The 57,671-nt window shown below is 44.9% G+C and carries 56 protein-coding genes (1 of these 56 cut by a window edge); 29 read left to right on the top strand and 27 right to left on the bottom strand.

Translation table 11 applies throughout. The features are described 5' to 3' along the window. Window positions 1-296: 296 nt before the first annotated feature. The 5 genes from BM099_RS12930 to pspF all read right to left on the bottom strand — a co-directional run bounded on the left by BM099_RS12930 (window position 297) and on the right by pspF (window position 6,158). On the bottom strand, window positions 297-671 hold the full coding sequence (locus BM099_RS12930) for a GreA/GreB family elongation factor (protein ID WP_177201173.1): 375 nt from the start codon (window positions 669-671) through the stop codon (window positions 297-299). Between the two features lie 420 nt (window positions 672-1,091). Beyond that, complete coding sequence (locus tag BM099_RS12925; RefSeq protein ID WP_090728553.1) at window positions 1,092-1,883, bottom strand: CLCA_X family protein; 792 nt, start codon at window positions 1,881-1,883, stop codon at window positions 1,092-1,094. 166 nt (window positions 1,884-2,049) lie between these two features. Next, a complete protein-coding gene (ftsZ, locus tag BM099_RS12920) occupies window positions 2,050-3,249 on the bottom strand; it encodes a cell division protein FtsZ (RefSeq protein WP_090728533.1) in 1,200 nt (399 codons plus the stop codon). Window positions 3,250-3,362: 113 nt separating this feature from the next. After that, window positions 3,363-4,658, bottom strand: coding sequence for a cell division protein FtsA (gene ftsA, locus BM099_RS12915; protein WP_090728532.1), 1,296 nt, complete (start codon window positions 4,656-4,658; stop codon window positions 3,363-3,365). A gap of 501 nt (window positions 4,659-5,159) precedes the next feature. Beyond that, window positions 5,160-6,158, bottom strand: a complete 999-nt coding sequence (pspF, locus tag BM099_RS12910) for a phage shock protein operon transcriptional activator (protein WP_244889940.1) — start codon at window positions 6,156-6,158, stop codon at window positions 5,160-5,162. 224 nt (window positions 6,159-6,382) lie between these two features. On the opposite strand from pspF, the gene pspA reads away from it, so the two are divergent. The 4 genes from pspA (at window position 6,383) to BM099_RS12890 (ending at window position 8,782) form a co-directional block, all read left to right on the top strand. Continuing rightward, window positions 6,383-7,054 (top strand): phage shock protein PspA, encoded by a 672-nt coding sequence (gene pspA, locus BM099_RS12905; protein ID WP_090728530.1) that lies wholly within the window; start codon window positions 6,383-6,385, stop codon window positions 7,052-7,054. Window positions 7,055-7,056: 2 nt separating this feature from the next. Beyond that, window positions 7,057-7,299: an envelope stress response membrane protein PspB gene (pspB, locus tag BM099_RS12900; RefSeq protein ID WP_090728529.1), complete on the top strand. Its 243-nt coding sequence runs from the start codon at window positions 7,057-7,059 to the stop codon at window positions 7,297-7,299. A 9-nt stretch (window positions 7,300-7,308) separates the two neighbouring features. Then, window positions 7,309-7,770, top strand: a complete 462-nt coding sequence (locus BM099_RS12895) for a PspC domain-containing protein (RefSeq protein ID WP_090728528.1) — start codon at window positions 7,309-7,311, stop codon at window positions 7,768-7,770. A 562-nt stretch (window positions 7,771-8,332) separates the two neighbouring features. After that, entirely contained in the window at window positions 8,333-8,782 is a 450-nt protein-coding gene (locus tag BM099_RS12890) for a cache domain-containing protein (protein WP_090728527.1), read from the top strand. Window positions 8,783-8,910: 128 nt separating this feature from the next. On the opposite strand, the gene BM099_RS12885 is transcribed toward BM099_RS12890, so the two are convergent. From BM099_RS12885 to BM099_RS12875, 3 genes are all read right to left on the bottom strand, one after another. Continuing rightward, on the bottom strand, window positions 8,911-9,633 hold the full coding sequence (locus BM099_RS12885; protein WP_090728526.1) for a PEP-CTERM sorting domain-containing protein: 723 nt from the start codon (window positions 9,631-9,633) through the stop codon (window positions 8,911-8,913). Window positions 9,634-10,094: 461 nt separating this feature from the next. Then, window positions 10,095-11,474, bottom strand: coding sequence for a short-chain fatty acid transporter (locus BM099_RS12880; RefSeq protein ID WP_090728525.1), 1,380 nt, complete (start codon window positions 11,472-11,474; stop codon window positions 10,095-10,097). 70 nt (window positions 11,475-11,544) lie between these two features. Next, window positions 11,545-12,510, bottom strand: a complete 966-nt coding sequence (locus tag BM099_RS12875; protein WP_090728552.1) for a bile acid:sodium symporter family protein — start codon at window positions 12,508-12,510, stop codon at window positions 11,545-11,547. Between the two features lie 449 nt (window positions 12,511-12,959). Here BM099_RS12875 and BM099_RS20575 point away from each other — a divergent pair, with 449 nt between their 5' ends. After that, window positions 12,960-13,346 carry a transposase gene (locus BM099_RS20575; RefSeq protein WP_198064157.1) on the top strand — a complete coding sequence of 129 codons (387 nt, stop codon included), beginning with the start codon at window positions 12,960-12,962 and terminating at the stop codon, window positions 13,344-13,346. A 340-nt stretch (window positions 13,347-13,686) separates the two neighbouring features. Here the strand turns inward: BM099_RS20575 and BM099_RS12865 are convergent, their stop codons facing one another. Continuing rightward, window positions 13,687-14,547, bottom strand: coding sequence for a DUF6279 family lipoprotein (locus BM099_RS12865; protein ID WP_090728524.1), 861 nt, complete (start codon window positions 14,545-14,547; stop codon window positions 13,687-13,689). Between the two features lie 130 nt (window positions 14,548-14,677). On the opposite strand from BM099_RS12865, the gene BM099_RS12860 reads away from it, so the two are divergent. Next, complete coding sequence (locus tag BM099_RS12860; protein WP_090728523.1) at window positions 14,678-15,121, top strand: SirB2 family protein; 444 nt, start codon at window positions 14,678-14,680, stop codon at window positions 15,119-15,121. Between the two features lie 80 nt (window positions 15,122-15,201). Here BM099_RS12860 and BM099_RS12855 read toward each other — a convergent pair whose 3' ends face one another. Then, the gene (locus BM099_RS12855) at window positions 15,202-16,593 is read right to left on the bottom strand and encodes a DNA recombination protein RmuC (RefSeq protein ID WP_090728522.1); all 1,392 of its coding nucleotides are present in this window, start codon (window positions 16,591-16,593) and stop codon (window positions 15,202-15,204) included. Window positions 16,594-16,599: 6 nt separating this feature from the next. Next, a complete protein-coding gene (locus tag BM099_RS12850) occupies window positions 16,600-16,950 on the bottom strand; it encodes a hypothetical protein (RefSeq protein WP_244889939.1) in 351 nt (116 codons plus the stop codon). 237 nt (window positions 16,951-17,187) lie between these two features. Between BM099_RS12850 and BM099_RS12845 the strand changes: the two genes are divergently transcribed. From BM099_RS12845 to BM099_RS12815, 7 genes are read left to right on the top strand one after another with little or no spacing between them, the layout of a single operon-like run. Then, on the top strand, window positions 17,188-17,838 hold the full coding sequence (locus BM099_RS12845; RefSeq protein ID WP_090728550.1) for an O-methyltransferase: 651 nt from the start codon (window positions 17,188-17,190) through the stop codon (window positions 17,836-17,838). Next, window positions 17,838-18,200 (top strand): hypothetical protein, encoded by a 363-nt coding sequence (locus tag BM099_RS12840; RefSeq protein WP_090728521.1) that lies wholly within the window; start codon window positions 17,838-17,840, stop codon window positions 18,198-18,200. The genes BM099_RS12845 and BM099_RS12840 overlap by 1 nt, the downstream gene beginning before the upstream one ends. A gap of 1 nt (window position 18,201) precedes the next feature. Then, entirely contained in the window at window positions 18,202-20,622 is a 2,421-nt protein-coding gene (locus tag BM099_RS12835; RefSeq protein WP_090728520.1) for an intermembrane phospholipid transport YdbH family protein, read from the top strand. A gap of 24 nt (window positions 20,623-20,646) precedes the next feature. Next, window positions 20,647-20,844 (top strand): YnbE family lipoprotein, encoded by a 198-nt coding sequence (locus BM099_RS12830; RefSeq protein WP_218150144.1) that lies wholly within the window; start codon window positions 20,647-20,649, stop codon window positions 20,842-20,844. 8 nt (window positions 20,845-20,852) lie between these two features. After that, the gene (locus BM099_RS12825; protein ID WP_090728519.1) at window positions 20,853-21,197 is read left to right on the top strand and encodes a YdbL family probable chaperone protein; all 345 of its coding nucleotides are present in this window, start codon (window positions 20,853-20,855) and stop codon (window positions 21,195-21,197) included. 46 nt (window positions 21,198-21,243) lie between these two features. After that, entirely contained in the window at window positions 21,244-21,774 is a 531-nt protein-coding gene (locus tag BM099_RS12820; RefSeq protein WP_090728518.1) for a disulfide bond formation protein B, read from the top strand. A gap of 1 nt (window position 21,775) precedes the next feature. Then, on the top strand, window positions 21,776-22,804 hold the full coding sequence (locus tag BM099_RS12815) for a lipid A deacylase LpxR family protein (RefSeq protein ID WP_090728517.1): 1,029 nt from the start codon (window positions 21,776-21,778) through the stop codon (window positions 22,802-22,804). 149 nt (window positions 22,805-22,953) lie between these two features. On the opposite strand, the gene BM099_RS12810 is transcribed toward BM099_RS12815, so the two are convergent. Next, entirely contained in the window at window positions 22,954-24,945 is a 1,992-nt protein-coding gene (locus BM099_RS12810) for a TonB-dependent receptor domain-containing protein (RefSeq protein WP_143083771.1), read from the bottom strand. Window positions 24,946-25,135: 190 nt separating this feature from the next. Between BM099_RS12810 and BM099_RS12805 the strand changes: the two genes are divergently transcribed. The 6 genes from BM099_RS12805 to paaE all read left to right on the top strand — a co-directional run bounded on the left by BM099_RS12805 (window position 25,136) and on the right by paaE (window position 29,954). Further along, the gene (locus BM099_RS12805; protein WP_090728515.1) at window positions 25,136-25,861 is read left to right on the top strand and encodes a glycerophosphodiester phosphodiesterase family protein; all 726 of its coding nucleotides are present in this window, start codon (window positions 25,136-25,138) and stop codon (window positions 25,859-25,861) included. A gap of 414 nt (window positions 25,862-26,275) precedes the next feature. After that, window positions 26,276-27,217, top strand: coding sequence for a 1,2-phenylacetyl-CoA epoxidase subunit PaaA (gene paaA / locus BM099_RS12800; protein WP_090728514.1), 942 nt, complete (start codon window positions 26,276-26,278; stop codon window positions 27,215-27,217). Window positions 27,218-27,229: 12 nt separating this feature from the next. Then, window positions 27,230-27,517 carry a 1,2-phenylacetyl-CoA epoxidase subunit PaaB gene (paaB, locus tag BM099_RS12795; protein WP_090728513.1) on the top strand — a complete coding sequence of 96 codons (288 nt, stop codon included), beginning with the start codon at window positions 27,230-27,232 and terminating at the stop codon, window positions 27,515-27,517. 20 nt (window positions 27,518-27,537) lie between these two features. Further along, complete coding sequence (gene paaC / locus BM099_RS12790) at window positions 27,538-28,302, top strand: 1,2-phenylacetyl-CoA epoxidase subunit PaaC (protein WP_090728512.1); 765 nt, start codon at window positions 27,538-27,540, stop codon at window positions 28,300-28,302. 6 nt (window positions 28,303-28,308) lie between these two features. Further along, window positions 28,309-28,848, top strand: coding sequence for a 1,2-phenylacetyl-CoA epoxidase subunit PaaD (paaD, locus tag BM099_RS12785; protein ID WP_090728548.1), 540 nt, complete (start codon window positions 28,309-28,311; stop codon window positions 28,846-28,848). An 8-nt stretch (window positions 28,849-28,856) separates the two neighbouring features. Continuing rightward, entirely contained in the window at window positions 28,857-29,954 is a 1,098-nt protein-coding gene (paaE, locus tag BM099_RS12780; RefSeq protein WP_090728511.1) for a 1,2-phenylacetyl-CoA epoxidase subunit PaaE, read from the top strand. Window positions 29,955-29,972: 18 nt separating this feature from the next. Here paaE and BM099_RS12775 read toward each other — a convergent pair whose 3' ends face one another. Then, complete coding sequence (locus tag BM099_RS12775; protein ID WP_090728510.1) at window positions 29,973-30,197, bottom strand: hypothetical protein; 225 nt, start codon at window positions 30,195-30,197, stop codon at window positions 29,973-29,975. A 257-nt stretch (window positions 30,198-30,454) separates the two neighbouring features. On the opposite strand from BM099_RS12775, the gene dusA reads away from it, so the two are divergent. Further along, entirely contained in the window at window positions 30,455-31,474 is a 1,020-nt protein-coding gene (gene dusA / locus BM099_RS12770) for a tRNA dihydrouridine(20/20a) synthase DusA (RefSeq protein WP_090728509.1), read from the top strand. A gap of 32 nt (window positions 31,475-31,506) precedes the next feature. Then, window positions 31,507-32,460 carry a transaldolase gene (gene tal / locus BM099_RS12765; RefSeq protein ID WP_090728508.1) on the top strand — a complete coding sequence of 318 codons (954 nt, stop codon included), beginning with the start codon at window positions 31,507-31,509 and terminating at the stop codon, window positions 32,458-32,460. A gap of 178 nt (window positions 32,461-32,638) precedes the next feature. Here tal and BM099_RS12760 read toward each other — a convergent pair whose 3' ends face one another. The 9 genes from BM099_RS12760 to BM099_RS12720 form a co-directional block, all read right to left on the bottom strand. Beyond that, window positions 32,639-33,121 (bottom strand): STAS domain-containing protein, encoded by a 483-nt coding sequence (locus BM099_RS12760; RefSeq protein WP_090728507.1) that lies wholly within the window; start codon window positions 33,119-33,121, stop codon window positions 32,639-32,641. Beyond that, the gene (locus BM099_RS12755) at window positions 33,118-34,293 is read right to left on the bottom strand and encodes a PP2C family protein-serine/threonine phosphatase (protein WP_090728506.1); all 1,176 of its coding nucleotides are present in this window, start codon (window positions 34,291-34,293) and stop codon (window positions 33,118-33,120) included. The genes BM099_RS12760 and BM099_RS12755 overlap by 4 nt, the downstream gene beginning before the upstream one ends. Before the next feature lie 35 nt (window positions 34,294-34,328). After that, window positions 34,329-35,039: an MlaA family lipoprotein gene (locus BM099_RS12750; RefSeq protein WP_090728505.1), complete on the bottom strand. Its 711-nt coding sequence runs from the start codon at window positions 35,037-35,039 to the stop codon at window positions 34,329-34,331. 138 nt (window positions 35,040-35,177) lie between these two features. Next, window positions 35,178-36,077: a porin gene (locus BM099_RS12745; protein WP_090728504.1), complete on the bottom strand. Its 900-nt coding sequence runs from the start codon at window positions 36,075-36,077 to the stop codon at window positions 35,178-35,180. 337 nt (window positions 36,078-36,414) lie between these two features. Further along, the gene (gene hrpA, locus BM099_RS12740; RefSeq protein ID WP_090728503.1) at window positions 36,415-40,416 is read right to left on the bottom strand and encodes an ATP-dependent RNA helicase HrpA; all 4,002 of its coding nucleotides are present in this window, start codon (window positions 40,414-40,416) and stop codon (window positions 36,415-36,417) included. Between the two features lie 54 nt (window positions 40,417-40,470). Continuing rightward, window positions 40,471-42,129 (bottom strand): AMP-binding protein, encoded by a 1,659-nt coding sequence (locus BM099_RS12735; RefSeq protein WP_198064155.1) that lies wholly within the window; start codon window positions 42,127-42,129, stop codon window positions 40,471-40,473. Window positions 42,130-42,222: 93 nt separating this feature from the next. Further along, a complete protein-coding gene (locus BM099_RS12730; protein WP_090728502.1) occupies window positions 42,223-43,029 on the bottom strand; it encodes a class II glutamine amidotransferase in 807 nt (268 codons plus the stop codon). Between the two features lie 3 nt (window positions 43,030-43,032). Beyond that, window positions 43,033-43,494: a bactofilin family protein gene (locus BM099_RS12725; protein WP_090728501.1), complete on the bottom strand. Its 462-nt coding sequence runs from the start codon at window positions 43,492-43,494 to the stop codon at window positions 43,033-43,035. Next, entirely contained in the window at window positions 43,443-44,420 is a 978-nt protein-coding gene (locus BM099_RS12720; protein ID WP_090728500.1) for a M23 family metallopeptidase, read from the bottom strand. Before BM099_RS12720 ends, BM099_RS12725 begins: the two co-directional genes overlap by 52 nt. Window positions 44,421-44,687: 267 nt before the next feature. On the opposite strand from BM099_RS12720, the gene bktB reads away from it, so the two are divergent. Further along, a complete protein-coding gene (gene bktB, locus BM099_RS12715) occupies window positions 44,688-45,872 on the top strand; it encodes a beta-ketothiolase BktB (protein ID WP_090728499.1) in 1,185 nt (394 codons plus the stop codon). A gap of 144 nt (window positions 45,873-46,016) precedes the next feature. On the opposite strand, the gene ppnN is transcribed toward bktB, so the two are convergent. Continuing rightward, window positions 46,017-47,387: a nucleotide 5'-monophosphate nucleosidase PpnN gene (ppnN, locus tag BM099_RS12710; RefSeq protein ID WP_090728498.1), complete on the bottom strand. Its 1,371-nt coding sequence runs from the start codon at window positions 47,385-47,387 to the stop codon at window positions 46,017-46,019. Window positions 47,388-47,534: 147 nt separating this feature from the next. Next, entirely contained in the window at window positions 47,535-48,245 is a 711-nt protein-coding gene (gene cobB / locus BM099_RS12705) for a Sir2 family NAD+-dependent deacetylase (protein ID WP_090728497.1), read from the bottom strand. 107 nt (window positions 48,246-48,352) lie between these two features. Here cobB and BM099_RS12700 point away from each other — a divergent pair, with 107 nt between their 5' ends. The 4 genes from BM099_RS12700 to BM099_RS12685 all read left to right on the top strand — a co-directional run bounded on the left by BM099_RS12700 (window position 48,353) and on the right by BM099_RS12685 (window position 53,238). Next, the gene (locus BM099_RS12700) at window positions 48,353-49,738 is read left to right on the top strand and encodes a PhoH family protein (RefSeq protein WP_090728496.1); all 1,386 of its coding nucleotides are present in this window, start codon (window positions 48,353-48,355) and stop codon (window positions 49,736-49,738) included. An 85-nt stretch (window positions 49,739-49,823) separates the two neighbouring features. Continuing rightward, window positions 49,824-50,663 carry a sensor domain-containing diguanylate cyclase gene (locus BM099_RS12695; protein ID WP_090728495.1) on the top strand — a complete coding sequence of 280 codons (840 nt, stop codon included), beginning with the start codon at window positions 49,824-49,826 and terminating at the stop codon, window positions 50,661-50,663. Beyond that, window positions 50,620-50,940: a membrane protein insertion efficiency factor YidD gene (yidD, locus tag BM099_RS12690; protein WP_090728494.1), complete on the top strand. Its 321-nt coding sequence runs from the start codon at window positions 50,620-50,622 to the stop codon at window positions 50,938-50,940. Before BM099_RS12695 ends, yidD begins: the two co-directional genes overlap by 44 nt. A gap of 96 nt (window positions 50,941-51,036) precedes the next feature. Next, the gene (locus BM099_RS12685; RefSeq protein ID WP_090728493.1) at window positions 51,037-53,238 is read left to right on the top strand and encodes a solute carrier 5/6 family protein; all 2,202 of its coding nucleotides are present in this window, start codon (window positions 51,037-51,039) and stop codon (window positions 53,236-53,238) included. A gap of 90 nt (window positions 53,239-53,328) precedes the next feature. On the opposite strand, the gene BM099_RS12680 is transcribed toward BM099_RS12685, so the two are convergent. Then, window positions 53,329-54,162 (bottom strand): mechanosensitive ion channel family protein, encoded by an 834-nt coding sequence (locus BM099_RS12680; RefSeq protein WP_198064154.1) that lies wholly within the window; start codon window positions 54,160-54,162, stop codon window positions 53,329-53,331. Window positions 54,163-54,353: 191 nt separating this feature from the next. Between BM099_RS12680 and BM099_RS12675 the strand changes: the two genes are divergently transcribed. Next, window positions 54,354-54,926: a TIGR04211 family SH3 domain-containing protein gene (locus BM099_RS12675; protein WP_090728492.1), complete on the top strand. Its 573-nt coding sequence runs from the start codon at window positions 54,354-54,356 to the stop codon at window positions 54,924-54,926. A gap of 127 nt (window positions 54,927-55,053) precedes the next feature. Here the strand turns inward: BM099_RS12675 and mqo are convergent, their stop codons facing one another. Further along, a complete protein-coding gene (gene mqo, locus BM099_RS12670) occupies window positions 55,054-56,538 on the bottom strand; it encodes a malate dehydrogenase (quinone) (RefSeq protein ID WP_090728491.1) in 1,485 nt (494 codons plus the stop codon). 556 nt (window positions 56,539-57,094) lie between these two features. Between mqo and BM099_RS12665 the strand changes: the two genes are divergently transcribed. Together BM099_RS12665 and BM099_RS20825 are read left to right on the top strand one after the other, a co-directional pair. Beyond that, a complete protein-coding gene (locus tag BM099_RS12665) occupies window positions 57,095-57,337 on the top strand; it encodes a GrxA family glutaredoxin (protein WP_090728490.1) in 243 nt (80 codons plus the stop codon). Between the two features lie 57 nt (window positions 57,338-57,394). After that, window positions 57,395-57,523, top strand: a complete 129-nt coding sequence (locus BM099_RS20825) for a hypothetical protein (protein WP_269750483.1) — start codon at window positions 57,395-57,397, stop codon at window positions 57,521-57,523. Window positions 57,524-57,607: 84 nt separating this feature from the next. Here BM099_RS20825 and recD read toward each other — a convergent pair whose 3' ends face one another. Further along, window positions 57,608-57,671: the 3' portion of an exodeoxyribonuclease V subunit alpha gene (recD, locus tag BM099_RS12660; protein WP_090728489.1), read on the bottom strand. It continues 1,853 nt past the right edge of the window; 64 of the gene's 1,917 nt are visible here — the last part of the coding sequence; the start codon falls outside the window, past its right edge — the gene reads right to left on this strand; its stop codon occupies window positions 57,608-57,610.

Genomic DNA, 57,671 nt, shown 5'->3' with positions numbered 1-57,671 from the left:
CTGATGATTTATTTTTTGCGTATAGAGCTAATATTAAAAGAGCGCTCATATGAGCGCTCTAAATAAAAAGTCAGGAATCAGAAAGTCTTTTCGCTTTCTTATCTCGTCGTTTTTCTTTCAATGTTTTAGACGGTTGCTTTTTCTCTCTATTATCTTTAGCCATGATAAAATCTCCAAAAAATTTCTGCTTAAGCCAAGAGCCGCCGCCATTACTTTCACAGAGTTTCTTAACGGACACATTCGCGGCAAGATAAATACTTCAAGGCCATATTCCTCCATAAAAACATTCTTAAAGTCTATTTATTAACAATCTTAAGGAGCTTGCAATCAATGCTACTATTTAAAATATTGACGCTAAAGCACTCTCCTTTGGAGCGCCCTAACAAAGCACTTCCCAGTGGAGACAACACAGAAATGTTTTTTTCATCATCCGTCACTTTATCGGCATTCACCAGTGTCAGTTGTAGCTTTTCCTGTGTATCGACAAAACTTATGAGTACTGTATCGCCTATATTAGCCTGGTTAAGCGATTGATTTTTCAGGCTATCAAGCACATTAAACACTGAAAGCAGATGATAAGGCTTAGAATAGCTAAGCGAATCATTCGCTAATATATAGCGGTAGAGTTTATTAATCAGATAGCGGTAATTGGATAAAGGTATTGCGAACATAATCATCTCCCATTGTACAATTTGTGTAAAAAGTACTCGCCGAGAGGTGTTAGCCTCTCGGCCTAATGCGGGAAGGCGATATAATAATCAGGTATCAAGTATCTTTTTAACATGGTATTTACAGTCAGTCCTGCATGAATTAACTACCAGCATACCTGTTAAAATATAAAAGGCAAGCCACTACCCCTTCAATTATTAGCTACCGACCTCCTCTCTCCTTTATCCGAACCTATTGCACTTACAGATCTTAAACGCCTCTCATTTAAAAACCTTACTAATCGAAAAAATAATATAAATAAGTAAATGAATAAGCATAGCCTTTTCATAGTACGCCACTAAGAAGCAGGTAGTTAATAATAGGTAGTTATGTACAGATAGCTAGTAACGGGTAGTTATAAACAGATAGTTAGCAGCAAGTAGTTAACACGCGTTTCTACGGATTTCACTGTTTAATGCAGAACCCAGGCGATTAAAATAATGCTGAAACGCCCGGTTAATTCGCTCACGCTGTTTGCCCACTGGATACAGGCCTTGCTGTGCTTCAGTGGTTGCTTTAGTTCCTGACACTAAAAAGTTGTTCGTAATAGCAGCATCTTGAATAAACGCTTCAAATGCACGGGCACATAATTCTTCTGGCTGGCTGTAATACACTTGCTTCATGGCCTTGTCGACCCGTGCTGATACCTGAAACAACGGACTCGGTGATTTCCCATCTTCATCTAACATAATACTTCTGAAACAAGCGTACAGGTCATCATTCAATGGGTGAACTACGGGCGTCGCTTCTGACAACCACGCTTTGGAAGCAAACATCCCTGAAGGCGCATCATCAAATGCTGTAGCTCCCAGGTAGTGATCAAGCGCATGAAACCACTCGTGTGCAATACTGCCAGGGCCTGCGTTTTTAGCCAATGAAAAGCATCGCATCGACGGCTGATAATGAGCCGCGACTCCGGGCCGCCCACCAATACCGTATTGTAGAGACAAGGTTCCGCGCAAAGAGATCAAGGGCTCAGGGCACTGCAATATGCTCATCAGATCAACAAGAGCATCATAAAATAGCCCGGCAGCCCGGACTTGCTCTGGCCGCGTTACCCAGCGTCCGATTCGAATGGAGCTGAAATCAAAGCGTTGCCTGACGTCTACGAAGCTAACGGGCAGACCCTGCCGGACATCGGGGCCATGCCGATAAAATTCACGCGATAATGTCATTATAATTTTGAAGCCATACAGATTACTCAGTTTCAATTATTTTCTATGATGCCAAATGCCGCTGACATCCAAGACATAACAATACAAAATCAACCCAAAAAAACAAAAAAAGGCCACTCAATGAGCAGCCCAAAACTAAAACCTGAAAGATGTCTACCAGCTGATATTAGTCAGCCTGACGACGCAAGAAAGCCGGTATATCCAGGAAGTCCATATCATCGGTTCCTGTCTTTTTCGCCGGAGCATGCATCATTTCGTTTTCTTTCTGATCCGGCACGCTGCCACCACGCTGACGCGCTTCAGAGCGATTACGTAATACCGTTGGCAGTTCAAGTTGATTAAAGTCTGCTGCGGATGAAACAACACGCGTGGTAGTGCCGCCGTTTACGACTCTCAACTCTTCAGTCTGAGCCTGGCCCAACCCCGTAGCCACAACCGTCACACGTAACTCATCAGTCAAGTCCGGATCAATAACCGTACCCACAACAATAGTTGCGTTCTCTGATGCATATTCTTCAACAATATTACCCACTTCAGAGAACTCACCCAGACTTAAATCCAGACCCGCTGTAATATTTACCAAAATACCGCGCGCACCTTTAAGGTCAACATCTTCGAGTAGTGGACTATTGATCGCAGCTAAGGTGGCCACTGTAGCGCGGTCATCCCCTTTTGCAGCGCCTGTGCCCATCATCGCCATGCCCATTTCAGACATTACAGTACGAACATCTGCAAAGTCGACGTTGATCATACCCGGGCGCGTGATCAGGTCTGCGATCCCCTGGACAGCACCGCGTAATACATCGTTAGCGGTATTAAATGCATTAATCAGGCTGCAGTTACGACCCAATACCTGCATCAATTTTTCGTTAGGAATGATGATTAATGAATCAACATTCTCTTTTAATTGCTGAATACCTTCTTCAGCAATTTTCATGCGCTTACGGCCTTCAAACGGGAAAGGTTTGGTCACAACCGCAACCGTCAGAATACCCAGTTCTTTAGCCACTTCAGCTACGATTGGCGCCGCACCTGTACCGGTACCACCCCCCATACCTGCGGTGATGAATACCATATCAGCACCGGTAATCATTTCGGCAATCTGTTCACGGTCTTCTATCGCTGCCTGACGACCCACTTCAGGGTCTGCACCTGCACCCAAACCTTTGGTAAGCTCACCACCAATCTGAATAACGGCACGAGACAGCATATTCTGCAAAGCCTGTGAGTCAGTATTCGCACAAATAAACTCTACACCTTCTACATCTGTGTTTAGCATGTGCTGTACGGCGTTTCCGCCGCCACCGCCAACGCCAATCACCTTAATGACGGCATTTTGTGGCAGACTATCAACCAGTTCGAACATAATCCAATCTCCTTCAGGTTTGCACTTTTCGTCAGCGTAACGACAGCTGTACAGCGCTATTTTATATTTTTAAAATACACATTATCTCAACTGCTTGTAGTAAGCGGCTGAGGCTAAAAATTTCCTTTAAACCAATCTTTTACCCGGCTGACAAGCCCAGGGCCTTCGTAGACTGGTTTTGCAACAACCGGCGCTGTAGCGCGCTTCTCACCCGCCAGCACCTCTGCTTTAGAAGGCATACGTACCGATGAGGCACTGCCCGCCTGCCCACCCTGACTGGCGTAATGCAGTAAACCAATACCGGTCGCAAAAATCGGGTTATGCAGAATGTCGTCCATTCCGCGAACACCCTGCGGCATGGCCAAACGCACCGGCATATGGAATATCTCTTCTGCCAGTTCGACCACGCCTTCCATTTTCGCGGTACCGCCGGTCAATACAATGCCGGCGGCTACTAAATCTTCAAATCCACTGCGGCGTAATTCTGCCTGCACCATGGACAATAACTCGTCATACCGTGGTTCAACCACTTCGGCCAGCGCTTGACGAGACAGGTCACGCGGTGGTCGATCACCGACACTCGGCACCTTAATGGTTTCGTCTACATTGGCCAGCTGTGCCAATGCACAGGCGTATTTTATCTTGAGCTGTTCGGCATGTTGTGTCGGCGTGCGTAATGCCATGGCGATATCATTGGTCACCTGATCGCCTGCTACCGGAATCACGCCAGTATGGCGGATCGAGCCACCGGTGAAGATGGCAATGTCGGTGGTGCCGCCACCGATGTCCACCATGCAAACACCGAGATCTTTTTCATCGTCGGTCAGCACTGCATAGCTGGAGGCCAATTGCTCCAACACCACGCCATCGACTTCTAATCCGCAACGACGCACACATTTTTCGATATTCTGTATCGCATTAATCGCGCCCGTCACCAGATGCACTTTGGCTTCTAAACGCACACCGGACATACCCAGCGGTTCTTTAATGCCTTCCTGATTATCAATCAGGTATTCCTGCGGCAGGATGTGCAGAATTTTCTGATCAGCAGGAATAGCCACCGCACTGGCGGCATCGATAACGCGCTCCAGGTCATGATCCATTACTTCACGATCACGCACAGCGACAATGCCATGTGAGTTCAGACTGCTGATATGGCTACCCGCAATGCCAACGGTAACAGAGTGAATCTTGCAACCGGCCATCAATTCAGCTTCTTCAACGGCACGCTGAATCGATCCGACCGTCGATTCAATATTGATCACGACCCCGCGCTTCAGACCCCGCGACGGATGCGAGCCGATACCGACAACCTCGATATGGCCATCCGGCATAACTTCGGCTACCAGGCACACCACTTTAGAGGTGCCGATATCCAGTGCGACGATCATGTTATGATCAGTATTCATCTAATTAACCATTAATTAATAAAATACAAAAACTTTTACCGATCTTCTTTTGCAACATTTACAATTTACTTATTGATATGGCAAATTATAAGCCAAATATCTTTTAAATCCAGTAAGTATAACTATATACAGATAATAATTAACAATGTACAAAAAATCACCAGCTTATACCAATACTTATTCGGCGGTTATTTTACAAACTTTAGATATTTCTCTATTTTTCAAATAGATAGTAATTTCAGCTTTGAAATAAATGAGCACTGGCCATTTAATAGCAGCAAAATAAAACCTAAACCCAATATCTATTTTTATCAAAACTTAAATTTGAAAAAAATAAATAAATCAAAACCCAATATTGACAAATTAATAAAACTTCAATACTGAATATTGATTAATCAAGCCAATATCAATATCTATTTTTGATTTTAAAAGCCTCAATAACTTCAACTATTTTTGTTTTTTAAACAGCGAAAAACTCCGATAAAGACATGTTTCAATATCTTATTGATGACGATCAATATAGCTTTTTAAAGGTATCATTTTATGCTTTCGCAATTGCGCTCTTAACTGGTGATAGGTTAAGCCCAGCTTTTCTGCCGCCAATTTCTGATTAAAGCGGGTTGTCTTCAGCGCATCTAATAACAACTGCTGTTCAAGCGCACCCACCTGATCTGACAATTTAGAAACCTCTGGCTGAGGGATGACAAACGGCGCTTTTTTTATAACCTCTTTACTGCCTTGCAACCAACTCGCCGCAAACGGATCAATAATCAGCTCATCGACAGGCTCATCAATCAACTCCTGCCGGTAAACACTTCGCTCCACAGCATTACGTAGCTCGCGAACGTTACCTGGCCAGGCATACTCCAACATCTGACTTTTTGCATTGTCGGTAAAGCCGGGAAAGTATTGGCGTTCCAGCTCAAAACACATACTCAGCGCGAAATGTTCCGCCAGAATTAAAACATCCTGCTGGCGATACCTTAAAGGCGGAATATGTAAAACATCGAAAGCTAAGCGATCCAGCAGGTCTGCACGAAACTCTTCATTTTCAGCCATTCCTCGCAGATCAGCATTGGTTGCTGTAATTAAGCGCACATCCGCCTGCAACATGCTCTGCCCGCCCAAGCGTTCATACTCTCCGTATTCAACAATGCGCAGTAATTTCTCCTGCACTTGCGTTGAGCACGTTGCCACTTCATCCAAAAACAAACTACCACCTTCGGCACGCTCAAACCGACCCACATGACGTTTTACGGCACCGGTAAAAGCGCCCACTTCATGCCCGAAAAGCTCCGAATCAAGCAAATTATCATTCATCGAGGCACAGCTAACCTTGAGGAAATGCTGATCCCAACGTCTGGAAAGAAAGTGCACCCGCTCTGCGACCAGCTCCTTCCCCGTTCCACGCTCCCCAAGAATCAACACCGGTTTATTTAATGGCGCAATGCGGGATACCTGATCAGAGAGATCCAGCATTAAGGGTGATTCACCCAGCATTGTTTTTTTATTTGTTAGCCTCATAAGCTATATATTAGTTAAAAAAACCACTTTTTAGTTAATTTTTAGCTAAATATAATCAACAAAATACCCAAAAAAATTTAAAACTGTTTAATATCAAGTAGTTAATAAGTTGGCATGAGAATAGCTATGTATATTACTAAAGGCTTTTAGCTCATTGATCCGATCAGCAAAGGCCCACTAAACAGATCAGGAGAAGCACAATGGGTATTTTTTCACGCTTTCAGGACATCATTAATGCCAATATCAATTCTTTACTGGATCGCGCTGAAGATCCGGAAAAAATGATTCGCATGATGATTCAGGAGATGGAAGAGACGTTAATTGAAGTACGCACTACATCAGCCAAAGTCATTGCCGACAAGAAAATGCTCGAACGCAGAGCGATTGCCCTGCAAAAAGATGCTGATGAGTGGGAAACGAAAGCAGCACTTGCTCTCAACAAAAAACGCGAAGATCTTGCCCGCGCCGCATTGACTGAACAGGCAGCCGCAGCAGAAACTCTTGAAATGGCACACCAGGAGCTTGATGCCATTGAGGAGCACCTGAACGACCTGAATAGCGAGATATCTCAGCTGCAGCACAAACTGGATGATGCTAAAGCTAAACAAAAATCGCTACTCGCCCGTGAGCAAACCACACGCTCTCGTCTGGAAATTCGTCGCCGCTTTAGCCGTGATAAGCTCAATGAAGCATTTGATAAATTTGAACGTTATGAGCGTAAAATGGATGATATGGAAGCTGAAGTTGAAAGCTATGACCTGGGCACTAAGGACCTTGCCAACGAGATCGAAGACCTCGAACGCAACGAAAAAGTTGACCAGGCAATGGCAAAGCTTAAAGCTCAGATGAACAAAAACAAATCTGGTGATTAATAATGTCTAGCTTCGCGTTCTTTTTCGTACCGACCGTCATCTTTCTGGGGATGGTCCTCCCTCTTTGGCTAATATTGCACTATGCCAGCAGATGGAGATCCACTAAAGCGCTTTCAGCTGAAGATAAACAAACACTGGAAGCCGCCATGAAGGAAGTAGAACGCCTTGAAAATAGACTAGAGACCCTTGAAACCATTCTCGACGCCGAGCAACCCGATTGGCAAACGCGTCACTCAGTAGATTAAGGAGGCTGTATGTTCACAGCTAAAGACCGAGGTTATGACATCGATTTATACCGCAGTACCGATAGACGCTGGATCGCAGGCGTGTGCGGCGGCATTGCAGAAAATATGCAGTGGTCTGCGACAGGTGTAAGAATAGGTGGCATTTTATTATTCATGTTTACCGGCGCCTTTGCCGTACTGGCATATATCGCTGCTGTCTTTTTGTTATCCAGCAGACCTTATGAAAGCAGCAAATCCTATCAGAGCAGCAAGGAGCGGGGAAACACATACGAAGGCGGTTTTTCCAGACAAACGCACCACCAGCACAAGCCGAACCTCAAACAGAAGATGTTTGATTACGGCGCATCGGCATCAAGCCGCATTGAGGAAATACGTACACGGATAGCAAAAGTAGATAAGCGAATTCGCGCCATGGAAGAGCATGTGACTTCACGCAAATTCCACTTCGATAGAGAGATGCGCCGCAGCTAGATTGAACTAATTCTAAACTTAATAATGATTATCAATATAGAGAGCCACCAAACGGAGGGCTCTCTATGCTTCCAACTTATACTTGCAGCACTTTCCTGCGAGAATATACCAACCCACTCGGGCCTAATCAAAATAGCAACCTTGCTACAGGTTCAGGCTCACCGTTATCACAAACAGCCTGAGACCGAACAACTACCAATCTAAAGTCAGATAAATCCAAGCCAGCGCATAAGTAAAGCAAACGCCTTTTAGCCCTGCACTTCCTTCACAAGAAGTGCCTTTTTCAATCACTTCCAAAGCCGGCAATTATTATAAATAACCTAAACATTTACGTACCTTTCTGTGAGGGTCGTATACCTCAATAAAATTTGAGGTGGGAGGCAGCATTCCGCCAGTCGACAAATTTAATACTAAAAAAAGCATTAAAAACAGGTAACTAGACACTTTAACAAGCATTAGAGATTTAGCATTATCCAATTGCATTACTATCGGGTTATTTACAGCGTTATTTGTGACGTTAGGATTATCAGCTCTGCAAAATAATAACGAGGAAGCACAGGTAATGAAAAAAATAAACACATTATTGGGTACAGGACTAATTGCTTTAAGTATGACTGTCATGGCTGCTGAAATGGGCACTCCTGATGAAGCTAAAGCGATGAGTGAAAGCGCTGCCGTTTTGGTCAATACAACGGGCGAGGCAGCTTTTACTGAGTTTTCGAAAGAAGGAGGAGACTTTCTAGCTAAAGATCTTTATGTCTTTTGTATGGACATGGAAGGAAAAATGCTGTCTCACGCAGCAAAACCACAACTCGTTGGTCAAAACCTGATCGATTATGACAAATACGGTGAGAAACTGTTTGTTAATATGATTGAAGTAGCTAAAGGCGGTTCTGGTTGGGTTGATTACAACTGGCCAAAACCAGGTAGCGAAGAAATAACGCAAAAAACCAGCTATGTCATACAAAATGATAAGGGGTTCTTCTGCGGCGTTGGGGCCTATAAGTCATAAGAGAATAATCCCCGAGAGCCTTCAACAACAAGGCTCTCTATGCTTTTACACTCTACTTTTAACCTCTGCTTTTAACTTATATTCGCAACCTATGCGCAGAATCTATGCTCACAGCGCAGATTCTGAATCTATGCGAGCAAGACTGAGCGACGAGAATACAACAAGCCAGCAAGACCTAAACCAAACAGCAACAGTGTTGCTGGTTCCGGCACTTCGCCAGGAGGCGTATTCGGGGTAGAACTATATGATTTATCACTATCATTACAGCTTCCTTGATCACCGGGGAGCAGATCATCGCCACTACAAAAAACCTGCGAACGAATTCCCACCAAACCAAAGTCAGATAAGCCTAGGTCAAAGCGGTTAGTCACCCAACTAAAGCTTTGCTGCCCCTCATACCCCTGTTTACCCAAACGGAACACAAACTCCCACTGGCCATCGGGAGCAAGAGGGTTTATCGTCGGGGAGGAACCGTTACCGTTACCGTTAAGATTACAGCCATTTCCACAACTATCCGAGGCAGTATCAGTAAAAATCAAGTTAGCTCCCAATGCACCAGGTACAGTAACCGTAGTATCAACAAACCCTGCTGATGCTACCGACCCGACAGTCTGATCACCAAAGTCAACAAACAAGCCCAAAGCCTCCGCATTCCACGGATCAATCGTCAGGTTATATGTAAACTTGCCCGCGGTATTATCATCAACAGTGAAGATATAATTAGGAGAGCCACCCTCATTCGACGTCCAGCTATCTTTATCATAAGTCAGCACATTGGCCTGAACCGACATTGATGAGAGCAAAAACCCACACATCAACACGGTTAAGCTTATATATTTATTCCCTTTCATAAATTCACCCCTCAAACAGTGATTCAAACGCAATGTAAATATACATATGCAATACTTAAACCAAGAAAACTATTATCTTTGCATTCAACATGTTGAAAATAGATGGTTATTCACAAAATAAAGAGATGTAAAATTAACTGACACCAATATAAATTCAAACAAAAATATCATACTTCCGTATGAAACACATGCTTGAAACGTGAGTATAAAACAGCTGTTTATGGCTTAAATATCAAGAACAAATGACAACCACATCTATAGGAGCAAAGGCAGTAAAACGCTGGTTATTGAGCTTGCGTATTTTTCAACGCCCCGACATAGGTGCCTCACGCACAATCGGCCTAGGTGCCACATACCGCTTTAACCGCGATCCCAGTTGCCAATGCGATATAACAAATAAATAAAAAAACCAGCTTCATTGAAGCTGGTTTTTGTTGTGTTAACCGATTAATAAAGTGCTATTAAAAAACCAATAGGCCTATAGAGATAATCACACCCGAGCCAAGCAAAGCCATGATGCAATATCCCATCACGTCTTTAGCGCCTAACCCAGCAATAGCCAGCGCAGGTAGCGCCCAGAAAGGCTGAATCATGTTGGTCCAGGCATCACCCCAGGCAATTGCCATGGCGGTTTTTGCAGCGTCAACACCCAACGCGGCACCAGCAGGCATCATGATCGGTGCCTGCACCGCCCATTGACCGCCACCAGAAGGGACGAAGAAGTTAACGATACCCGCGCTTAAAAAGGTAAATAATGGGAAGGTTGTTTCGTTTGAGATAGATACAAAGGCTTCAGAAATCACCCCAGCCAATGACACACCAGAATCACCTGTTGCTGTCATCATGCCCATGATGCCCGCATAAAACGGAAACTGTAGCAGTATGCCAGCACAGTTTTTAGCACCTTGAGAAACCGAGTTAAGCAAACTCTTTGGGGTACCATGCAACAAGATAGCCGAAAACAAGAAAGTGAAGTTCACAATGTTTAAGTTAAGCGCAAAACCATTATTCATAAAATAATAGATGATGTAAGCAAAACCCATTGCGCCTAACAACAAGGACAATACACGGCTGTTTTCCAGACGTTCCGCTGGAGACATATCCTCTTTATTCGGTAATACTGCTTCAACAGCTTGCTCTTCCAGCAACGCCGCATCGATCGTCACAGTATCTTGAGCAGCAGGGTGCATCAGACGATTCAGCAACGGAATGGTAATAAACATCACTGCTAGAATAGTCAGGTTCATGGCAGAAAAGAGGGTTTCAGAAGTGGGAATAGCCGAGGTTACCGCACCATTGGTGACGGTTTCAATACTGGTGCCACTGGCGATAGCCAAAGGAATCGAGCCGGACAAACCCGCATGCCAAAACAAAAAACCACTGTAAGCAGACGCGATTAACAAACGATAATCCACGCCTTTTACTCGTACCGCAAGCTCACGAGCAAAAATAGCACCCAAGACTAAACCAAAACCCCAGTTGATCCAACAAGCAACAGCACTGACCACAGTCACTAAAATAATAGCCTGGCCCGGTGTTTTAGCGATGCCAGCCATTATGGCCAACTTACGCTTAAACGTAGGAGCACTGGCCATTGCATGTCCGGTCACCACCACCATCGCCATCTGCATAGAGAAAGTTAATAATGCCCAAAACCCACCCGCCCAAGCATCAACCACCTGCATAGGACCCTGGCCTGTACTTGGCATTACCAACACAAAAACTAACAAGGTTAAGACGATGGCAAAGATAAAAGGATCGGGAAGGTAACGCTGTAACAGGACGACAAAAAACTTACTTAATCGTTGCAATAGGGTTAATTGCGCGACATTAGTATTCATATTTCTTCCTAATAGATATTGTCAGATAGCCTAGATAAGAGGCTATTTATTTTAATTACGCTTTTGGCGTCTATCGGGATAACGGCATTTGGCCCTTATCGAGATAACTGTTTTCACCCATTATCGCAGTGTCTTTTGTAACGGGTCGGCGGCTCCAATAACTCGCCAACAAAGAACCAGAAATATTGTGCCACACACTAAAAATGGTGCCAGGCAGAGCCGACATAGGCGTGAAGAATTTCACGGCCAACGCCGCTGCTAATCCTGAATTTTGCAAACCCACTTCAAAGGCAATGGTACGACATACTTTCGCATCGAAACCCAACAGATACGTCACCCAGTACCCCAGTATCAGACCAATCGAATTATGCAGAATCACCGCTGCTGCAACCACTAAACCGACTTCAACCAGTTTTGAAGAGCTTAATGCCACGACAATCGCAATAATCAGGACAATGGCAAACATAGATATGTACGGGAAAATCGGTTCGGCTTTACGGATAAACTTAGAGAAAAAGGTATTAATCAGCACACCCGCCGCGACTGGCAGCAATACGATTTTAAACAAGCTGATCAACATAGATGCCACTGGCACATCGACACTTTTACCTATCATCAAAGACACCAGCAAAGGCGTCATCAACACACCAAGCAAAGTCGAAATGGCCGTCATAGAAATAGACAGCGCCGTGTCACCTTTCGCTAAATAGCACATCACATTAGACGACGTACCGCCCGCCACACTGCCAACCAACAACATACCAACGGTCAGTTCGGTATCAAAGCCAAACGCCATCGCGACACCAAAGGCGGCAATAGGCATGACCAAAAATTGCAGTAAAACACCAACGCCCACGGCCTTTCTGCTTTTCAATACTTGCTTAAAATCCGCCGGACTTAACGTAAGCCCCATCGCAAGCATGATAACCATCAGTAAAGAAACGATTTGAGTTTTCAGCCCGACAAATACATCCGGCTGAAAAAAAGCAAGCGCAGAAAGCAATAGCGCCCACACAGGAAAAAGCTGAATAACCATAATATTGAACTCCATGTATCCCACTCAGTTTTACTGGCGATACGTTAGTAAAAGCGAATAGGAAGCGACGATTAATTATTAATACCCCATTTCATCTTCCTTACGACTAACCCGCTCAAAGATTAAACAGCGGGCTCGCAAAATGACGATTGACGAAAGTAAGTGATTGAACGGGGGCGGGATTGTACCGAAATGAAAGAGGTTAAAACAGTGTTTATCGATGCGCTAAAACGCTTAAGAAACCATGAAATACAAATAAGCCCCATATGAGCTTAATCTGTTGCCGTCTCATTGCTATCCGTTGCTTCTTCGGCAATATCCACCAAGCGCTTGGGTAACACTTTTTTACCATTTACACCCAGAGTTCCGGGGACAGTTTACTTAACTCCTCAACTCTGGCGAGATAAGCTATATTTGATAAGGATGTATCAAATACAAGGAGCGAGACAATGGCCAGGATGGCTAGAATGGTTATTCCAAACTACCCCCACCATATTACCCAGCGGGGAAACCGCCGCCAGGAAACCTTTTTCATAGATGATGACTATCAGGCTTACATTTCTCTGTTGAGCAATGCTAAAAAGCAGGCAGGCATAGATGTATGGGCTTACTGTCTAATGCCAAATCACGTCGATCTGGCGGTGGTTCCCGAACACAAAGATAGCCTGGCGGTTTTCTTTCGTGCAGCGCTTCGACAATACACACGGCACATTAAGTTCAGGGAAGGTTGGCGGGGTCATCTTTGGCAGGAACGATTCCATTCCTTTGTGATGGATGAAACCTATCTGTTAGCTACCGTTAAGTATGTTGAACTAAACCCTGTTAAGGCTCGATAGTGTCAGACCCCTGAAGATCGGGCCTGGTCTGGTGCGCAAGCTCATCAAAGGGGAGAAGATGACGCGCTTGTTTCGGTCAGTCCGATGCTGGATAGAGTCAGTGATTGGCGAGAATATCTGGGGTCTGATGAAATATCGATATGCAACAACGTATCCGCGAGTACACGCGTACGGGCAGGTCTGGGGGAACAGATGATTTTTTGAACAAGCTTGAGCGACAAACAAAGCGCATTTTACGTAAAGGAAAACCAGGACCGAAAAAGTGGCTGGATTAAGTAAACTGTCCCCGGAATTACCATTTTTCAATCTCGTCAAAGCCGCAACGTGATAAGTCTTTTGTTTAATTTGACTGGCTGGCAAGTAACCTAAAATCTGCTTCATATTTTTCCAATTTTTTAAGCAGAGACTGTTTTTGATTGGCATCTAAACTGTTAAAAAAATTTACAATAAAAACAGTGGTGACTTGCTGGTTATGACGAAACTTTTGACGTAAATCTACGCTCCAAAACTCGCGTCGATTCTTAAACATGCTTTTTATCATTTCAGGTTTGTTAGCATTTTGTGCATTGAAAATACTATGTAACCGTGTTTGCCAGGCTTGCCTACTTTCATAAAACCCAGGGGAGAGCCAATGGGTTTGAGTGGACCACTGATTAATCATCTGCTCTTGACTGGCACTTAGTTCATCTAGCCAATCATCCAAAAATTTTTCCACTCTTTTTTTGCTTGACGCTTTAGATTCAGCTTCGCCAATTAAGACAAATTTTTCGTTATATTTTTGATTTTTAATGGCTAAATTTTCAATGAGTTCCGCCTGTTGCTTGGGGTTCATTTGCGCAATCAAAGGCGCAAATTCATTAGCGAACTCGATAAACAGGGTTTCAATAAATCCATCTAATTGTAAAAAATAATTTGCTACTTTCTCTTCAGAAATCGATCCTTGAACGTCACTGGAAATCACCTTTAAAAAGTCGCCATAACGACTTAACTGGGTAGCACGGTGCCAGTCTAAAACGGAGTCTAAAGACGAAGTAAACAAATCCTGCTGATAGTGTTCTATCGTTACATAGTCTTCAAGATACCATGGCGCTAACCAATCTAATTGGTTGTAAACAAAGCGCGTAGAACAGCCAGTGATCAGATAGCTCACCACTAAAACCGTTAAGCTGGTCTTTAACAATGAGCGATACTGAAACTTCATCGACAGCCTCTCAATGTAAAATGCAATTTTTAAATAGCGTAGCAGATAGGAAATTATGGTTAAAGCAGACTATTTTACTTACGTCTTAAATATTAAATAGGCATAATAAAAAATTTTACGGATCAAAGCCATGTACATGATAGTTAAGCACGCCCACCTGACCATAATTTCGCTTACGTTTGTCTTTTTCATTATTAATTTTGTGTTAACGATGAAAGGGTCTGACAAGGTCAACGATAAAATACTAAAGATTGGACCACATATTTTATATACCCTGTTTATTTTCACTTTTATCTACCTGATAATAGTTAATCCGCTTAACTTGTATCCCTTCGTAAATGGTTGGGCATCATCTAAACTAGCTGGTTTCGTGTTCTACATACTCTCTATTACGCTTGCGCTTAAATGGGCAAAATCAAACTTATGGCGGATTGTAGGCCTAATAAGTGCCGTATTTTGGTTAGCCATGACTGCACGACTGGCTTTTGCCGATCATCTTAAAGTAAAGGGGATGAGCGAAGATGCTAATGCATATATAGAATCGGCGCAGTTTATGTTATCGGCGATTTGCTAAAACTAACAATAAGAGCCGAATGACCGGCTCTTGTAGAGAGTAAATTTAAATCACAGTTTTATAACCACGCTAAGATTATTTCAATCAGATTTAATGTGGTCACTATCAGCTTCTTCAGCGATATCAACCAAGCGCTTAGGTAGAATTTTTTTGCCGCTAACACCCAGTTCATTTAACGCTACGGCCTGCTGAACTAAGTTACCTCGACCGGAAGAAAGACGGCTAAATGAAACATCGTACGCTTGCTGCGCACGGGACAGATGCTTGCCTACATCTTCAAGAGACTCAATAAAGCCGACGAATTTGTCGTACAGGTCTGCACCACGTTTCGCAATTTCTTGGGCATTTTGGCTTTGGTGCTCGTATCGCCAGATATTTTGGATGGTACGCAAGGTCACCAACAAGGTTGTCGGACTGACCAACATGATATTGCGCTCAAAGGCAAAACGAAATAACTCGGGGTCATGCTCCAGCGCTAACAGGAAAGCCCCCTCAATGGGCACAAACATCAAAACAAAGTCCAGGGAGCGCACGCCTTCTAACTTCTGATAGGCTTTATCACCTAAACCGCGAATATGATTCTGCAGCGAAACAGCATGTGCTTTGCGTTGTTGCAGGCGAAACTGCGCATCATCGCTGGAACAATATTGCTCGTATGCCGTCAGCGAAACCTTGGAATCTATAATGACGTCTTTGCCGTCTGGCAGATGTACGATCACATCCGGTTGATAGCGCTGCTGCTGATCTTTCAGTGAGACCTGAACTTCGTACTCGTGCCCTTTTCTCAGCCCTGATTCTTCAAGCACCCGCTCGAGTACAATCTCTCCCCAATTACCCTGAGTTTTACTTTCACCTTTAAGCGCCTGTGTCAGGTTAATGGCATCCTGGCTCATCTGCACATTCAAACGCTTTAACTGGCTAATCTCAGTATGCAACGCACGTCGATCTTTCGCTTCACGGTCATAGACATCTTCAACACGGCGTTTAAAGTCACCAATCTGATCACGCAATGGGGTTAGCAGCATCCCCATCTCTTTGCGACTCGACTCGGAAAAGCGCTGTGACTTCTCATCAAAAATCTGATTAGCCAGGTTCTGAAACTCCTGCTTAAGCTGATCTCGCGCTTCAGCCAGCAATGTGAGCTTTTCTTCAGCTGACTCCCGGTCAGCATGTAATCGTGCTTCCAGCTCAGCCACTTGTGCCTGACGAATCGCCAACTGCTCTCTTAAGTCAGACCGATCAAACTCAAGGTTATCCAGCTTGTTTTCCAACTTATCCAGATAAGATAAGCGCTCCTGATACTGAACCTCTTTTAATTGCTGCTGGTGCAACTGCGTTTCTAATTCGCCACGCAGCCGCCCCCAAGAGGATCGAGTCCATTGTGAAAACAGCATGGCCATTGCAGCGACGACAATAAAAGTGATCAGCGAGGTCGCCATATCCCAGCCGGCGACAAACTCCACTAAGGTCATCCGTGCTTACCAGTAATAATAAAGTATCGCGATAGAACCAATAACAAGAGGCGTCATCAGCACAAGGTTCTTAACATCTCCCAACAAACGCTGCATCACTAATAAATGCACCACAGGAAAAGTGATCAGCAAACAGACAAGCGGTATCCACCAATCTAAATTAAGCATGCCGAATGCCATCGCGCCAATTAAGGTTAGCGCGGCTAGATTTCCCGCCATAATAATAGCCACCTGAGTATTACGCTCAGCTAGCTTTCCGGTTTTTTGCTCATCCGGTAGTTTATTTACCGCGCCGGCACTCAGCGCCGCTGACATCGTTACAAAACCAGTAATCAAAAAGGTAAATATTGGATCCACGCGCCATTACTCCACTTCAACAGGTTGATAGGCGTGATTGTAGAGGAATTCAGCGTTTAACCCTACCCATCCTCTCGTTTATTCACACAGATGGGTGCCAACTAGCACCCACAGAAGCAGCAGCAAGGATTAATCATTATGCAGAAAGTGATATTATTCTCTGTAATTTCACAATTACCCCTATTTCAGGCTCAATGGCTGGGCCAGCAAAGCCTTATTAAGAGAGATTACGCACTAATGGAGTATCTGGTTAACGAAGCCGTTGAAGATTATGCTTTCCTTAATACAAGCGAAGAGCCACCCTTACTGACAGAATTGATTACTGCTACCAATGAAACCATGGGATGGCCACAAAAACTCTCAGGCAGATTAGTAGGCCGGACACTCAAAATGCTGAGTGCTATCCACCAGCCCAGACGCGCCCTTGAGATTGGTATGTTCACCGGCTATTCCGCGCTGTCGATTGCTGAAGGCATGCCTGACGACGGCAAACTTATCTGCTGCGAAACCAATCCCCGTGCTATTGAGTTCGCTAAAACCTTTTTTCAGCGCAGTGAGCATGGCCATAAGATTGATGTTGTATTTGGTAAAGCGCTCGACACGCTCGATCGTCTGAGCCATACACTTGATGGGCCGCTGGATTTCACGTTCATCGATGCAGATAAGCGCAGCTACCTGAATTATTACCTGAAAGTGAAAGAACTCACCCGCCCCGGTGGACTCATCGTCCTCGACAATGTGCTTTGGTCTGGCAAAGTTCTGCAGCCAGAATCAGAAATCGACGATACACTGGTTGAAACCAACCGCTTAATTGCAGCCGACCCTGATATGGAAAATGTATTTCTGACCGTACGTGACGGGTTAAATGTCGTCAGGAAACTCCGCTAATGTCAGGCCAGCCTCTTCATTCATCCAAGCAATCAGCAAAGCAGCCATCATCAGCGGATCAACTGTTACGCATTTATGTAAACACGCCAGACAATGATCCCCTCATGGAAACGCTAAGCCAGCAACGCGATGAGCTCCTGGATGATCTGGATAAAGTGGCGTCGGCCGCTGAGGTGACGGGGTTAATTATCTGGCTGCTCAGGGACAACGGCATTAACACTCAAGGCGAAACATTGGACGAAACAGCTGATCGTCTCGGGGATTTAGATATAGAAACAGACACTGACCAGTATACTCATCTGATATTCCAGATCAAAATGGCTGTTGAGCGCCTCGACTCTATTATGCTGGATAATAGCTAACATGAAATGGGGGCGTATAAAGCTAAAGCGCTGGCTATCACTTTGCCTGATAGTGTTAGTGGCGCTCCCGGTTCTTAGCTACCTTTCCCTGCCTTTTATTGCAAAAAACGTTGTCGAGATCTGGCTGACTGATCAAGGCTTTCAAAAACCTGTTTTTAGTGTGGAATACCCTAGCCATCGGGAGCTACTGATCTCTCAACTCAGTGTGGAAAAACATACTGAGAACCGCATATCCACCCTGTCTGCAGGGCCTGTCACTATCAAATTTGATCCATGGAAGTTGCTCTTCAATGCAGAACTGACCCGTATTGAAATTCCCTCAGCCAATCTTGATATCGCCATGACAGGCAAAGCGCCACAGGACGAAGCCGAAACAACTGACACATCCGATACAAGCTCCTTTGACCTATCACAATTGATGCCCGATCAATGGCTGGAACTTGCACCCGCACAGGAGCTGGTGATTGGCCAGTTAGATGTTAAATGGTACGGCCCTGATCAACCCTTTTACCGCTTCACCGGCAACATCTATCTCACTCAGAAACAACTACTGACGCGTGTCTTGAGTAGCATTAATGAGCGAAAGCTTAGCCACTCGGACATTACCCTGTTCAGGGATAACCGTTTTCAAATCAATGTCATTGATCAGCAAGCAAGCGGTTCTGGACCCATAGTCAGACTAACAGGCCTATTCATACAGAATGATGCCTCTATTACTCTGCAAGCTTTACACTCTGTGGATCTTGGTAAAATCTATCAGATAGCACAACAGCTTGAAATTCCTCAAATGGAGATCATCCCGCCGATCAACGGATCTTACTCAGGCGACACCGAGATTTCCTTTGCTAAAGATTTTACGGGGAATCTCGATGCATGGTTGTTAAGCATCAACGCTATCCAACAAAACCAGTTACAAGCACGCATAGAGCAACCTTATGACGGCATTGATAGTATAAATCTGGACCTCACCTCTGAACTAAGCCTGTTACAACCGGGCTCTCTTAAACACGGCTCTGTTAACCCCGGCTCTGTTAATTCGAGCTCTGTTAATCCGGCCCCTCTGAATCACTCTATTTCTATTGTCGTATCAGCCGACAGTAAGGTTTCACTTGCCAACCTGGAGCAAGCAGGCTGGTCAACCGCCAATGCGACGGCCACGTTAGATAACGCCCTGACAATAAAAATAGCCGAAAAAACCGACATCGAACCGTTCAAGATGACATTGAACACAGGCAAGGTCAGCAATTCAACCAGTCAGATCATCCCTCAGCCAATAAGCCTGTCTTTCAGTAACACAGATCTTGCGCTTAAAAAAACACAGGTCGTGTTTAATGCTCCCCAGATACAAACCCACCTGAATACAACAACATTGCCTGCCATTCAGGCATCAGGAAATATTTACGTCCAATTACCTGAAATCAAGGCGGGTATCAGCCTGGGCAGCAACGCACTTTCATTACAAAGTGCTATTAGCCTGGCGGCAAACCTCGATAAAGCACTGATCGACGCGCAATGGCGCATCAAAGAGATTGACCTCGCCAAAACCCAGGCACAATGGCGGCCGTATCTTGCTACCCTCTGGCCTGAAAAACTAACGTTTATTAGTGGTGAATACTCTCAATCCGGGCACTTCAAATGGCTCAGCGGTCGATTAGATGGTGTCATTAGCCATTTTGTGAGTAAGATCAGCCTGACACAAGACCGCCTTGCTGTCATTGGCGCTTCCATCGACAGCAAAACATTTTTGCGTGGCGAGCGCATTGATGAACAGGGCAGCTTACGCATCGATAAAATCGATGCCGGTGTAGAAATCAATGATATACAATCACAGTACCGACTCAATAAGCTGGGGACTAATAATAGCATCGCTGATATCAGTCATTTTTCCGGCACATTGCTCGGCGGCTCATTTCAACTGGCACCTTTCTATAGTGTGCTCAATCCATTGACGATCAACACCGATCTATTCTTGCGTGGTCTATCGCTGGATGCACTCCTTAAACTGGAACAACAACCGGGGTTAAGCGGTGAAGGCATTCTTGATGGAGACCTGCCACTTCGGTTTACCAGCAGCGGCATTTATATCACTGATGGAATAGTACAGGCACGCGGGCCTGGCATTATCCGCTACCGTCCAGACGCAAGCATTCAAGCATTACGGCAATCCTATCTGGGGTTAGGTATTGCATTAGATGCCCTGGCTGATTTTCACTACCATGAGTTATCAGTCGGCGCTAATTACACACCCGATGGAGTTTTGTTATTAAAAACCCACTTAGCTGGTAATAACCCTGCGTGGAATAACGGCCAGGCCGTCAATTTTTCGCTGAATATTGAAGAAAACTTACTTAATCTCCTGAAAACCCTACAATTCACAGATGAATTGACGAACACGATAGAGAAGCGGTACCGTACACCTTAGACGAATGTTGAAGGAAACCTCCTCATGCAACCAAATATGACGCTTCTCGCCGGGCTGCTAATGAGCAGCAGCCTGCTAATAGGCTGCTCACCTAAAGTTCAGGTGGCTGTGCCCAACGAGCCTATTAACATCAATCTTAATGTGAAAATTGAGCATAAGATTCTGATCAAGGTTGATCGTGAGATTGATGGCCTTTTAAACGATAAGAGCGACCTATTCTAGGAGTCACCATGATGAAACCAATAACACGTAAACTCCTGAGCAGGCTTATTCTGAGCTTCCTTATCATAGCGACACCGGCATGGGCACTATCGCTGGATGAAGCTCAATCAAAAGGGCTTGTCGGTGAAACACCCAGCGGCTACCTCGCCAGTGTCAGCCCGTCACCCAACAGCGATACCCGGCGCCTCATCAATGAGATTAATACAAAACGTAAAGCAGCCTATATGGATATCGCCACCAAAGCGGGCGTAGCGTTGGAAATTATTGAGATACGCATCGGGCAGCGCCTTTACGATAACGCACAAAAAGGTGCTTTTCTGCAAAACCCACAAGGCAAATGGATACAAAAGTAGTAACAGATTGCAAAAAAAATAATATTAGTCTTGCGCAGGCCAGCTCGTGAAACAAAAAATTGATAACGCGTTGCTCTCTTACCGAAGGTTAAATTTGGCAGGTTTCTTTTTAACCGGCTCTGCGCTTTCATACGCTTCCATTGCCCTGGAACAACAGCTCAGCTCTATTAATTGCTCACTGTGCAGTATCGTCCGCTTGTGCTTGTTATGTATGAGCGTTTTGTTTTTTATCGCATTTGTCCACAATCCATGGACTTTTGGCCAACGTTTTTATGCTCTTTTAACCTGGCTTCTGTCCCTCTCAGGGTTAGCCGCTGCAGGGCGACATATCTGGCTGGAATCGTTTCAGCTTGCAAGCCCGACTGCCTGCAATGCCGGTATAGAAACACTAACGGCTTCGTTACCTTTTTTATCAGATGTTCATATATTGCTGGCAGAACAACACGACTGCTTGGATAATAGCTGGCATCTATTGGGGTTTACCTTATCTCAAGTAACCTTGGGAGTATTTATATTCCTTTTTCTAATCACCTGGCGACTCTTAACCCGGCGCCCTGAGCCTAAACTACTCTTCTGAAATGAAACTTAAAAATTTACTAGCACTGCTGGCTTTGTATGTATACACAGCACCCGTCACGGCCGCACCCTGGACCCTCAATCTCTATTTTGAAAATGATCTGTTCGCCGATACCGATCAAAGCTACACCAATGGTCTCAGACTCGCCTGGGTATCTCCTGATATTGATACTTATCTGTATGACCCACAGCTTCCGGCATGGTTACGTGAAGTCAACTACTGGTTTACGCCTCTGTACCCTGATCCAGAAAACATAAAAGATGGCGTCAACCGTAATCTCGTTTTTACGATTGGCCAACAGATGTACACACCTGAAGATCGTGAACGAACCACCCTCGACCCGAGTGACCGCCCATATGCGGGCTGGCTCTATGCTGGGTTTGGTTATCACGCCAAAACCAAGAACAGACTAAACTCGGTAGAAGTGAACCTAGGTGTCGTAGGGCCCGCCGCACTTGGGCAAGAAGCCCAGGATATGGTTCACCGCGCCCGCGATATAGCACTCTTTCAGGGATGGGATAACCAGTTACAAAACGAGCCTGGGATTCAACTGGTATGGGAGAACAAGCGTCGATTAGCTAAGAAACCGATTTTTGGCCGTTTTGGATATGATATTATCACCCACTATGGTGCAAGCCTTGGCAACGTCGCCACGTATGCTAATACCGGCGCCGAAATACGTTTTGGTGTTCGCCTGCCGGATGATTTCGGTACCTCTTCATTACGCCCGGGCGGTGATAACAGTGCACCGGGAAATCAGGATCCTCGCTTACGTCAAGGCTGGGGAGTCCACACTTTTATTTCGATAGATAGTCGTTTAGTTGCACATAATATATTTCTTGATGGCAACTCTGTTCGCGACAGCCACTCTGTGGATAAAAAGTACCTGGTCGCTGATGCGGCCTTCGGCATTGCCGGTGTTTATAACAAATGGAAAGTATCCTACGCACAGGTCTATCGCACTAAAGAATTTAAAGGACAGGAAGATGCTCAAAGCTACGGCTCGTTTAGTGTTGCTTATTCTTATTAAAATACCGGATATAAATATAGAGTTAACATAAAAAGTATCGATACCGTCATGACCGGGCCTATTCTACATAGGCCCTAAAAAAGTCCCGAAAAAAGCCCCGAAATACCAGAGATTGATGCCCGGACTTATATTCAGATTTAAACTCAGGCTTAGAATTTGCCTGATAACTTCATCCAGACAGATCGACCCGGCTCGTTCACCTGCAGCGGCGTTGGATCAAACACATCATCACGGCTTTCATGCACACGGTATGTTTTATCAAACACATTATCGATACCAGCAGCTAGCGTTACAGCCGGTGATAGTCGGTAATCAGCAAACAGATCCACCAACCCATATCCTGATGTTGGAGTGACATCTAAACCTGCACAATCCGATGATGCCAGACAAACCTCGCTCTGAGAGGCAACAAGACTACTAGTGATGCCCGCGCCCCATTGACCCGACTGATACAAAGCCTGTAGGCGCGCGGTCAGTGGTGAAATCCGCGATAATGGTTCGCCAGTATCCAGATTATTCCCTAGCGTATAGCTAAGACTGCTGTTCAATAACCACTGCGCATTTAGCCGGTGTTGATGTTCAAACTCAACGCCATATATCTCCGCTTCTACATTACGATAACGTTCTATCGAACTGTCCCGGTAACGCAGAATGTAATCATCGATACGGTTGTAATAGGCCGACAGTGACCACGGAGACTTATCCGTGTTACTCAAAACCCATTCAAGCTGATGATGTTTTTCCGGTGCTAACCAGGGGTTACCAACCCAATTACTTTTTGCCATATAACGCTCAGTCGCATCTGCCGTGCGCACGCTACGCGAAGCAGTCATTTCCAATTGGTAATTTTGATTAAGCTGATGCTGCCAGCTGGTAAAACCAGCGATGTTATACTCACGTTGCTGTTCAGGTGTTGCGCCATAAAGCGTTGCCGCCGTCTGATTCATCATAAAGACGTCATTTTCATTATTCACATCAGCCGTAATATAATCGTAACGCAGACCTAACTTCACACGGTTCCTGGCAGACAAAGTGCGGTTCACCTCGCCAAAAACCCCTACTTGTTCAATCGTCACATCCGGCCATAACTGCCCCATTGGCATATTCGCCGGATAACTGTAAACCAAGCCATTGCGCGTATTACTTTGATAGTCCGCGCCAAACGAGGCCTGATGCGCACCCAACCAGCCATCAAAGATGACACGCCCGCCGCGGGTATCTGAGCTACTCGGTGCATACATACCTGCCACCTTATCTCTGAGCGAATAACTGTCCATCAGATGGTCAACATTGCTCTGAAATAACTCAGCTTTCATCTGCTGAATAGTCCCACTATCAAAACGATGTTCAAGTTTGACGCGATAAATATCCGCATTCGACTCAGGTGAATCCATATTTGCACCGGCAAACAACACATCTCGTTCTTCGTTACGGTCATAGCTCATGGTCAAATCAGTATTTTCACCGAGCTGCGCTCCCACGATCAGCGCTGCGGCACGAGATCGATAGGCTGAGCGCACAATATCGCCATTACCATCCTCATAGCTATCCATATCGGCAACTTCACCTTTAAAGCGAAAATAACCTTGATCATTACCAGTAGCCACGTCAGCGGACAAGGTTCCTCCTTCTCCATTACTACGCGCAACACCCGTCACTGTAGCGGCATATCCCTGCTCATTAAAGACTGGCTTATGCCGGGATAAAACCAGCGTTCCACCACTACCACCACTACCATATAAGACCGTCTGACTTCCTTTGAACAAAGTTACTAAGTCATAGCTATCGCCCGAGGCATATGTCGTTGGCGGATCCATTCTATTTGGACAGCCCCCATGAAGATAAGCGCCGTCCAGCAGAACATTTAACTGAGTTGCCTGTTGACCACGAATAATAGGGTCAATCGCACGCCCGCCCATTCGGGTGCCTGATACCCCATTAACTGAGCGTAACAGCTCCGCCATATCAGAACCGGGCTTCTGAGCAACCGACTCAGATGTGAAGGTGCTAACCGATGTATCAAGCAAGGCTCCACGAGTGACTTCAACAAATAGGGGGCTTTCATCCGCCTGCACACTTACCTGAACACCCACTGATACTACCGAACAACACATATAAAACATCTTCCACTGACTTTTCAAACCCTTCGCCTCTCAATATTAGAAAAAGGATTTTAGCAACGACTAATCTGTTTAAAAATGTGGCAAAACGCCGCAGACTAACGAACAGGATAGCGGTAAAATCAATCGCAACATTATGCTGAAGCCGACGCTGTTGAAGTTAAAAAGTGCCTAAACTAAATTCCTGATTAATGACTGGAGGCGCAGACATATGAAGCTAAGTGCAATTATCGGTCACCGGGGGCTGGCATCACTAGCACCGGAAAATACACTGGCTTCGATTACATTGGCTCATCAACACCAGATAGAATGGATAGAAGCCGATGCCAGTATTCTGGGTGATGATACCGTGGTGCTTTGTCATGACGATACCTTAAACCGCTGTAGTAATGGCCAGGGCCCTTTACTCACTATCAATAAAGATGACCTGATCAAATTAGATGCCGGTAGCTGGTTTTCTGAAGAATTTGCAGCAGAGCCCATGCCCACATTAGCGCAGGCATTAACACTGTTATCTGGCTTCAATATGGGACTGAATCTTGAGTTGAAAGCACAGGCCGGAGTTGCACCTTGCAAAACCGTCAGTTTAATCCGCCCCCTTATCAGGAAATTCTGGAAAAGCAACAAACCACTACTCATCAGTAGTTTTGATCATGATATGTTACGCATATACCGACAACAGGATAAACAGCAAGCCATTGGCCCACTATACGAACAGATTGATGATCACTGGCACAGCACGCTGGTGGAACTTAACGCCATCAGTCTTCATTGTGACTGGCTACATCTAACCCCGGCTCAAGCCCAATCAATAAAAGCAGCAGGGTATCAACTAGTCGTCTACACCTGTAACGATCCTGAGTCCGCTCAGCAACTCCGGGCAATGGGCGTCGACAGTATTATTTCAGACAGCCCGCACCTTCTGGGCAAACTATAGTATCAGCACCCCACCCCGCTAATCTCTCGCTTTAATTAACAAACAGCGTCCCCGCCGACACCCCACCCTCATGCTGAGCATGCGTTCAGATCAACACTTCAGGTCATTTGCGTGCCGTTCGATTAGAAATCCATCCTGAATTTCGCGCTTTTACAGTGCCTTAACTATCACCCTAAGTATCACCTTAACTATTACCTTAAGTATCGCCTTAAGTATTATGAGTAGTGGTATCGGACAATAAAAAGCGACAAAGCGATACAATAAAACATATTTTTTAGTAATTTTATGTATCATTTTAAAATATTTCGAGGTACATTTATTCTTAACAGAAAGACTGATTGATGCGCCTGCTATGAAGACAATAAAAAAAACTCGTAGCCTGAAAAACGAACCAGAACACCGGAGAGCAGAATAATGACGCCAGAAGAACAAAATTTCATGCGTAAGATCAACGCTGAAGATAAAATCGAACCCAAGGATTGGATGCCGGATGCTTACCGTAAAAATGTTATCCGTCAGATGTCTCAACACGCTCACTCTGAAGTGATCGGCATGCAGCCTGAAGGAAACTGGATTACCCGTGCACCTTCCTTGCGTCGTAAAGCCGTTCTGCTATCCAAGGTACAGGATGAAGCAGGTCATGGACTTTACCTTTACAGCGCTACTGAAACGCTTGGCATTACTCGTGCAGAAATGATCGAAGCCTTGCAACAAGGCACGGCCAAATATGCATCCATTTTTAACTACCCCACCCTAACCTGGGGCGATGTAGGTGCTATTGGCTGGCTGGTTGATGGTGCTGCCATTGTAAACCAGGTATCTCTGCAGCGGACTTCTTACGGCCCTTATGCACGCGCCATGATCCGCATCTGTAAAGAAGAAAGTTTCCATCAGCGTCAGGGTTATGAAGCGCTGCTCGCATTGGCAAAAGGTTCTCCTGAACAGAAACAGATGGCACAGGATTCTTTAAACCGTTTCTATTGGCCAGCACTGATGATGTTTGGTCCTCACGATTCTGAATCAGCACATTCTGCCAAATCGATGGAATGGAAGATCAAACGTGAAACCAATGATGACTTACGCCAGAAATTTATCGACCAAACAGTCCCACAGATAGAATTTTTGGGATTAGCGCACCCGGATCCTGCGATCAAATGGAATGAAGAGCGTGGCCATTACGATCATGGTGACATTGACTGGGAAGAGTTTTACAGCGTCATTAACGGAAATGGTCACTGTAACCGTCAGCGTATTGAGCATCATGTTGCCGCTCACGAAGAAGGCGCTTGGGTACGTGACGCTATTACTGCATATAACGACAAAAAAAATGCCAATAAAATAAAAAACGTGGCGTAAGAGGTATTTGACATGACAACTGAAAAACTAGAACTGTTTGAAGTATTTATCCGCTCAAAGCGTGGCCTTGATCATAAACACGTAGGTAGCCTGCACGCAGAAGATCACGCTCAGGCGCTTGAATATGCGCGCGACTGCTACACGCGTCGAAGCGAAGGCGTTAGCATCTGGGTGGTGAAATCAAACGACATCTGCGCTTCCCAGGAAGATGATGCTGAAAGCTTTTATGATCCTTCTGACGACAAACCCTACCGTCATGCGACTTATTATGTGCTGCCTGACCCCGTTAACAACATGTAATTCAGTGAGGACTATTTAAGATGAGTGATGCAATAAAAGCAGCCACACTGGAATATGTGACCCGTTTAGGTGACGATTCTCTGGTACTGGGACACCGCATTTCAGAATGGGTAAGCTATGCTCCGTTTTTAGAAGAGGATATCGCTTACGCCAACGTAGCATTAGATTACGTAGGCCGTGCACGTATGTTCTACACCTATGCAGCAGAACTTGCTGCAGATGGCCGTACCGAAGATGATTTCGCCTATATGCGCAGCGATCGCGACTACCGTAATCTGCTATTGCTGGAGATGCCGCGTGGTGACTTTGCTTATTCGCAGATCCGCCAGCTATTTGCTGATGTCTACTACAGCCTGGTACTACCTGAGCTTGTAAAATCCAAAGATGAAAGAATTGCCGCGGTTGCTGCAAAAGCGATCAAAGAAACCAAGTACCACGTACGCCGGAGCCGGGACTGGGTTCACCGCCTGGGAGACGGGACTGAAGAAAGCCATAAACGCACTCAGAAAGCCGCTGACCAGCTATGGGGCTATACCCATGAGATGTTCGATATGGATGAAACCGAGCAATTATTAGCGGACAACGGTATCGGCGTTGATGTCTCCAAACTACGTGATCAATGGCACAAAGATGTCAGTGCTATTCTCACTGAGTCAACGATAACAGTGCCTGAAGACAGTTGGGCTGTACGTGGCGGACGCACCGGTTATCACACTGAAAATCTGGGTCACATGCTGACCGAGCTGCAGATTGTGCACCGCTCCCACCCCGGTTGCCAGTGGTAATTGATGATGAAAGAGATCTCACTGATGCCAGACGAAGAGTATCAACGTCTGCAACAACGCAACAAAGCAGAAGTAAAAGAGCTCTGGGATATTCTCGATGAAGTAAAAGATCCTGAGGTACCTGTACTGAGTATTTGGGATCTGGGCATTTTACGTGATGTAGAGCGCAACGGAAATCAGGTGGTAGTGACGATCACTCCCACCTACTCCGGCTGTCCTGCAATGGACACCATCACCAGTGATGTAGAAACAGCGCTGAACAAAGCGGGGTATAACGAGGTGGTTATAAAAACCATACTCTCGCCTGCCTGGAGTTCAGAGTGGATGTCGCCACAAGGACGCAAAAATCTTCGCGAATATGGCATTGCGCCATCTGAAGATGCCGATCTTTGTGAAGACGGTTTAACACCCGAAGCGCATGCCCAATGCCCACATTGTGGTTCCAGAAATACTCGCAGGATCAGTGAGTTTGGCTCTACGGCCTGCAAAGCACTGTTCCAATGCAATGATTGCAGTGAGCCATTTGACTATTTTAAAAAGATATAGGTGAAGCGATGTCTGACACCAATTTCTACACATTGAAGATAGCTGACGTACAACCGGAAACGGATACGGCTATCTGTGTAACATTCGATGTTCCAGAAGCTCTGAAAGAAAAATTTACATTTATCCAAGGTCAGTTTCTGACGATTAAAGCCATGATCGACGGTGAAGATGTGCGTCGCTCATATTCAATATGCTCAGGTATTAACGACGGGCATATGCGTGTAGGTATCAAGCGTGTTAAAGATGGTAAGTTCTCAAACTTTGCCAATGATACTTTTAAAGCAGGTGATGAAATTGAAGTTATGCCGCCACAGGGTAGCTTCCATACCGAGCTAAAAGCCGATAATGCCAAGAACTACATGTGTATCGCGGTAGGCTCTGGCATAACGCCAATGATCTCGATCATTAAATCTGTGTTAGACGTTGAGCCAAACAGCCGTGTTACCTTGCTCTACGGTAACCGTCGCAGCAACTCAGTGATGTTTAAAGAAGAACTGAACTTCGTCAAAAACCGTTATATGGATCGCTTCCAGTGGATCAATATCATGGACTTTGAAGATCAGGGAGCTGACCTGCTGAACGGTCGCCTGGATAACAAAAAAGGCTACGCTTTACAGAAAAGCGGGCTGATCAATATCAAGAACACAGATGAGGCCTTTATCTGCGGGCCTGAATCTATGATGTCTGAAATCTCTCGCGGCTTCCGCATGGAAGGCTTGAGCGACGACCAGATCCACTACGAGCTGTTTGCTAACTCATCAGCCGACTCTCAGAAGATTCTGGACAAAGCCCAGAAGCGTATTGAGGACTTTGGAGAAGAGAAGCTCAGCAAAGTAACTGTTGTTGCTGATGGCCGTTCAATCATGTTTGAACTGGCGACTGTTGGCTCCAATATTCTGGATGCCGGCATGGCTAATGGCATGGAGCTACCTTACGCCTGTAAAGCAGGCGTGTGCTCTACCTGCAAATGTAAGCTAATGGAAGGTGAAGTCGATATGGACATCACTCACGGTCTTGAGAAACATGAGATCGAAGCCGGTTACATTCTTAGCTGCCAGGCACACCCTATTTCAGATAAAGTTGTTGTCGATTTCGACCAGCGCTAACCGTTCTATCTGATCCCTCTAAGCCCTGCTATTCGTTTTTGCATTAGCAGGGCTTGTATATTCCATTCTTAAGCCCGAAGCTGCACTTCCACGTTTTTGCTCAATACTGAGTGGCACTGCATCAACATAACGATAACCCGCATAGTCTGTAGAAAAGCTACCCGCCAAAGACTCAATCCCAACCGCACTAATATATGCCTCACGCTTACGCTCTCTATATACAGGCATCTTACGTACAGGCATCCTACGCTGATCGAATGTTTGCGCCTGTTGATATATAATCCTGTCATCTGTGCGGATACGAATTTGAACAGCATACGAAACAAATTTATCTTTACGCTTGCGGGCAGAAATAGTCGCTATGCATTGTCCTCTGTTAAAGAGCCAGTGCTAAAGAGCCAGTGCTAAAGAGCCAGTGCTAAACAATTTCATGTGGCATTGTGCGTAGCCTGACTAACCCAAAACACCCAAAATAACCAATTTCAGACAAAAACAGACCATTGAAAAATACAATAGAAACAGCCGCAAAGACAACAACTACGAGGGATACTCTGGATAGACGCTTCAGTGTAGCGCCCATGATGGACTGGACCGATAAACACTGTCGGATGTTTCATCGCATCCTGTCTAAAAACAGCGTGCTTTATTCAGAAATGGTGACCTCGGGTGCATTAATTTTTGGTGATAAACACCGTCATCTGGCCTATAACGAAGGCGAGCACCCGGTGGCTTTACAACTTGGCGGAAGTGATCCTGCAGACCTTGCAAAGTGTGCTCGTATGGCACAAGAATATGGCTATGATGAGGTCAATCTGAATGTCGGTTGCCCCAGTGATCGTGTTCAGAACAACATGATTGGCGCCTGTTTAATGGAGTATCCCGAAAAAGTGCGGGACTGCATGTCTGCCATGCTCGACGCTGTGACTATTCCCGTGACGATTAAGCATCGGCTGGGTATTGATGATCTGGATAGCGATGAGCACCTGCATCATTTTGTCGATACGGTAAAGAGATCCGGCTGCACTACCTTTATTGTACACGCCCGCAAAGCAGTACTGCAGGGACTCAGCCCGAAGCAAAACAGAGATGTTCCGCCGTTACAATATGAGAGAGTCTATCAGCTAAAACAGGCATTTCCAGAGCTTGAGATTATCCTTAATGGCGGCGTAAAAACACTGCAGGAATCTCAGTCTCACCTTGAGCATATCGATGGCGTCATGATGGGACGGGAAGCCTACCAAAATCCCTATATACTGGCCGATGTAGACCGTAGCATATATGGCGCCGACCAAGCTGTTATTAAACGCCTGGAGGCGGTTGAGGCCTATCTGCCTTACATTGAGGAACAACTTAAACAGGATGTTTACCTAAATCACATTTCTCGTCATATACTAGGCATATTTCATGGTATGCCCGGAGGCAAACAATTCCGCCGTCTGATTAGTGAACAGGCTTATAAACGGGGCGCGGGTGTTGATGTCATTCAGCAGGCACTGACGAAAATCAAAGAATTCAGTTAACTTACGAATAATAATTTATGGAAATCCAACCCATGGAAAACCAGCTACAGCAACTCAAATCAATGACCACCGTGGTTGCCGATACCGGTGACATAGAAGCTATCGGCCAGTTCACACCCGTCGATGCAACAACCAACCCTTCATTACTACTTAAAGCGGCTGGCTTACCTATATACGCCCCTTTACTTAACCAAGCCAAATCATGGGCAAGCGCACAAAGCCAAGACCCGCAAACTCAGCTCTCTTTAATGACACAAAAACTGAGTGTATTAATTGGCCTTGAGATCCTTAAAGTTATCCCGGGAAGAATTTCAACAGAAGTTGATGCCCGCTTATCTTTTAATACTGAAGCAACCGTTGAACAAGCGTACCAATTAATACGCTTATACAATGATGCGGGTATCAGCAATGATCGCATTTTAATAAAAATCGCTTCAACCTGGGAAGGCATACAAGCGGCCCGAATACTGGAAAAGGAAGGCATTAATTGCAACCTGACCTTACTCTTCAGTTTTGCACAAGCGGCCGCCTGTGCTGATGCCGGGGCTTACCTGATATCACCTTTTGTCGGCAGAATTTTAGACTGGTATAAAGCCAATCAACCTGAACAAGATTATTCTGCTGAGCTAGACCCTGGCGTCATTTCAGTTTCAAGTATCTATAACTTTTATAAAGCGAATGGCTATAAAACAATTGTTATGGGAGCAAGCTTTCGCAATATCACTGAAATCCAGTGTCTTTCAGGCTGCGACAGATTGACCATCAGCCCTCAGCTTATGAGCGAGCTGGAAAAAACTAACGCGCCATTAATACAACAACTCAGTGAAAGCACCGCGACATCAGATATTGCTATACCGGACAGTGATGAAATGACTTTTCGCTGGCTCATGAACGAAGATGCGATGGCAACGGAGAAACTGGCGGAAGGGATTAGAAATTTCGCAGCGGATCAGGTTAAGTTAGAAAAAGTGTTATCTGATCTTTAAAAGGTTAAGGGCTCTGATGCATCCTGCAATGAGCCCTTATTCACATCCATGTAAAGCACCATATCTATCCTGAAATGATGGTCAGATGTACAATTCCAATTGAAATTCAACCTCCCTGCTGCATCCCTGACAACGGCTATTCTACAGAGCTGAGAAATCGAATATATAGGAATAAGTCCTATTTTTCCTCTAATGCGGCAATCAAACTATTGAACGCTTCATAATTTGAATCATTTAACGACATGAGCACTTTATGCGCTTTAATAATACGTTGCTGCATCTGTTCAGCCGACTCTTGTATTAAAGGCACCTGTATTAACTCGTATTGCGTTAACGGCAATACATCCAGAAAAACAAAAATCTGGTCAAACCCCATGCTTAATAATGTTCGCGTCACATCATCATGAGTAGACACCACCATCGGAGCAGGCAAGCCCCTGTTTTTAGCGCGTACAGCCAACTTGGCAATCAACCCAAGGGTGGTACTATCAAGACAGGTAGCTTCTGTTACATCGACTAATACGTGCTCACATTCATCCGAGGATATTACCTTTTCAATATGGGCCCCCAGAGAAGAGCACTGCGTCAGACGGACTTCACCGGTAAATTTAATCACATAGTGATTATCAAGAAGCGCATAATGAATAGAACCCTGGTTCATAATATAACTCTCGAGACTGACATAATGGCAATATCATCAGGATACTGTTCCAAATGTTTATTACCTTCAAATATATGAGATTTGAGCGCCGAAAAATTGACGTTAGTAGCATCCAACCAATCTAACAAAGCCTTTTCTTTTTCAATAATAGAGCTTTGCGGTAACAACTCCAAAACCCCGTCAGAAAACAGATAGAGTGAAAAGTTTTTATCCAATACTATTTGCTTCTCAACAAACACGGCATCTGTAAACAAACCGACAGGCATACCTCGTCCTTCAAGCACCATTAGTTTTTCCGGGGACTTATAAACAGGCATAGGGTGATGCCCCCCTACCGCATATGTCAGAGTATTCTCTGGCTGATTGATCAAGCCACAAAAGATTGTCAGATGCTTATCGAGTCCTAATGCATATATCTCTGTATTAAAGCGAGTCAGCGTCTCAAGGGGAGATAAAATATCATAACTGGAGCGGCGCTTAAAATTTCGCAACAGACGACTGGTAATATTCTTCAGCAACACAGTAACTAAAGCAGAGGAAGCACCATGACCTGAAACATCAGCCAGGTAAAAAAGCGTCAGCTCATCGCTAATGGGCACCACATCTACAAAATCACCGCTAACAATAAGTGACGGAGTAATGCTGAATTGATATTCAATATCGTGAATCACCTGCTGCGCGGCAGGAAGCAAACGACTTTGTACCTGAAACGCAGCATACTGATCATCTTTTAACTCTTCTAACGAGGCTTCAAGCCCTTCACGATAAACCAGGCGCTCGTAAAGTAAGCGACAACGATTAAGTTTTAGCTGTATAGAGTTTATAAAATCAGGAGATTCTACCTGCAGGCTTTCTATATAAAACACATCATCAGCACCAGCTCTTAATGCGTCTATCACCGAGGGCGTACTGTTTTGATGCAATATCACGATAATCGGAAATCGCCCATCATCTCCAGCCAGGGATTTCAGATGTTCAAAATCAATCCGATCAGACACAGACAATACATAGATGCCAAAATTTTTAAACAGCAAGCCTGCCTCGGGCATCACGTTATCCAGCGCTTCAATACCGGGCCCATCAAGACCCGCGCTACTAAGCACTGATCTGATTAAAGATAAGTCTTGTTGCCTAAAGCCAAACAGCTGTATGCCTGATAAATAATTTGTCATAAATACTAGTTTAATCTGACCAGACTTTAATATCGCTAAAAATCGTCCTGATTAAACGTGCCATCCATCTGACCATCTTTCACTTCAAACTCACGTTGTTGTAAATAAGCATCACGAACAAAACCATACTCATCACCGCTAATCAGTTTTTCTACCGAAAACAGCCCTACTCGCTTATCTAACAACTCGGCAGCATAACCACTGTTACGCGTAGGAATATGATCTACTTCGTCAGCCCACAGATTTATACTACTGTCAGGAATTTTAGCCAGACCATCACGCACAGAACTAGGGCCCAATAAAGGTAAAACGACATACGGACCGGATGTAATACCCCAGTAACCCAGCGTCTGACCAAAATCTTCTTCGGCGCTTTTCAACCCCATGGGGGTCGCGACATCAATCAAGCCAGCCAAGCCAAAGGTGCTATTAAAGACAATACGGGAAAAATCGGTAAGCGAAGCATCCAGCTTAAGCTGCAGGATATTGTTAGCTAATGAAGTCACATCACCCAGATTAGAGAAAAAGTTATGCACGCCGGTCTCGATAATGTCGGGAGTAACTGCATGATAACCTTGAGCAAGCGGCTTAACAAAAGCACTATCAATCTTTTTATTAAACTGATAAATACTTCTGTTTATACCTTCCCAGGGATCAGATTCAATATTCGCACTTACACCTGAACTATAAAAAGATATAACAAGGGCAAGACTACACCCCAAACACGCTGCTTGCTTTCTGAACATCGTCGCATCCTGATACGGGTAAACCTTAATTGTAAGGCACTGTACTGCAAAATAAAATCAAACACTTATCAAATATTGATAAAACGCAAAAAGACTCCCGAAGGAGCCTTTTAAGAGAAATGCTAATCTAAATTAAGATTAGAAATCTACGCGTAAACCAGTAGAGAAAGTATCAGCTTTCTGAGCAAAGTTAGATGCAGCTGCATCGTCATTTACGTCTAAGTAGTTAGCAAATACACGAGCCTGCTTGCCCAGTTTATGCTGAACTTCAAGACCATAACCGCTAGCATCGCCTTCTGAAGCATAGTTACCGATCAATGAAGTATCACCGAAAGCGTAAGAAGCAGCTAACTCATAGCTATCATCTTCGTATTTTACAGCATCGCGATCCTGCCACAACAGAGCAACATACAGAGCATCAGCAGCATAAGCTACAGATACAGCAGTTCTGTCTTCATCATCATCAGAAGCGTCATCAATGAAAGATGCAGCAGCAGTGAAGCCAGCTACAGAGTATTTAGCAGCAACGTGATAAGAATCAACATCTTCACCGTTGTTACCAGCATCAGAGTCAGCAACTACAGCCAACGCACCTGAGAAACCGCCCATGTTAGGAGTAACGTAAGAGATCACGTTAGGTGAACGGAAAACATCTACAGTCAAAGCAGTAGAGTTACCATCCAGAATATCTACAGTTCCAGTTGCGAAGCTGTATTCAGGAGTCCATTGCTGACCGATTGCAGCAGTACCGAAACCACCTGTCAAACCAACATAAGCCAGACGACCATCACCAAAAGAAGCGTCATCGTTGTTACCAACTTTCCACTCACCATGATAGATAGCTTTAACGCCATCGATGTTAGTATCAACAGAACCTTTGATACCGATACGTGAACTGTTATCAGCAACGTTAAAGTCCTTTTTATCTGCTGCAACAGCTTTCAAACGCAAAGAACCGTAAAGTGTAGCGTCAGCTTGTGCAACCATTGGAGCAGTCAGAGCACCAGCAACAGCTAGAGCGATCAGTGACTTTTTCATCAATATTTCCCCTTCAAGATTCAATATACTAGTAGTGAATTCTAGTTTTTCTTAATGCCTGCCCTTTTTTAGAACAGTGACATTTAAGAAAGTACTATAAATTAATAATATTTCAAACATATGAAAGTGTTTTTTTCACTTTTATTTCATATGTCTATCAATTTGTCTTCACTGTTTCCATTACTAGCTACAGTGTTTTCAATAATCCGTTTGCAAGATCCGTCTTAACGCACTAATCTCTGCACACATTTAAATTGTGCGCATTACAACACAGCAGAGCGGACATCGCAACCTTTTAAAAGTTTCCACGATCAATAAAAAGTTAAAATTTAATATTTTATTGATCTGATTCAGACAGAATCTCTTTCCAGCGTTGCTTTACTCTTTTCTCAGAAACACTTTCTAATGTGCCGACCTGTTGAGCAAAAAGCGAGATCCGATACTCCTCTAAATACCAACGGTATCGGTTCAATTCTTCTATCCATATTGTATCACCTACACCGAGCTTTTTCTTCTGTTCATACAGAGTCTGATAGGCTGTCCATAACTGCTGCAATTGATCACTTAGTATTCGTTGGCGAGGAAGTTCACGTGCGAATTTTTCAAGGCGTATCTGAATCGCTTGCATATATCTTGTGTATTGGGACAATTCAGACCACGAGATAGTGGATATATAGTTTTTGTAGATTAAGTGCCCGAGCTGGCTTTTTATATCATTGAGAATGATCACCGTCTCTAATGATACCTTACTGTTTAACTGCTTCATAATAGCGTGATACTGCTGATGAATAGTATAGATAAGCTGCGACAACGACTGCACTCTGTCATTCAACTCTGCTTTTGCGGTTTTGACTCTCGCAGCAAATTCTTGCTTTGATTTTGGCAAACGCTTATCTAAGCCCTCACCCATTTCAGCATCTAAACCCATTGCACACTTTACCGCCTGACGGATGATATTTTCTTCGAACTCTTTTTTTGAAAAAATCTTACTGGCCAGCAATAAACTTTCGTTAAGATGAGGTATTTTCACCCTGGAGGCACGAATTTGCGGCCCCATCGCTAACATGGCCAGGCGTGTAAAACCCTGAACCGAACACTGCAGGGCTTCTGCTTTGCTCATTGCCAGCATCAGCTCAACACTGTCTTGTCGGTCAACCAGCATCGGCCAGGCATCAATCAGAATACCTCCCGCCTGGCGCAGCTGGACCTTTTCGACCCATTCTCCGAAATCCCATTCGGTTATTCCTTTTCTTCCCCAGCTGTCTTCAGGGCCTTCTTTTATAGCGGCGTCTGAGTGAGCGCCATAATGCTCACACAAATAATTCCAGTCTCTGCTTTGTGCGACAAGCACACCCTTGTCATCTATTAACTTTATATTAATACGATAGTGATCATCTAACTGCACGTCACCGAGCTCAGATGGCGCTAAGCGGAGCCCACTCATACGTAACAATTGATGCGCCATCGCCTCATACAGATCGCCTTCAGCAAATACCACGGCTTCCGCTAATGCCTCCGCATAGTCCGGTACCGGAACAAAATTCTTGCGGCGCTGTTTCGGCAAGCCTTTCAACAACGCCACATATTTTTCTTTAATCATGCCGGGCACCAGCCACTCCAGTCTTTTTACAGGGAGTTGCTTGAGCAGCGCCAGCGGCACAGAAAGGGATACGCCATCATCAACACAACCCGGCTCAAAATGATAACTTAAGCGAAGTTTTACCCCCTTCCACAGAAACTCATCAGGATAATCTCCCTTAGACACATGTGAGGCTGAGCGCTGCAGCAGATCTTTTTCAGTCAGATAAAGCGCATCAGCTTGTTGGGATTCAATGCCTTTGCGCCATTTTTCAAAGCCAGCGCCGTTAACAATATGCGCGCCATTATGTTCTATAAATTTTTCTGCATAGAAGTCATACAGTGTTTCTTCATCCACCAGCAGATCTTTACGACGCGACTTAGCCTCTAATGTTTCAATATGTGCCAGCAAACCTTGGTTGTGCTTAAAAAAAGCACCTTTTGTCTCAAAATCACCTTCAACCAGCGCCGAGCGAATAAATATCTGATGAGACACTTCAGGGTCAATCACGCCATAATGCACTAAGCGCTTAGGCACAATCAGTAATCCATACAAGGACACCTGCTCCGTTGCCACGACCTGCGCGCGCTTTTTATGCCATGCGGGTTCCAGATAGGCACGTTTAACCAGATGAGCCGCTAACGGCTCCGCCCATTCAGGCTCGATACGCGCCAGCATGCGCGCATACAGCTTGGTCGTTTCAACCAGCTCTGCTGCCATGACCCACTTTGGCGGCTTCTTAAATAAGGCCGATGCAGGAAAAATATGAAAGCGACGATTGCGGGCACCGAGAAACTCTTTATTTTCCTGCTTAAAGCCGATATGACTTAATAATCCCGCTAATAAAGAGACATGCAGTTCCCGATAGCCCGCAGGTTCAGTGATCTCTTTTAAACCCAACTGTTTTGCAGCAAGGTGCAGCTGACGATGAACATCGCGCCATTCCCGCATCCGCATAAACGAAAGAAAATTCTGCTGACAGTACTTACGCAACTGGTTCTGCGAAAGCTCCTGTCGCTGAGTTTCATAATGCTGCCATAAATTCAGCATAGTGACGAAATCTGATTGATCATCTGTGTATTGCTTATGCTTTTCGTCTGCCGCCTGCTGTTTATCGAGAGGCCGTTCACGGGGGTCCTGGGTACTCAATGCACTGGCAATAACCAGCACCTCTTTTAACGCGCCCTGTTTTTCCGCTTCAAGAATCATCCGTCCAATGCGCGGGTCCACCGGCAACTGACTCAGCTTTCTACCTAGCCCTGTCATCTGACGCCGAGGATTAACAGCACCCAACTCTTCTAACAGTTTGAACCCATCACTGATAAAACGACTATCCGGTGGATCAATAAAGGGAAAATCGGCAATACTGCCTAGCTTCAGATTCAACATCTGTAATATAACAGCGGCCAGATTAGTGCGTTGAATCTCGGCATCCGTAAAGGCCGGCCGCTGTTTAAAATCATCTTCACTATAAAGACGAATACACACACCTTCAGCGACACGGCCGCACCGACCTGCACGCTGGTTGGCACTCGCCTGTGAAATGGCCTCTATGGGTAAGCGCTGCACTTTAGAGCGATAGCTATAGCGGGAAATTCGCGCGACACCGGTATCAATCACATAACGGATATTCGGCACGGTAACCGACGTTTCCGCCACATTGGTAGCCAGCACAATGCGCCGTCCGGCACTCCGCGCTCCCTGAAAAATCTTATTCTGTTCTGAAACACTCAATCGGGCATATAAAGGCATTACCTCGGTATCACGTAACTGGGCTTTGCGCAGTATTTCAGCGGTCTCCCTGATCTCTCTTTCTCCACTCAAGAAGATCAGAACATCCCTGGCACCACTTCGTTTAGCGGCTTTATCGAGGCCAATAATCTCCTCAACAGCATCATAAATACCTTGCTGCAGAGTTCTGTCCTGCGAATCTTCTTTTTCCTTACCCTCAGTCTCACCATCACTTCCACCGAGTAATGGCCGATATAAGGTTTCAACAGGGTAAGTCCGACCTGACACTTCGATAACAGGCGCCTTTCCAAAATGCTCAGAAAACCGCTGCAAATCGATGGTGGCCGAGGTAATAATCAACTTAAGGTCTGGCCTTTGCGGCAAGATACGCCTGAGATACCCCAACAGGAAATCAATATTCAGACTTCTCTCATGCGCCTCATCGATAATGATGACCTGATACTTAGATAACAAAGGATCATGCTGTGTTTCTGCCAGCAAAATACCATCGGTCATCAGTTTTATCAGCGAATCTTCACTGACCAGGTCGGTAAACCGAACCTGATAACCCACCTTAGCACCTACCTGTGAGTGCAGCTCTTCGGCAATGCGGGTCGCTACGGTACGTGCAGCCAGACGACGGGGCTGTGTATGCCCGATCAACCCTTGCGCGCCATAACCCAGCTCAAGGCAGATTTTTGGTAACTGTGTCGTTTTCCCTGAGCCGGTCTCACCGGCAATCACCACGACCTGATGCTGACTGATAGCATCTTTTATCTCTTCTTTACGCTCAGAAACGGGCAGCGGCGGATAGCTAATATCACCAATCAACGCCTGCCTTCGCTGAACAGCCATCTGACTTGCGTCTATTTTTGCCTCAATATCACGCTGCATTTTATCTACAGGCTGATCTTTTTTTGCACGTTCCGCCATTTTACTGATGGCATGCTGCAACCTTGCACGGTCTGCAGTCAGACAATTATCAAGGAGTTTAAATAACGCAGAAAATCGTTGAGTATCGTCTTTCACTGAATTCACATTAGCTATTTTATAAAGGAGTATCGATTACAAAAGGAGGATCGATTAAAGATGGCGACCATGTTTGGGGTGTTGCAAAGCACTGAACTCTTCTTCTCTGAGCTGACGTCGCAACACTTTACCGACAGCATTGTGAGGCAAGCACCGCCTGAACTCGACCAGACGGGGTACTTTATAAGACGTTAAACGCTCACGACAATAGTCCCTGACATCACGAATGGATAAACGCTGATTAGAGGACACTACATATAGCTTGATATGCTCCCCCACAACATCATCAGGAATGCCGATTGCAGCGCATTCGAGCACATCCGGATGACAACTAATCACTTTTTCTAATTCATTGGGGTATACAGCAAATCCTGAAACATTGATCATATCTTTTTTTCTATCAACAATCCGGATATTTCCTTGCCGATCCATTCTGGCGATATCTCCGGTCTGCAACCAGCCGTCCAGCAAAACCTGACGTGTATCCTCTGGTTTTTTCCAGTACCCCTGCATGACCTGCGGCCCTTTCACCCATAATTCACCCGTTTCTCCATAGGTGAGCACCTCACCCTCTTCACCCAGTATTTTAACACAGGTGTCACGTAACGGTTTACCGACCGTCTGCGAGACAACCGAGTATGGCCTGTTAGCAGATACCACAGGTGAGGCCTCAGTTAACCCGTACCCCTCCAGAATCTCACAGCCAGTAACCGCCTGCCAATCACGCGCCGCAGATTGAGTCAAAGCGGCGCCACCTGAAAAGGTCAGTTTTAAATTTTCAAAATCTAATTGAATAAAAGCCGGATGCTGGCATAAGCTGACAAACAGTGTATTAAGGCCCGCAAAAATGCTAATCGGATACTTTGCAAACTCCGCAACAAAGGAGTCAAGGTCCCGAGGGTTAGGGATTAACACCATATGGCTTCCCCGGGATAACATCACCAAACAATGAAATGTCAGAGAATATATATGATAAATAGGCAGTGGCGCGCAAACGACTTCACTACCGGGGATCACTACCTTCTTTAAGACATCATTAATTTGCTGCATATTGGCAATTAACTGACGATGCTGAAGCATCACGCCTTTGGACACACCGGTGGTGCCGCCAGTATATTGCAACAACGCCAAATCATCAGGCGCAGCGTTAATATTCTGCCACGCTTTAGCTTCACCTAACTTTAACGCTTTTCTCAAGCGGGTCGTTGTAACGCTACTCCCCCACTCCCACTGTTGTTGCTTCCACCCACCAGCAAGCCAACTCCAGCAACGCACGAGTGGCGAGTGCAGATCAACCACATTGGTAACAATCACCTCTTTTAATTCTGTGAAGTGAATAATTTCAGAGAGACTTTCGGTCAGATTAGAAAGCACTACCGCCGCTTTAGCACCACTGTCATTTAGCTGATGCTGTAATTCATATGCCGTAAATTGAGGATTAATATTAACCACAACCAGACCAGCCCTTAATGCACCAAAGAAAACAACCGGAAATTGCAGTAAATTCGGCAATAGCAAGGCGATGCGATCACCTTTAACCAAACAGGAATGATGCAAAAGATAGCTGGAAAACAGCCCGCTGAGACGGTCCAGTTCGTGGTAAGTCAGCGTTGCACCGGCATGCGTAAATGCCGGATGATGGGAGTAACGCCTACAAGAAAAAGCCAACAATTCAGTAATGGTCGATACGGGCAAATCACTTGTCTGATTCAATTTACTTCAACCCACTCATGACATCGGTTTAACCAATCACGCCTGATCACAGCGATCCTTTTATTCACAACCTCTATTATTCACAACCTCTATTCAAAACGAAATCTCATCACCATCGGGCGATAATCGGTGCGTCTGATCCAGTCCTTTTCGAAACACAACCAGCTCACCTGTTTTTATTGCAATCCATGCTTCGTTGTCGGTTAAAGGCTCCGTTGCCACCACGGTAACGATATCTTTGTCAGTTGTTTGCGTACAAAAATCAACCGTCATATCATCATCTTTAAGGCTGGCTTCGCCAAATGGGGCACTTCTGGTCAACCAGGATAGCTTTGTAGTGCAGTAGGCCAATAAATACTGAGACTCAGACAACAACATATTAAAGACACCGAATGCCCTCAACTGTTCGCAGCATTGATGAATAAACGTTGTTAATTGATCAGAAGTATCCGGACGGTCAGGAAACTCGAGGCGTATCTGGCCTAATAACCAGCAAAAAGCATACTCGCTATCAGTCGTGCCTACAGGGCGATAAAAAGTTAACGGCAAATCAAATAAGCGTTTATCCAGCTGGCCGTTATGAGCAAATGACCAGCTATAGCCCCATAACTCCCTGATAAAAGGATGCGTATTTTCCAAACAAACTGAACCGACATTTGCTTGTCGGATATGACTAATGACCACCAAACTCTTGATCGGATGGTTTTTAACAAGATTCGCAATAACGGAATCGCAACTGGGCTCCGGATCATGGAAAGAGCGCACACCTTTTCCTTCATAAAAAGCGATTCCCCAACCATCCCGATGTGGCCCGGTACCTCCTCCCCTTTGCATCAAACCACTAAAGCTAAAGCAAATATCGGTCGGAACATTGGCACTCATACCCAGCAATTCACACATAGATTAAGAAGCCGGTTTTTCAGATGATTGCAGTGTAATTTTGTCAGGCAGTGAATCAATCGCATCAACGCCTGATTCATAATCAAGAGCCTTAACCGCGGGATAAGCCGGGCCTGCATTTTCTCTGCGCTCACCCTGAAAGCAACCTAAAGGATCAATACTCATCACCTTGCTGAGAACCGTTGCCCGCACTCTTCCGCCTTTTTCAATATGCAGTTCATCACAAACCACCTCACCTTCCAGCAAACCAGTCACTGTCATATGTTTAGCTTTTATTACGCCCGACACATGGCCCGTTGCCCCAATTGAAATATTATCAAGAGAATTGATATTCCCTTCAAATACCCCATCGATATGCATTTTACCAACGATATTCATTTCGCCGGAAAGCTTATTACCATCAGCAATAATGGTTAAGGCTGAATGGTTTGATTTAGAGGATACAGATTTTTTAAGGAAGCCCATTTCACACTCTTCACTGTTGTAAAAATTGAATCAAAGTTAGCTATATTCCATGCCACAAAAGGTGCCGGATTGAGAGTCGAGTAGAGGTGCCTTACCTCGTAATGCAGGTGAGCTCCCGTTGATCTACCCGTATTGCCACTCTCTGCAATTTTTTGTCCTTTATGAACAAATTCACCGCTGCTCACTTCGGTATTATTCAAATGGCTATAGTTGGTTTTAAATCCAAAGCCATGCAAGATCACAACCTGCACACCATAACCATCCCCCCTATTCCCCGCATACTCAACCACACCATCGGCCGTGGAATATACGGGCGTCCCTTTTTCGGCTTTATAATCTATACCCCGATGCATGACACGTTTCTTATGAATAGGGTGCATCCGCATACCATAGCTATCATTAATCCGCATAGCCTGAATAGGCAAACCATTAGGAATACTATTCAGCATAAACAAGCGCTGATTCGCCATCATGGTTAATGACTCCAACCTTTCTGGTGACATATCACCTGAGGGTTCGACATTCAATAACGTTTCTAAACCATTCAAGCTCGCATCAAGTGTCGCACTCAGCTCTCCCAGACGGTTATTACCCTCATAGAGCTTATCGCCCATGCGGATATTCTCAGCTTGTAACTTATCTCGTTGACTAGCAACTCTGGACAACGAAACACTCAACTGGTCTAACTCATTTTTATAAAGATTTTGCGTACCCAGCATCATCTCATACTGATCATTCAGCTGTTCATGATCTTCTTCCAGGAGTGCTAAATCATCAGTGGTTTTTACCAACAACCAATTTGAAATAAAAAAGCTCACTGCTGACAGGATAACAAATAACACTAGCAGATACCGAGCCATTTGTCCCAGAGAGTACTGCCGCGAACCCCGCATGGTCGTTAAGGTAACTATTAACTTATTCTTCAATCTCCGGCCCTTAATACTGCATCAGACAGCTGCAAATATACTCATAAATATCAGCCTTGTCATAAAACACCTATATATTCCCCCATGAGTATTACTCTATAGTCTAAAAATTAAACCAATTGTCTATAGAACACTATAACTCCTCGTGCAGATATGGTTTATGTTCATTGCATCTGAGTAGATTTCCCCCAAGTCAGAATTGAAATTAATGTTGTAACTACTGTTGTAATGACAGTTGTAACTATTTTAAAAAAAGGAAAGTAGGGTATGAGTCAGCATGATGTCGTTTTTTTAAGTGGCGTACGTACAGCCATAGGCGGTTTCGGTGGTAGTCTGAAAACAAAAACTCCTTGTGAGTTAGCAGCAGCCGTCGTTGAAGAAGCTGTTAAACGTTCTGGTGTCGAGCCTGCCGGTTTTGGGCACAGTGTTATTGGTAATGTAATCCACACTGAACGCCGCGATATGTATATAGGCCGCGTTGCTGCCGTTAACGGCGGCTTACCACATGAAACACCGGGTTTAACCGTAAACCGCCTTTGTGGTAGTGGCTTACAAGCTATTATTACCGCTGCTCAGCAAATTCAACTGGGCCACTGTAAAGCAGCAGTAGCTGGTGGTGCTGAGGTAATGAGTCGTTCACAGTATTGGATTCCAAGCGCTCGATTTGGTCAGCGTATGGGAGACACTGAGGTTCTTGATGCGATGGTCGGCGCGCTTACCTGCCCGTTTGAAGATACGCACATGGGCATCACTGCTGAAAACGTAGCAGAAAAATGGAATATCAGTCGCGAAGACCAGGATGCACTGGCTACCCTCAGCCATCAACGCGCTGAAGCAGCTACAACATCGGGTCGCTTTAAAGAGCAGATTCTGCCGATTGAGTTGAAAAGCCGTAATGGCAGCACTTTCTTCGATACCGATGAGCACACCCGTAAAGGCTGTAAATTAGAAGACATGACTAAGTTACGCCCTGCATTTAAGCGTGAGGGTAGCGTAACAGCAGGTAACGCATCAGGTCTGAACGATGCTGCTGCGGTTGTAACAATGATGAGTGCTGATGAAGCTCAGTCTCGTGGCCTGAAACCAATGGCACGCCTGGCTGGCTACTCATTTGCAGGGGTTGAACCCAAGTACATGGGTATTGGCCCGATACCTGCCGTTCGCAAACTGCTTGACGAAGCGGGCCTAACGGTAGCTGATATCGATGTATGGGAAGTAAACGAAGCATTTGCAGCTCAGGCACTGGCTGTAGCGCGCGACCTTGACCTGCCTGCAGACAAAGTAAACCCTAACGGATCTGGTATCTCTTTGGGTCACCCCATTGGTGCGACTGGTGCCATTATCACTGTTAAAGCACTGTATGAATTGCAACGCGTTGAAGGACGTTATGCTGTAGTTACTATGTGTATCGGTGGTGGTCAGGGTATTGCTGCACTGCTTGAGCGCGTATAAGTGATCAAAAACAGATAGCGCTTATCGAATTATTAATAACCTGTTAAATAGTCAGATAAGTGAAAAAGAGCCTCAATTGAGGCTCTTTTTTTTCGCTTAATTCACAAAGCTGTTAATTTACGAAGCTCTTAATTAACGAAGCTCTTAATTTACAATTCTGTAACAGGGCTGATATTCTTCATGGTTAATTTTCATCCGTTTTTGCTCTACAAAGGATGAAAGCAGCTGATCTAATGCACCCATGATCTCTGCATCCCCGGTAAGCTCAAAAGGCCCATGCTGCTCAATAGCCAAGACCCCCGGCTCCTTCACATTACCCGCAACAATGCCTGATAATGCCTTTCTGAGCTGAGCCGCTAAAATATAATCGGGCTGCCCTTTCTCCAGATTCAACTGCGCCATCTCTTCATGCGTCGGCTCAAATGGCTGTTGAAACTCGTGTGGGATATGCAGCTGCCAGTTGTAATGATAGGACTCATCCGTCTGTTTACGATACTCCAGAACGCGCATCATACCTTCGCGCACTTTTACAGCAACACCATGCGAGTCAGCCACGACTATTTGGTATAGCTCTGCAGCCCGCTCTCCAATTGTTAATTTAATAAAGCGATCTACTGTTTCAAAATAAGCTTCACTGCCTGCCGGCCCGGTAAAAACAAGTGGAAAAGGAATATTCCTGTTTTTAGGGTGAAGCAAAATGCCTAACAAATACAGAATCTCTTCTGCTGTACCCGCACCGCCGGGAAATACTACAATCCCATGCCCCAGACGCACAAATGCCTCTAAGCGCTTTTCGATATCAGGCAAGGTCACCAACTCATTAACGATAGGGTTAGGTGATTCAGCGGCAATGATGCCCGGCTCTGTCAGACCTATATACCGGGGACCGGTTTTTCGTTGTTTAGCATGTGCAATGGTTGCCCCTTTCATTGGCCCTTTCATGGCGCCGGGACCGCATCCTGTGCAGATATCGAAGGACCGCAAACCCAGCTCATAACCGACTTCTTTGGTGTAATCATATTCTACCCGTTGAATCGAATGTCCTCCCCAACACACCACTAAATTAGGCTTCACATGAGGACGCATAGCATCGGCGTGACGTAAAATATGAAACACGGTATTAGTAATGCGTTGCGATTCACTCAAACCGTCACAACACTGATCAAGCTCATCGCCCACATACAGTAAATCCCGCAGAACTGTAAAAAGGTGCTCACGGATACCCTGAATAATTTCACCATCAACAAACGCTGACGCAGGCGCATTAATTAATTCCAGTTGTACTCCCCTATGCTTGTGCTTGATGCGTATATCAAACTCACGAAAACGATGTAACACCGTACGTGTACTATCCAGTTCACTTCCCGTATTTAACACAGCCAGACTACATTGACGAAACAGTCGGTATAAACCGCCATTACTCATATCCTGTAATTTAGCGACCTCATGTGGAGAAAGGGAATCCATGCTCTCCAACGGCGTAACATTTGCATTAATAAAATGTTCAGTGATCATAAACCCACCATCCTCAAAAAAATAAATCGATATAAATAGTCACTGCTTTAACTCTTTTTCAGATATCTTTTCTCTTCAACATAGTTCACTTTTACACAGGTATATCTATAAATAACAGAAACTTATACTTTTCTTACTGAGTTTTTTTTAACTGCCACTTATTAACTCATCAACAAAATCCGGCACCTGTTCGCTCGCCGGACCATAGTAATGCGCTTTAAAGTGCGATTCTTTACGTGACGGTTCAAGATTAATTTCTACGCTAAGAGCACCGGCCTGATTAGCGACTTCGACAAAGCCGGCTGCCGGGTATACATGCCCTGACGTACCTATTGATAAAAAAAGATCGCATTGACTTAACGCATGATAAATAGCGTTCATTTGCATGGGTTCTTCACCAAACCAAACGATATCCGGCCGTAATGTTCCTGACAGACCACAACAGACGCATCGATCCTGTGGCGTCACGCTGCCCCTGACCAAAGAGACGAACCCCGTCCGGATACAACGCACATTCAGCAATTCGCCGTGCATATGAATAAGAGACTTACTGCCGGCGCGCTCATGTAAATTATCGACATTTTGTGTCACCAGCAGAAAGCGCCCCTCAAAATGCGCTTCCAGCTTAACCAAAGCGTTATGCGCTTCATTCGGTTGCACAGCAGCACTAAACAACTGCTCCCGTCGTGCATTATAAAAACGATGCACCAGCGCAGGGTCTCTATGAAAACCTTCTGGTGTCGCAACGTCCTCGATAAGGTGATCTTCCCATAACCCGTCACTGGCCCTGAAGGTACGTATACCCGATTCAGCAGAGATACCCGCTCCCGTTAATACAACGATTGATTGAAAACCCATTCGCTTCTCCGGATAGTTGACCACAACTGCAGAACAGTAGACTATCATGAATGTTGAAGGTCTATTAAGTCTGCCATTCTCTGTTTAGACTACAAAAGGATAGAGCCATGAGCGAAGCAAAACTCTATATTCTCGACACTAACGTTCTACTGCACGACCCCAGATGCCTGTATGAGTTCAAAGAACAAGATATAACGATCCCGATGACCGTTCTAGAGGAACTGGATGATATCAAGGATCGCAAAAAAAACGTTGCTCAAGAAGCTCGCTATGCAATCAGAGCCATTGACGATATTTTATCTACCGCAGCCTCACCATCACAAATAACCAAAGGTGTGCAGATTCCTCTTCCCGGAAAAGACAGGGAAATTAAACTCGGTAAGCTCAGTATTTTTCCCGACCACGAACTCACCGCCCGACCTGGCTTTCTCACCAGCAACAAAAAAGACAATCTCATTATAAATTGTGCTCTGCATCTGCAATCAACAACAACAGATCGCGAAGTTGTACTGGTTACTAAAGATATCAACATGCGACTGAAGGCACTCGGCGCGGGTTTAGAGCGAGTGGAAGACTATCGTACTGACCAGCTGGTTTCTGATATCGAGTTACTGCCGGCCGGTCATACACACCTGGATGGCACATTCTGGGAAAAAGTCGATCAGGTAAAAAGCGTTCAGGAAGAAGGTAAAACCTATCACCATATTGATAAATCCTTAATTCCTGATGCCTACATCAGCGAATATATATTTGATGACTCAAAAGACTTTGCCGCACGTGTTGTCGCCATTAATGAAACCGAAATTGTCCTGCTCGATTTAGGTTATGAGCACCTGATGCAACAAACTTGCTGGGGCATCTCACCGATCAATATCTACCAGGCATTTGCCATGCAGTCGGTACTTGATCCCTCGATTGATCTCTCCATTTTGAATGGCGCAGCAGGATCGGGAAAGACCTTGATCGCTTTAGCCTGCGCACTTGAGATGGTGATTGAAGACAAACGTTATAACAAGATTATCGTGACCCGTTCAACGCCTCCCGTAGCCGAAGATATCGGCTTCCTGCCCGGTACGGAAGAGGAAAAAATGACACCGTGGATGAGTGCAATCAATGATAACCTTGAAGCGATGCACGAAAATGATGAGCGCCCGCTGAGCAGCGTCAAATACACGATTGAAAAGGCCAACATCCAATTTAAATCATTAAATTTTATACGCGGCCGGAGTATTCAGGATGCCGTTGTAATCATTGATGAGGCACAGAACCTGACGCCCTCGCAGCTGAAAACTATCCTCACCCGCTCAGGAAAAGGCACAAAAATGATCTGTTTGGGCAATCTGGCACAAATCGACTCTAATTACTTAACGCCACTCACTTCCGGGTTAACTTATATAGTAGAACGCTTCAAAGGCTTTGATGGTGCTGCAAATGTTCACTTTGAAGGAATTTTCCGCTCACGACTGGCTGAATACGCTGAAGAGAACCTATAATCATAAGACAGCCGTTATTCCGACGATGAGTCACGGCTGTCATAGAGAATATTTAAACAGTCTATTAGCCTGATGTGGATTTTATATGAGTAACGATACAAGCATAACAAATACAGCATCACATCCACTTGTCGAATACAGCCCCAATGCGATACTTGTTATTGATGACATGCGCATCACCTATGCAAATGAAGCAGCAGGTCATGTGTTTCATACGGCAGTATCAGATTTAACTACATTAACCTTGTCTGATTTAAACCAATCAGAGGAGGCAGTCGCTTCACTGATCAGTCACATCCAGCAGGCCGCTGCAGATAAAACCACCCAACAGCATCGTATTGCCCTCATGAGTGGCGCAGGCCTGCGTCAATACTCTGCAACGTATCGACCTCATCAGTCTCAAATCCATGTTTTTTTACAGGATATTAGTGCGTTAATTCAAAGTGAAACGGCATTAACCACACAAACAACACACGACCCTTTGACTGGCCTGTTTAATCGATCACAGCTATTTTTGATGGGGACGCAGGATATTGCCCGCGCTAAGCGTTATAAGCACCCCACCTCATTACTGGTTGTTACTATCTCAAACATGCGCCATGTCAATCAAAGCTATGGTTATGCCATGGGTGATCATGTGTTGATTAATGTATCCAGAGCCTTACGCGATGTATTAAGGGAATCTGATTACGCTGCCAGACTCGATAATAATAGCTTTGTTATCTGCTTACTCGACGCAACGCTTGAACAAACCAACATTGTCACGACTCGGATCAAAACGGCGATCTCTGGTAGAGATATTCTTATCGCCGATACCAACATTCCCCTTGAAATGATTTACGGAAGTGCAGAATTTGACAGCACTATCGACTCCCAGTTTGATGACTTTCTGTTACGTGCTGAAAAAAATTGTACCGAGATATAGGATTTTGAAGAAAATAATGACCGCTGTGCTAACCGCTTTAATTCGCGTCTATCAATACGCAATCAGCCCTTTCCTGGGAAATAACTGTCGTTTCTATCCCAGTTGCTCTCATTATATGCTTGAAGCCATTGAAACCCACGGCCTCTTTAAGGGAGTTGGTTTAGGTACTCGTAGAATTCTGAAATGCCACCCATGGCACGACGGAGGGATCGACTTAGTACCGCCGGCATGCAGATGCAGCCCACATGAAAAGTCATATAGCGACTCTGCCAAATAGTGTTTAAACCTCTGTATAAAAACGCGCTACAATCAGAGAATATTTTGAACAGTCATCACACACAGAACTAGAGCTCTCTTTGAAAGGCCAATTTTGATGTTTTCGCCCTTAGCCGTGATTTCAACCGTCATCTTCTACATGCTGCTGCTATTTGCTGTGGCTCAACTTGTTGAACGGCGGATTACCAAATCAGGCAGGCCGCTTAAAAGCCCATGGATTTATGCGCTTTCCCTCGCCGTTTTTCATACATCATGGACTTTTTATGGCAGCGTCGGTTTTGCCAGCACATCAGGATTGCTCTTTTTAGGTATATATGTGGGTGCACTTATCGGCATTATGTTCTGGTGGGTTACGCTCAGAAAGATGGTAGCCATCAAAGAAACCTTTCGTATCACGAGTATTGCCGACTTCATCTCTACACGATACCGCCGTTCCCAAAGAATCGCCGGCCTGGTCACAATCATCGCACTTGTCGGCATCCTTCCCTATATCGCACTGCAATTAAAAGCGATCGTCAATTCATTCGAAATTATTACACAAGAACAAAGCGGCGCAACCTCTGAGTACAGCGGTATTTTTATCACGTTAATAATGGCCGCTTTTACTATCATTTTTGGTGTCCGTAAGCTGGATCCTACCGAACGACATCAGGGGATGATAGTGGCGCTTGTCGTTGAAAGCGTGGTCAAACTGATTGCATTTGCCAGCGTTGGCTTATTTGTTTGCTTCGTCCTCTATGATGGCCTGGGTGATATTAATACACGTATAGCAGAAGCTAACCTGTCATACATAACCCAGTTCAATGTTGTTGAAAACAGTGCCAGCATGTGGATGACATTAATCGTACTGAGCTTCGCAGGCATCTTTCTTCTGCCCAGACAATTCCATGTTGCCGTTATTGAGAATACTGATCAGAAACATATCAAAACAGCCATGTGGTTATTTCCGCTGTATATGATTGCCATCAATCTGTTCGTTGTACCTTTGGCTGCTGCAGGCTTAATGAGCGGCCTTCCTGCCGAATCTGCGGATTTCTTTGTGCTGCTGCTACCTCAACAAGCAGGTTACCCGACACTGACCATGTTTGCGTTTATTGGCGGCTTTTCCGCCGCTACCGGCATGATCATCATTACTACTATGACACTTTCGACCATGGTTTCTAACCATCTGGTGTTACCCGTAATTGAGTGCTTCCCTGCAGCCCAACGCTTACGCACACACCTTCTGCAGATACGTTGGATACTTGTAGTCCTGATTCTTGCCTCTAGCTATTGGTTTGAACACGAATTCAGCGACTCCTACATATTGGTCGCCATCGGCCTGCTATCCTTCGTTGCTATTTTGCAGTTTGCTCCCGCTGTTTTTGGAGGAATGTTCTGGATCAAGGGAAACAGCGGCGGCGCGTTTTCGGGACTGCTCGCTGGCTTTTTCATATGGTGTTACACCTTGGGTTTACCTACGTTTATCAAACAGGGATGGTTAAATCAGGAGATTTTAGTTTACGGCCCCTGGGGTATTGAGCAGTTAAGACCAGAAGCACTTCTTGGCCTGGATGGGTTTAACCCAGTGACTCATAGTGTTATCTGGAGTCTCTTGTTTAATATCAGTTTTTATATTATCGGCTCACTCATATACCATCCGCACAAAGATGAACGCACACTCACCACTGAGTTCATGGCTGCAATGCAACCACTAAACACCAGCAGCAAAGCACGCCCAACCGGCCTGGATGCTTATATAACGTTAAGCATAAAAATAGAAGAAGCTAAAATATTACTCTCACAGTATCTAACCGCAGACAAGGCGCGTGAATCAGTCTATACCATTGCTGAAGACCTGCAGGTCCTTGGCAAGCCCCACATCACCATTATTGAACTTATCGAGTTTCATCGAATGCTGGAACACTTGCTGGCAGGGTCCATTGGTGCGGCCAGTGCTCATAGTGCTATTGAGCAGACCATTCGCTATTCAGACCGTGAATCAAGCGACCTCAAAGCGCTTTATAGTCATATTTATAATGAGCTGAGTACTAAAAGTGTTGCTCAAGGTATAGAGGATGAGGAGGATGACCTGTTGCCCAATGGTTTTGGTATGCTTTCCAGCTTACAAAGTCAGATTGATACACTCGAGTCCACTGTCGGCCAGCAGCAAAAAGAAATAGAGTCGCTTGAAGCCAAACTGGAAGCACGCTACGAAGAGATTTTCAAATACCGAATGGAAACTCAAAAAGCTAATCAGGAAAATGATGAGTTACGCGGACAATTAAATCAGCTTCCTCGTAACCCTTCATTGAAATAGCAAGCATATGAGGATCAGGCGACAGCATCACTCAAACCGGAGCTCTAATTAAACTCTAGCCTGAAGCTAACTGTCGCCTGAAAAACTTGACTAGTCCTGGTCTTGCTTGTGCAGATGTACATCCATCTGCGGGAATGGAATAGAAATACCTGCCGCATCAAAGCGTAACTTTACCTTTTCATTGGTATCCCACAGAACAGCCCAGTAATCAGAGGTTTTAACCCAGGGACGAACAACAAAATTTACGCTACTGTCAGCCAGTGCGGCAACAGCAATGACCGGAGCCGGCTCAGGTAGAATGCGCTCATCTTCTGACAAAATTTCAGCCAATAATTTTTTCGCTTGCAACAGGTCCGCATCATAGCCAATCCCAAATGTCATATCGACACGACGAGTATCACGTTTAGAATAATTCGTAATAACACCACTGTAGATTGGTCCATTAGGCACAATCACTTCACGGTTATCGCCGGTACGCATAACCGTACTGAAAATTGAAATACTCTCTACCACACCGGAAACACCCGCGGCTTCAATAAAATGTCCCTCTTTGAACGGGCGAAACACCACCAGAAGCACACCCGCCGCAAAATTCTTCAATGAGTCCTGTAAAGATAAACCGATTGCCAAACCTGCAGCGCCGACAATCGCAATTAAAGAAGAAGTATTCACACCAAGCTGATCGAGTGACGCTACAATGACAAAAAGCAGCAACAAAGAGCTTAAAATAGACGAGATAAAATTAATTAACATATTGTCCATTTTAGATTTTTGTAGCAGCTTTCTAACAAGCCCCATCACCAACCCAACAACAACACGCCCGACAATAAAAACAGCAACCGCTGTCAGAATATTGATACCCCAAGGCAAGATATACTCATTCTGAATATTGATTAACATGTCCGGATCCAGAAATTTTTCCATCGATAACTCCATTGTCTAATTGGTCTGATACAAACTAAGCGGCATTATCCCTTTGTCGTGCTATAAATCCTATCTCTAAAGGAACTTTAGCTCATCTTTTCGATCCTATTGCAGAGTAAATCATTTACAATAGGTGTTCTCTCAGAGGTATCCATCCAATACATTAATCCGAGACAAAGGCTCTCTGAACAATGAAGAAATATATACTTGCAGCTGTATTCATCTCAGCTTCAATCCCTGCTTTGGCCGAAAAAGGCCATATTGCCGATGACGTTTATGTTTTTGTCCATGGCGGCCCGAGTAATCAATATAAAATTACCGGACGTGTTCGTAGTGGATCATCGATCGACATCCTAAGAAAAAGTGGTGATGGTAAATTTATCCAGGTCCGCACCTCTACAGGAAAAACCGGCTGGGTTGATGCCAACAATGTGGAAAACGGTGACAGTATTCAAATCCGCGTGCCGAAGCTTGAATCCGCACTGGAAACAAGTGAGGTACTGGTCAAACAGCAATCAACAGAGATTCAAAGCCTGCGGGGCGAGCTTGACACCTTTAAAGCTGAAAATGGCACTTATTCTGACCAACTCTCTAAATTAAATACAGAAATTACAGACCTTAACCGCCAAATAGACAACATGGATGAAAGCAATCTGATGCGCTGGTTTACTTACGGTGGTCTGGTTGCTCTGGGGGGCGTTTTATTAGGTCTGCTTGTACCCTACTTACCTAAAAAGAAAAAACGCAGAGATGACTGGATGTAACTCATTTCATTCCCATCATGAAAATTGCCGGGTATCAAACTGCACCTATAAAAAAGCCGACATTCAAGTCGGCTTTTTATTTACCTATGACCCGTCCTAAATAAGGGAGCCACTCAACTATCAGACACTACTGATCAAGTTCCAGTGTAGATAGGGTATATTGACGGACACGCTTCATTAATTCATCATTATCCTTCAATGATTCACCGTACGAAGGAACCATCTCCTTCAATTTCTGCTGCCACTCTTGTGTTGCCAGGCGTTCTGGAAAGCAGCGTTCAACGATGTTGATCATCGTATTAACGGCCGTTGATGCACCCGGTGAAGCGCCCAGTAATGCGGCCAATGTATGATCAGCCGACGAGATAACTTCTGTTCCAAACTCTAACTTACCGCCTGAGGCCTCATCTTTTTTGATGATCTGCACGCGTTGTCCCGCATTGGCCAGCTCCCAGTCTTCATCTTTAGCGTCAGGGTAGAAGTTACGCAGAGAAGCGACACGCTCTTCATGGGACTGCATCGCCTCACTGATCAAATAACGCGTCAGATCCATATTGTTTTTACCCACAGACAACATAGATTTAAGGTTATTCGCTCGTAAGCTTTTAGGCAGATCCAATATGGAACCCTGTTTTAAAAACTTAGTGGTAAAGCCAGCAAACGGACCAAACAACAAGGCTTTCTCACCACTGATGATACGGGTATCTAAATGTGGCACAGACATTGGAGGCGCACCAATAGGCGCTAAGCCATAAACTTTGGCCAGATGTTTTTCAACGATTTCTTGCTTTTTACATACAAGCCATTGACCACTGACCGGAAAGCCGCCGTATCCATCGCCCTCAGGAATACCTGACATCTGCAGTAAAGGTAATGCACCACCGCCTGCCCCCAAAAAGACAAAACGCGATGTTATGGTTCTTTCCACACCCGTTTTTCTGTTTTCAAGCTCAACCTGCCATTGACCATCATCGTCCTGCTCAAGATCTGTAACAGTATGATTTAGCAACAACTCAAAATTATCCTGCGCTTGAAGATAGTGTGTCATGTTGCGCGCAAGCGCACCAAAATCAACATCAGCACCATAACGAACCCGCGTACCCGCAACAGGCTCCATAGGGTCACGGTTTTCAAGAATCAGCGGCATCCATTCACGCAAGACATGAGGATCTTCGCTGTATTCCATATCTGCGAATTGCGGCGACTGACTCAGGGCCGCATAACGCTTACGCAAAAACTCAACATTAGCCTCCCCCCAAACAAAGCTTTGATGAGGCGTTGCATGAATAAAGTTTTCTGGCTTTGGTAAAGCTCCCTGCTTAACCAGATATGACCAAAACTGCAGGCTAACCTCAAAAGCAGAGTTAATGGCAAAAGCTTTAGTGGTATCAATGCTACCGTCAGGTAGTTTCGGTGTGTAGTTTAGTTCACAATAAGCTGCGTGCCCTGTTCCAGCATTATTCCAGCCATCTGTACTTTCGTGTGCAACATGGCCTAACCGTTCTACCATCACAATATTGATGTTAGGGTCGAGCTGCTTCAAAAGCATCCCCAGGGTGGTACTCATCGCACCCGCACCTACTAACAATACATCTGCCGATTTTGCTATCATTTTGCTCTCACCATTTCTAATATAAATATGGGATCTGAAAATCACACCCGATAGTGTGAAAAATTAAGAGCAAATCACTCTGAATCACACTGCAACGAATCTTATGGTTTCGCTGTCAATAGGATGCTTTACCCTAGGATTTTCGTACTAATTACAAACATACGGACGTAAAAAAAACTTCCATATGGGGTATGTTGGCGCAAATTATACGGAATCTTTTCCAAATGTCTTGAAGAATAAGGCCTTAAGTACTGGTCAATTCGTAGTATACGTTTGCCATTTTCTCAGTCTTTTTTTATTAGTTCTTAGCTGATAACTCGTTATATTCATTCGAATTTTCATATTGTTTGTCAGCTCACAGACACCTTTGTTTAATCTACTCGTTAAGTAAAGACCTATACCTTGATCTAAGCTTTCTGCGAGATGCTTGATTTCAAATACGCTTTTCTGAATTCGCTCATTAATTTCATTTATCTGTTTAATAGCAATAACCCATTAGAAAACTGCAACTTTTAATGTTTTATTAAGTCTTATTTCTATCAACAGGAGAGAGCAGATGGAACGTGTGACTATTTTTGGCAAAGAGGGTTGTGGCTTTTGTAAAAGAGCCAAGCAGATATGTGAACAAAAAGATCTCAACTTCACCTATTTAGATATCCACAAAGAAAACATCAGCCAGGCTGACTTAGAAAAAACGATTGGAAAACCGGTACATACCGTGCCGCAGATTTTCATCGGTAAGGAATATATAGGCGGATACACAGAATTTTCGAATAAGGTTGCTGACATGGGCCTTTAAGGGCTAAAGTAACGGTAAGAATGAAAAAAGTCCACGAGGTAGTTTATGACAATTTTGATGACTCTTATAATCGCAGTACTTGCCGTGTTTATCGGTAAACAACTACTTTCTGTCAGCCAGAAAAAAGAGATGCGGCCTATTCGCATAAAAACTGATGAGCAGCGTTTTAAAAACCGCCGCCGCTAAGTGACATTTAGGTAGAATCAGAGCAGGTAGAATCAAAAACAGCTATAAACAATAGGTAGACAGAATTTGCGGATATGCTCGTTTTTATCCTCTACCCCAGATTCTTTCTGCCAATCCACTCATTCTGATCGTTGCTTTATCAATTGAC

Source organism: Neptunomonas qingdaonensis (assembly GCF_900113275.1).
In the GTDB taxonomy this organism is placed as follows: domain Bacteria; phylum Pseudomonadota; class Gammaproteobacteria; order Pseudomonadales; family Balneatricaceae; genus Neptunomonas; species Neptunomonas qingdaonensis.
This window is presented reverse-complemented; position numbering and strand designations above follow the sequence as displayed.

Coding starts and splice junctions, on each gene's coding strand:
- BM099_RS12675 (WP_090728492.1), top strand. CDS start 54,354: ATGAAGAAATATATACTTGCAGCTGTATTCATCTCAGCTTCAATCCCT.
- paaE (WP_090728511.1), top strand. CDS start 28,857: ATGTCTGACACCAATTTCTACACATTGAAGATAGCTGACGTACAACCG.
- BM099_RS12755 (WP_090728506.1), bottom strand. CDS start 34,293: ATGACAAATTATTTATCAGGCATACAGCTGTTTGGCTTTAGGCAACAA.
- BM099_RS12895 (WP_090728528.1), top strand. CDS start 7,309: ATGTTCACAGCTAAAGACCGAGGTTATGACATCGATTTATACCGCAGT.
- yidD (WP_090728494.1), top strand. CDS start 50,620: ATGACTTTCTGTTACGTGCTGAAAAAAATTGTACCGAGATATAGGATT.
- mqo (WP_090728491.1), bottom strand. CDS start 56,538: ATGATAGCAAAATCGGCAGATGTATTGTTAGTAGGTGCGGGTGCGATG.
- BM099_RS12845 (WP_090728550.1), top strand. CDS start 17,188: ATGGAGTATCTGGTTAACGAAGCCGTTGAAGATTATGCTTTCCTTAAT.
- BM099_RS12685 (WP_090728493.1), top strand. CDS start 51,037: ATGTTTTCGCCCTTAGCCGTGATTTCAACCGTCATCTTCTACATGCTG.
- BM099_RS12875 (WP_090728552.1), bottom strand. CDS start 12,510: ATGGTTATTCAGCTTTTTCCTGTGTGGGCGCTATTGCTTTCTGCGCTT.
- BM099_RS12680 (WP_198064154.1), bottom strand. CDS start 54,162: ATGGAAAAATTTCTGGATCCGGACATGTTAATCAATATTCAGAATGAG.
- BM099_RS12745 (WP_090728504.1), bottom strand. CDS start 36,077: ATGAAAAAGTCACTGATCGCTCTAGCTGTTGCTGGTGCTCTGACTGCT.
- BM099_RS20575 (WP_198064157.1), top strand. CDS start 12,960: ATGGCCAGGATGGCTAGAATGGTTATTCCAAACTACCCCCACCATATT.
- BM099_RS12815 (WP_090728517.1), top strand. CDS start 21,776: ATGAAACTTAAAAATTTACTAGCACTGCTGGCTTTGTATGTATACACA.
- tal (WP_090728508.1), top strand. CDS start 31,507: ATGGAAAACCAGCTACAGCAACTCAAATCAATGACCACCGTGGTTGCC.
- paaC (WP_090728512.1), top strand. CDS start 27,538: ATGAGTGATGCAATAAAAGCAGCCACACTGGAATATGTGACCCGTTTA.
- BM099_RS12860 (WP_090728523.1), top strand. CDS start 14,678: ATGTACATGATAGTTAAGCACGCCCACCTGACCATAATTTCGCTTACG.
- BM099_RS12730 (WP_090728502.1), bottom strand. CDS start 43,029: ATGTGTGAATTGCTGGGTATGAGTGCCAATGTTCCGACCGATATTTGC.
- BM099_RS12865 (WP_090728524.1), bottom strand. CDS start 14,547: ATGAAGTTTCAGTATCGCTCATTGTTAAAGACCAGCTTAACGGTTTTA.
- ftsA (WP_090728532.1), bottom strand. CDS start 4,658: ATGAATACTGATCATAACATGATCGTCGCACTGGATATCGGCACCTCT.
- BM099_RS12880 (WP_090728525.1), bottom strand. CDS start 11,474: ATGAATACTAATGTCGCGCAATTAACCCTATTGCAACGATTAAGTAAG.
- BM099_RS12835 (WP_090728520.1), top strand. CDS start 18,202: ATGAAATGGGGGCGTATAAAGCTAAAGCGCTGGCTATCACTTTGCCTG.
- BM099_RS12885 (WP_090728526.1), bottom strand. CDS start 9,633: ATGAAAGGGAATAAATATATAAGCTTAACCGTGTTGATGTGTGGGTTT.
- BM099_RS12805 (WP_090728515.1), top strand. CDS start 25,136: ATGAAGCTAAGTGCAATTATCGGTCACCGGGGGCTGGCATCACTAGCA.
- BM099_RS12855 (WP_090728522.1), bottom strand. CDS start 16,593: ATGACCTTAGTGGAGTTTGTCGCCGGCTGGGATATGGCGACCTCGCTG.
- BM099_RS12760 (WP_090728507.1), bottom strand. CDS start 33,121: ATGAACCAGGGTTCTATTCATTATGCGCTTCTTGATAATCACTATGTG.
- BM099_RS12825 (WP_090728519.1), top strand. CDS start 20,853: ATGATGAAACCAATAACACGTAAACTCCTGAGCAGGCTTATTCTGAGC.
- BM099_RS12925 (WP_090728553.1), bottom strand. CDS start 1,883: ATGACATTATCGCGTGAATTTTATCGGCATGGCCCCGATGTCCGGCAG.
- paaB (WP_090728513.1), top strand. CDS start 27,230: ATGACAACTGAAAAACTAGAACTGTTTGAAGTATTTATCCGCTCAAAG.
- BM099_RS12665 (WP_090728490.1), top strand. CDS start 57,095: ATGGAACGTGTGACTATTTTTGGCAAAGAGGGTTGTGGCTTTTGTAAA.
- BM099_RS12700 (WP_090728496.1), top strand. CDS start 48,353: ATGAGCGAAGCAAAACTCTATATTCTCGACACTAACGTTCTACTGCAC.
- paaA (WP_090728514.1), top strand. CDS start 26,276: ATGACGCCAGAAGAACAAAATTTCATGCGTAAGATCAACGCTGAAGAT.
- BM099_RS12750 (WP_090728505.1), bottom strand. CDS start 35,039: ATGTTCAGAAAGCAAGCAGCGTGTTTGGGGTGTAGTCTTGCCCTTGTT.
- BM099_RS20825 (WP_269750483.1), top strand. CDS start 57,395: ATGACTCTTATAATCGCAGTACTTGCCGTGTTTATCGGTAAACAACTA.
- cobB (WP_090728497.1), bottom strand. CDS start 48,245: ATGGGTTTTCAATCAATCGTTGTATTAACGGGAGCGGGTATCTCTGCT.
- BM099_RS12725 (WP_090728501.1), bottom strand. CDS start 43,494: ATGGGCTTCCTTAAAAAATCTGTATCCTCTAAATCAAACCATTCAGCC.
- pspB (WP_090728529.1), top strand. CDS start 7,057: ATGTCTAGCTTCGCGTTCTTTTTCGTACCGACCGTCATCTTTCTGGGG.
- BM099_RS12890 (WP_090728527.1), top strand. CDS start 8,333: ATGAAAAAAATAAACACATTATTGGGTACAGGACTAATTGCTTTAAGT.
- BM099_RS12930 (WP_177201173.1), bottom strand. CDS start 671: ATGTTCGCAATACCTTTATCCAATTACCGCTATCTGATTAATAAACTC.
- BM099_RS12840 (WP_090728521.1), top strand. CDS start 17,838: ATGTCAGGCCAGCCTCTTCATTCATCCAAGCAATCAGCAAAGCAGCCA.
- ftsZ (WP_090728533.1), bottom strand. CDS start 3,249: ATGTTCGAACTGGTTGATAGTCTGCCACAAAATGCCGTCATTAAGGTG.
- BM099_RS12695 (WP_090728495.1), top strand. CDS start 49,824: ATGAGTAACGATACAAGCATAACAAATACAGCATCACATCCACTTGTC.
- BM099_RS12830 (WP_218150144.1), top strand. CDS start 20,647: ATGCAACCAAATATGACGCTTCTCGCCGGGCTGCTAATGAGCAGCAGC.
- pspF (WP_244889940.1), bottom strand. CDS start 6,158: ATGCTGGGTGAATCACCCTTAATGCTGGATCTCTCTGATCAGGTATCC.
- bktB (WP_090728499.1), top strand. CDS start 44,688: ATGAGTCAGCATGATGTCGTTTTTTTAAGTGGCGTACGTACAGCCATA.
- pspA (WP_090728530.1), top strand. CDS start 6,383: ATGGGTATTTTTTCACGCTTTCAGGACATCATTAATGCCAATATCAAT.
- paaD (WP_090728548.1), top strand. CDS start 28,309: ATGAAAGAGATCTCACTGATGCCAGACGAAGAGTATCAACGTCTGCAA.
- BM099_RS12775 (WP_090728510.1), bottom strand. CDS start 30,197: ATGCCTGTACGTAAGATGCCTGTATATAGAGAGCGTAAGCGTGAGGCA.
- ppnN (WP_090728498.1), bottom strand. CDS start 47,387: ATGATCACTGAACATTTTATTAATGCAAATGTTACGCCGTTGGAGAGC.